40 protein-coding genes (1 of these 40 only partly in view) are annotated in these 57,671 nt (G+C 74.2%); 16 read left to right on the plus strand and 24 right to left on the minus strand.

Annotated elements, in window-relative coordinates:
• Positions 1–163: 163 nt before the first annotated feature.
• The 4 genes from ACWC9R_RS02780 to ACWC9R_RS02795 all read left to right on the plus strand — a co-directional run bounded on the left by ACWC9R_RS02780 (position 164) and on the right by ACWC9R_RS02795 (position 5,344).
• The gene (locus tag ACWC9R_RS02780) at positions 164–1,573 is read left to right on the plus strand and encodes a family 2B encapsulin nanocompartment shell protein (protein WP_450728370.1); all 1,410 of its coding nucleotides are present in this window, start codon (positions 164–166) and stop codon (positions 1,571–1,573) included.
• A gap of 130 nt (positions 1,574–1,703) precedes the next feature.
• Positions 1,704–3,119 (plus strand): family 2B encapsulin nanocompartment shell protein, encoded by a 1,416-nt coding sequence (locus tag ACWC9R_RS02785; protein ID WP_450728372.1) that lies wholly within the window; start codon positions 1,704–1,706, stop codon positions 3,117–3,119.
• A gap of 238 nt (positions 3,120–3,357) precedes the next feature.
• Positions 3,358–3,996, plus strand: a complete 639-nt coding sequence (locus tag ACWC9R_RS02790; protein WP_450728374.1) for an N-acetylmuramoyl-L-alanine amidase — start codon at positions 3,358–3,360, stop codon at positions 3,994–3,996.
• A 94-nt stretch (positions 3,997–4,090) separates the two neighbouring features.
• Entirely contained in the window at positions 4,091–5,344 is a 1,254-nt protein-coding gene (locus tag ACWC9R_RS02795) for a phosphodiester glycosidase family protein (RefSeq protein WP_450728376.1), read from the plus strand.
• 27 nt (positions 5,345–5,371) lie between these two features.
• Here the strand turns inward: ACWC9R_RS02795 and ACWC9R_RS02800 are convergent, their stop codons facing one another.
• The gene (locus ACWC9R_RS02800) at positions 5,372–5,566 is read right to left on the minus strand and encodes a hypothetical protein (protein WP_018088533.1); all 195 of its coding nucleotides are present in this window, start codon (positions 5,564–5,566) and stop codon (positions 5,372–5,374) included.
• Between the two features lie 279 nt (positions 5,567–5,845).
• Between ACWC9R_RS02800 and ACWC9R_RS02805 the strand changes: the two genes are divergently transcribed.
• Positions 5,846–6,706: an Ig-like domain-containing protein gene (locus ACWC9R_RS02805; protein ID WP_450728378.1), complete on the plus strand. Its 861-nt coding sequence runs from the start codon at positions 5,846–5,848 to the stop codon at positions 6,704–6,706.
• A gap of 68 nt (positions 6,707–6,774) precedes the next feature.
• Positions 6,775–10,092 carry a bifunctional lysylphosphatidylglycerol synthetase/lysine--tRNA ligase LysX gene (gene lysX, locus ACWC9R_RS02810; RefSeq protein WP_450728380.1) on the plus strand — a complete coding sequence of 1,106 codons (3,318 nt, stop codon included), beginning with the start codon at positions 6,775–6,777 and terminating at the stop codon, positions 10,090–10,092.
• Between the two features lie 91 nt (positions 10,093–10,183).
• Here lysX and ACWC9R_RS02815 read toward each other — a convergent pair whose 3' ends face one another.
• The 15 genes from ACWC9R_RS02815 to ACWC9R_RS02885 form a co-directional block, all read right to left on the minus strand.
• The gene (locus ACWC9R_RS02815; RefSeq protein ID WP_450728382.1) at positions 10,184–11,800 is read right to left on the minus strand and encodes a phospholipase D-like domain-containing protein; all 1,617 of its coding nucleotides are present in this window, start codon (positions 11,798–11,800) and stop codon (positions 10,184–10,186) included.
• Between the two features lie 191 nt (positions 11,801–11,991).
• On the minus strand, positions 11,992–13,143 hold the full coding sequence (locus ACWC9R_RS02820; protein WP_450728384.1) for an alkaline phosphatase family protein: 1,152 nt from the start codon (positions 13,141–13,143) through the stop codon (positions 11,992–11,994).
• 102 nt (positions 13,144–13,245) lie between these two features.
• Positions 13,246–14,178 (minus strand): galactokinase, encoded by a 933-nt coding sequence (locus ACWC9R_RS02825; protein ID WP_450728385.1) that lies wholly within the window; start codon positions 14,176–14,178, stop codon positions 13,246–13,248.
• Positions 14,175–16,052: a class I SAM-dependent methyltransferase gene (locus ACWC9R_RS02830; protein ID WP_450728387.1), complete on the minus strand. Its 1,878-nt coding sequence runs from the start codon at positions 16,050–16,052 to the stop codon at positions 14,175–14,177. The genes ACWC9R_RS02825 and ACWC9R_RS02830 overlap by 4 nt, the downstream gene beginning before the upstream one ends.
• Positions 16,053–16,057: 5 nt before the next feature.
• Positions 16,058–17,338 carry a glycosyltransferase gene (locus ACWC9R_RS02835; RefSeq protein WP_450728609.1) on the minus strand — a complete coding sequence of 427 codons (1,281 nt, stop codon included), beginning with the start codon at positions 17,336–17,338 and terminating at the stop codon, positions 16,058–16,060.
• A gap of 2 nt (positions 17,339–17,340) precedes the next feature.
• The gene (locus ACWC9R_RS02840) at positions 17,341–18,147 is read right to left on the minus strand and encodes an alpha/beta fold hydrolase (protein WP_450728389.1); all 807 of its coding nucleotides are present in this window, start codon (positions 18,145–18,147) and stop codon (positions 17,341–17,343) included.
• 7 nt (positions 18,148–18,154) lie between these two features.
• Positions 18,155–18,472: an acyl carrier protein gene (locus tag ACWC9R_RS02845; RefSeq protein WP_362606608.1), complete on the minus strand. Its 318-nt coding sequence runs from the start codon at positions 18,470–18,472 to the stop codon at positions 18,155–18,157.
• Entirely contained in the window at positions 18,462–23,618 is a 5,157-nt protein-coding gene (locus ACWC9R_RS02850; RefSeq protein WP_450728391.1) for a beta-ketoacyl synthase N-terminal-like domain-containing protein, read from the minus strand. Before ACWC9R_RS02850 ends, ACWC9R_RS02845 begins: the two co-directional genes overlap by 11 nt.
• Positions 23,611–30,897, minus strand: coding sequence for an SDR family NAD(P)-dependent oxidoreductase (locus ACWC9R_RS02855; protein ID WP_450728393.1), 7,287 nt, complete (start codon positions 30,895–30,897; stop codon positions 23,611–23,613). The genes ACWC9R_RS02850 and ACWC9R_RS02855 overlap by 8 nt, the downstream gene beginning before the upstream one ends.
• A 289-nt stretch (positions 30,898–31,186) precedes the next feature.
• Entirely contained in the window at positions 31,187–31,357 is a 171-nt protein-coding gene (locus ACWC9R_RS02860; RefSeq protein WP_450728395.1) for a hypothetical protein, read from the minus strand.
• Entirely contained in the window at positions 31,330–33,735 is a 2,406-nt protein-coding gene (locus tag ACWC9R_RS02865; protein WP_450728397.1) for a SpoIIE family protein phosphatase, read from the minus strand. Before ACWC9R_RS02865 ends, ACWC9R_RS02860 begins: the two co-directional genes overlap by 28 nt.
• Before the next feature lie 98 nt (positions 33,736–33,833).
• Positions 33,834–34,961, minus strand: coding sequence for an FAD-dependent oxidoreductase (locus ACWC9R_RS02870; protein WP_450728399.1), 1,128 nt, complete (start codon positions 34,959–34,961; stop codon positions 33,834–33,836).
• Positions 34,958–36,979: a LodA/GoxA family CTQ-dependent oxidase gene (locus ACWC9R_RS02875; RefSeq protein WP_450728401.1), complete on the minus strand. Its 2,022-nt coding sequence runs from the start codon at positions 36,977–36,979 to the stop codon at positions 34,958–34,960. Before ACWC9R_RS02875 ends, ACWC9R_RS02870 begins: the two co-directional genes overlap by 4 nt.
• A 179-nt stretch (positions 36,980–37,158) precedes the next feature.
• The gene (locus tag ACWC9R_RS02880) at positions 37,159–37,626 is read right to left on the minus strand and encodes an acyl-CoA thioesterase (RefSeq protein ID WP_450728403.1); all 468 of its coding nucleotides are present in this window, start codon (positions 37,624–37,626) and stop codon (positions 37,159–37,161) included.
• Between the two features lie 177 nt (positions 37,627–37,803).
• The gene (locus ACWC9R_RS02885) at positions 37,804–39,033 is read right to left on the minus strand and encodes a S1 family peptidase (RefSeq protein ID WP_450728405.1); all 1,230 of its coding nucleotides are present in this window, start codon (positions 39,031–39,033) and stop codon (positions 37,804–37,806) included.
• 101 nt (positions 39,034–39,134) lie between these two features.
• Here ACWC9R_RS02885 and ACWC9R_RS02890 point away from each other — a divergent pair, with 101 nt between their 5' ends.
• Entirely contained in the window at positions 39,135–39,701 is a 567-nt protein-coding gene (locus tag ACWC9R_RS02890) for a cell wall hydrolase (RefSeq protein WP_450728407.1), read from the plus strand.
• Between the two features lie 3 nt (positions 39,702–39,704).
• Here ACWC9R_RS02890 and ACWC9R_RS02895 read toward each other — a convergent pair whose 3' ends face one another.
• Positions 39,705–41,066: a hypothetical protein gene (locus tag ACWC9R_RS02895; RefSeq protein ID WP_450728409.1), complete on the minus strand. Its 1,362-nt coding sequence runs from the start codon at positions 41,064–41,066 to the stop codon at positions 39,705–39,707.
• 202 nt (positions 41,067–41,268) lie between these two features.
• Here ACWC9R_RS02895 and ACWC9R_RS02900 point away from each other — a divergent pair, with 202 nt between their 5' ends.
• Positions 41,269–41,814, plus strand: a complete 546-nt coding sequence (locus ACWC9R_RS02900) for a hypothetical protein (RefSeq protein ID WP_450728411.1) — start codon at positions 41,269–41,271, stop codon at positions 41,812–41,814.
• A gap of 45 nt (positions 41,815–41,859) precedes the next feature.
• Here ACWC9R_RS02900 and ACWC9R_RS02905 read toward each other — a convergent pair whose 3' ends face one another.
• The 6 genes from ACWC9R_RS02905 to ACWC9R_RS02930 all read right to left on the minus strand — a co-directional run bounded on the left by ACWC9R_RS02905 (position 41,860) and on the right by ACWC9R_RS02930 (position 47,712).
• Complete coding sequence (locus tag ACWC9R_RS02905) at positions 41,860–43,014, minus strand: acyl-CoA dehydrogenase family protein (protein WP_450728413.1); 1,155 nt, start codon at positions 43,012–43,014, stop codon at positions 41,860–41,862.
• On the minus strand, positions 43,011–44,213 hold the full coding sequence (locus tag ACWC9R_RS02910) for an acyl-CoA dehydrogenase family protein (RefSeq protein WP_450728415.1): 1,203 nt from the start codon (positions 44,211–44,213) through the stop codon (positions 43,011–43,013). The genes ACWC9R_RS02905 and ACWC9R_RS02910 overlap by 4 nt, the downstream gene beginning before the upstream one ends.
• Positions 44,210–45,208: an NADPH:quinone oxidoreductase family protein gene (locus tag ACWC9R_RS02915; RefSeq protein WP_450728417.1), complete on the minus strand. Its 999-nt coding sequence runs from the start codon at positions 45,206–45,208 to the stop codon at positions 44,210–44,212. Before ACWC9R_RS02915 ends, ACWC9R_RS02910 begins: the two co-directional genes overlap by 4 nt.
• A gap of 159 nt (positions 45,209–45,367) precedes the next feature.
• Positions 45,368–46,438 (minus strand): glycosyl hydrolase family 18 protein, encoded by a 1,071-nt coding sequence (locus ACWC9R_RS02920; RefSeq protein ID WP_450728419.1) that lies wholly within the window; start codon positions 46,436–46,438, stop codon positions 45,368–45,370.
• A 120-nt stretch (positions 46,439–46,558) separates the two neighbouring features.
• Positions 46,559–47,041: a phosphatase domain-containing protein gene (locus tag ACWC9R_RS02925; RefSeq protein ID WP_450728421.1), complete on the minus strand. Its 483-nt coding sequence runs from the start codon at positions 47,039–47,041 to the stop codon at positions 46,559–46,561.
• On the minus strand, positions 47,038–47,712 hold the full coding sequence (locus ACWC9R_RS02930; RefSeq protein ID WP_450728423.1) for a winged helix-turn-helix transcriptional regulator: 675 nt from the start codon (positions 47,710–47,712) through the stop codon (positions 47,038–47,040). Before ACWC9R_RS02930 ends, ACWC9R_RS02925 begins: the two co-directional genes overlap by 4 nt.
• 113 nt (positions 47,713–47,825) lie before the next feature.
• Here ACWC9R_RS02930 and ACWC9R_RS02935 point away from each other — a divergent pair, with 113 nt between their 5' ends.
• The 7 genes from ACWC9R_RS02935 (at position 47,826) to ACWC9R_RS02965 (ending at position 56,249) form a co-directional block, all read left to right on the plus strand.
• Positions 47,826–49,037, plus strand: a complete 1,212-nt coding sequence (locus ACWC9R_RS02935; RefSeq protein ID WP_450728425.1) for a pyridoxal phosphate-dependent aminotransferase — start codon at positions 47,826–47,828, stop codon at positions 49,035–49,037.
• A 367-nt stretch (positions 49,038–49,404) separates the two neighbouring features.
• A complete protein-coding gene (gene egtA, locus ACWC9R_RS02940; RefSeq protein ID WP_450728427.1) occupies positions 49,405–50,682 on the plus strand; it encodes an ergothioneine biosynthesis glutamate--cysteine ligase EgtA in 1,278 nt (425 codons plus the stop codon).
• Positions 50,679–51,998 carry an ergothioneine biosynthesis protein EgtB gene (gene egtB, locus ACWC9R_RS02945; protein ID WP_450728429.1) on the plus strand — a complete coding sequence of 440 codons (1,320 nt, stop codon included), beginning with the start codon at positions 50,679–50,681 and terminating at the stop codon, positions 51,996–51,998. Before egtA ends, egtB begins: the two co-directional genes overlap by 4 nt.
• A 37-nt stretch (positions 51,999–52,035) precedes the next feature.
• Positions 52,036–52,791 carry an ergothioneine biosynthesis protein EgtC gene (egtC, locus tag ACWC9R_RS02950; RefSeq protein WP_393356522.1) on the plus strand — a complete coding sequence of 252 codons (756 nt, stop codon included), beginning with the start codon at positions 52,036–52,038 and terminating at the stop codon, positions 52,789–52,791.
• Positions 52,788–53,750 (plus strand): L-histidine N(alpha)-methyltransferase, encoded by a 963-nt coding sequence (egtD, locus tag ACWC9R_RS02955; RefSeq protein ID WP_450728431.1) that lies wholly within the window; start codon positions 52,788–52,790, stop codon positions 53,748–53,750. Before egtC ends, egtD begins: the two co-directional genes overlap by 4 nt.
• A gap of 145 nt (positions 53,751–53,895) precedes the next feature.
• Positions 53,896–54,825, plus strand: a complete 930-nt coding sequence (locus ACWC9R_RS02960) for a phosphatidylinositol-specific phospholipase C (protein WP_450728433.1) — start codon at positions 53,896–53,898, stop codon at positions 54,823–54,825.
• Positions 54,826–55,121: 296 nt separating this feature from the next.
• Positions 55,122–56,249 (plus strand): trypsin-like serine peptidase, encoded by a 1,128-nt coding sequence (locus tag ACWC9R_RS02965; protein ID WP_450728435.1) that lies wholly within the window; start codon positions 55,122–55,124, stop codon positions 56,247–56,249.
• Here ACWC9R_RS02965 and ACWC9R_RS02970 read toward each other — a convergent pair.
• The gene (locus ACWC9R_RS02970; protein WP_450728437.1) at positions 56,221–57,255 is read right to left on the minus strand and encodes a phosphatidylinositol-specific phospholipase C domain-containing protein; all 1,035 of its coding nucleotides are present in this window, start codon (positions 57,253–57,255) and stop codon (positions 56,221–56,223) included. The two genes, ACWC9R_RS02965 and ACWC9R_RS02970, sit on opposite strands and share 29 nt — an antisense overlap.
• Before the next feature lie 173 nt (positions 57,256–57,428).
• Here ACWC9R_RS02970 and ACWC9R_RS02975 point away from each other — a divergent pair, with 173 nt between their 5' ends.
• Positions 57,429–57,671: the 5' end (the start) of a DUF2165 domain-containing protein gene (locus ACWC9R_RS02975; protein ID WP_450728439.1), read on the plus strand. The gene runs 303 nt beyond the window's last position; 243 of the gene's 546 nt are visible here — the first part of the coding sequence; the start codon lies at positions 57,429–57,431; the stop codon falls past the right edge of the window.

Below are 57,671 nucleotides of genomic sequence, written 5' to 3' on the forward strand. Positions count from 1 at the left end.
GCTAAACCTTTCCAGGGTGCGGGAATTCCATGCCACCCAATCGAGCGATTGTGCCGATAAAAACAGCACGACTACCTTCGGTTCGGCGGGTTGTCGCGGAACCGCCCTGAGACGGGGTTTCGGGGCGGGCCGCATCGCACTCTTCGAAGAGATAGGTGGCACGGTGACAATTGCCGACGAATCGCTGCACGGCAGTGCGGAAGAAGCTCAGAATTCCAGCCTGAGTACCACCGCGGCGCGGAATCTGGCGACCACCACCAAAACCGCACCGCAGATGCAGGGCATCACGTCCCGGTGGCTGCTGCGGCTGCTTCCCTGGGTGCAGGTGTCCGGTGGCACCTATCGCGTGAACCGCCGGCTGACCTACACCCTCGGCGACGGGCGCATCGATTTCGACACCAGTGGCAGCGATGTGGCGATCATCCCCGATGAGCTGCGCGAGCTGCCCGCCCTGCGGGAGTTCACCGACACCGAGGTGCTGGCGGCGCTCGGCGACCGTTTCACCCAGCAGGAGTACGCGCCCGGTGAACTGATCTGCGAGGCCGGCGGCCCCGGCGACCGGCTGGTGCTGATCGTGCACGGCCGGGTGGACCGCGTCGGCACCGGCAAATACGGCGAGGACACGGTGCTGGAGGCGCTGGCCGGCGGGGACCACCTCGGCGACGAGCCGCTCACCGACCCCGAGGCCACCTGGCGGTTCAGCTACCGCGCGGTGACCCGGGTGACCGTGATGACGCTGCCCCGGCAGGCCGCGCAGGAGGTCGCCGACCGCTCCCCCGGGCTCCGGGAGCATCTGACGACGGCCCGCCAGGGCACCGCGCAGCCGGTGAACGCGAGCGGCGAGTCGGCGGTCTCCCTCGCCTCCGGGCACCACGGCGAGCCGTCCCTCCCCGCCACCTTCGTCGACTACGACGTGACGCCCCGGGAGTACGAACTCAGCGTCGCGCAGACGGTGCTGCGCACCCACAGCCGGGTCGGCGACCTCTACAGCGACCCGATGAACCAGGTCGAGGAGCAGCTCAAGCTGACCGTCCAGGCGCTGCGGGAGCGCCAGGAGCACGAGATGATCAACAACCCCGCGTTCGGACTGCTGCACCACGCCGACCTCAAGCAGCGCATCCACACCCGCACCGGCCCGCCCACCCCCGACGACCTCGACGAACTGCTCGCGACGGTCTGGAAGGACCCGGGCTTCCTGCTCGCCCACCCCCTGACGATCGCCGCCATCGGCCGGGAGTGCAGCGCCCGCGGACTGTATCCGACCGCGGTGGATTTCATGGGGCATTCGCTGCCCTCCTGGCGCGGGGTGCCGATTTTCCCGTGCAACAAGATCCCGGTGACCAAGGAGCGGACGAGTTCCATTCTGCTGATGCGCACCGGAGAGGAGAAGCAGGGCGTCGTCGGCCTCCACCAGACCGGAATTCCCGATGAATACGAGCCGGGCCTTTCGGTGCGTTATATGGGCCTGGACGACCGGGCGGTCATCAAGTATCTGGTCAGCGCCTACTATTCCACGGCCATTTTGGTGCCCGATGCGCTGGGTGTTCTCGACGACGTACAGATCGGCCACTGAAAGACGACCCGCGGAATACCGGTGCGCCCCGGTTGCGGCCTCTCCCGCCGCCCCGACGCGCGGACTCCTTCTCCGCACCGCATCGCACCGGTCTCAGCACAGCACAGACAAGAACAGGTGAGCCTTCCTCATGACCACATCGGTGGACCCGACGTCCGGCCCGCAGGCGTCCGCGCTGGAGCAGACCCGTTCCAGCCTGGACACCGCGGCGGCGCGCAAGCTGGCGACCACGACCAAGACCGTGCCGCAGATGCAGGGGATCTCCTCCCGCTGGCTGCTGCGCGTCCTGCCCTGGACGCAGGTCTCCGGCGGCACGTACCGCGTCAACCGCCGGCTGACCCACACCCTCGGCGACGGCCGGGTGGAGTTCGTCTCGACGGGCTCCGAAGTCCGGGTGATTCCGGCGGAGTTGCGCGAGCTGGCGCCGCTGCGCGGCTTCGCCGACACCGCGGCCCTGGAGGCGCTGGCGGACCGCTTCGTCCAGCGGGAGTTCGCGCCCGGCGATGTGCTGGCCCGGGCGGGCGGGCCGACGGACCGGATCGTGCTGATCGCCCGCGGCAAGCTCGACCGTGTCGGCGCCGGCAAGTACGGCGACGAGACCGTGCTGGGGGTGCTGGCCGACGGTGACGCGATCGGCGCGGCGGCGCTGGTGACCGCGGACGCGGAGTGGGAGCACTCCGTACGGGCGGTGACCCGGGTGACCGCGCTGACGCTGTACCGCAGCGATCTGGAGGAGGTGCTGGGCCGTTCGGAGCCGCTGCGCGCCCATCTCGCGGAGGTCGGCGCGGCGCTGGTGCCGGCGCAGAACAAGCACGGCGAGGCGGCCATCGAGCTGGCCGCCGGCCATGTCGGTGAGCCGGCCCTGCCGGGCACCTTCGCGGACTACGACCTGGCGCCGCGGGAGTACGAACTCAGCGTGGCGCAGACGGTGCTGAAGGTGCATTCACGGGTCGCCGACCTCTACAACGACCCGATGAACCAGCTGGACCAGCAGCTGCGGCTGACCGTGGAGGCGCTGCGGGAGCGCCAGGAGCACGAGATGGTCAACAACCCCTCGTTCGGGCTGCTGCACAACGCCGATCTCAAGCAGCGCATCCACACCCGCAGCGGTCCGCCCACCCCCGACGACCTCGACGAGCTGATCTCCCGGCGCCGCAAGACCCAGTTCCTGCTGGCGCATCCGCGGACGATCGCGGCCATCGGGCGGGAGTGGAACGCCCGGGGCATCTACCCCACGACCGCGGAGTTCGAGGGCACCGCGGTCCGTGCCTGGCGGGGCATTCCGCTGCTGCCCTGCAACAAGATCCCGGTCACCCCGGAGCAGACCAGCTCGATCCTGGCGCTGCGGGTGGGCGAGGAGAACCAGGGCGTGGTCGGGCTGCACCAGACCGGCATCCCGGACGAGTACCGGCCGGGACTGTCGGTGCGTTTCATGGGCATCAACGACCAGGCGGTCATCAATTACCTGGTCAGCGCCTACTACTCGGCGGCGGTCCTGGTGCCGGACGCACTGGGCATCCTGGAGGACGTCGAGATCGGGCACTGACCGGCGGGTGACGCACCCGGGCGCCGGGCCCCGAGCGGCCGTCAGGGCCGTCGGCGTGGCACCCGGGTGACGTCCGATCAGGTATCCCGTCGCTCCTGACCTGCGCCGTTCTGCCTTTGGTCAAGCCATTGGCAGAACGGCCATTCCCTTGGCAGGGCGTGCCCTGTTGCGCATCATGAACGCACCACATGTGCGTGACATGTACGCGACCACCCCTCGGTCCCTGTCAGGAGTTCACATGGAGCCCGCCCCCCGCCGCCCGGCTCGCCGGCGGCTGCTGACCGGTGCGGCCGCGCTCGCCGCGTCCGCCGCCCTCACCCCCCTCACCACGGCCCCCACCGCCGCCGCCACCCGCCGGCGGACCCCGCTCGGCGGCACCTACCCCCCGGTCCAGTGGGTCCCCGCGAGCCCGGGCAACTTCACCGCCGCCGACCGGCCGGCGCAGTACCCGGTCGAGCGGGTCGTGGTGCATGTGACCCAGGAGACCTACCAGGACACCCTGAAGCTGTTCCAGGACCCGGCGCACAAGGCCGCCGCGCACTATGTCGTACGGTCCGTGGACGGCCACATCGCCCGGTGCGTCCGCGAGCGGGACGTCGCCTGGCACGCCGGGAACTGGACCTACAACACCCGCAGCATCGGCATCGAGCACGAGGGCTGGATCGACGACCCGACGTGGTTCACCGACGTGCTCTACACCCAGTCCGCGCTGCTCACCGCCGCGATCTGCGACCGGTACGGCATCCCCAAGGACCGGGAGCACATCATCGGCCATGTCGAGGTGCCCGGCACCGACCACACCGACCCCGGTGAGTTCTGGGACTGGGCGCGCTATCTCCAGCTGGTCAACGAGGTCTCGTGGCAGCACGCCGGATGACCCGGCGCGGCGACACGGCGGCCGTTCCGCGGGTATACCGAATCATGACATCTCCGGGCCATAGTGAACTTCATCCGCACCTGGGACAGTTGACATGACGTCAGGGGGGATCGTGAAGCGGCGATGCGGTCGGGTACGCGCGGTGCTGACGGTGCTGGTGGTCTGGGGTGTGCTGGCCGGCGGAGGGGTGGCGGGCGGAGCCGCGGCCACCGCCGCCGACAGCCTCCTCCGCCGCTTCGGTGCGGCGGACGTCGCACCCGGTGTGGCGTACGGCGAGTTCCGGCTGACGCTGCCGCGCGGCACCGCGCACGGGCATCTGCTGACCGTCGATCTCGCCGATCCGCGGGTCACGGTGGACCTGCTCCACCCGGGCGCGGTCGGCGCACGGTCGCCGGTCTCCCAACTCGCCGCGGAGCGCCGGGCGGTGGGGGCGGTCAACGGGGACTTCTTCAACATCACCGAGACCCAGCACCCGGGTGTGCAGCCCACCGGCGCCGCGGTCGGCCCAGCGGTGGCCGCGGGGCGGCAGCTCAAGGGCGCGGTGCCCGACGGCCAGCGGTTCGGACCGGTACTGCCGCCCGGCGCGACCACCGAGGACGTGCTCGGCGTCGGCTACGACCGCCGCGCCCGGCTGGACCGGCTCACCCTGCGCGGCGCGGTGCTGACCGGCGAGGGGACGCTGCCGCTGCGCGGCCTGAACCAGTACGCGCTGCCGGTCGGCGGGATCGGCGCGTACACCGCGCAGTGGGGCCCGGCGTCCCGGGTGCGCGCCACCTGCGGCACGGACACCGACCGGGCGGCGCCGTGCAGCGCGGAGACCGCGGAGGTGACGGTCCGGCACGGCCGGGTGGCGGCGGTCGGTGAGGTCCCGGGCGCCGGCGGGGTGCCGGCGGGCAGCGTGGTGCTGGTGGGCCGGGAGGAGGGGGCGCGGCAGCTGCGCGCGCTGCGGATCGGTGAGCGGGTGAGCGTCAGCGCGTACCTCACCGGCCGGGGGAACGGGCGGCTGCGCTGCGCGGTGGGCGGCTTCCCGATCGTGCGGGACGGTGCGCCGGTGGCCGGTCTGGACACCGGCGCCGTGGCGGTGCGGACGTCCGCCGGGATCGGGGCCGGCGGACGGGTGCTGTATCTGATGGCGCTGGACGGGGCGCCGGGCCGGACCGGCCTGACCGTACGGGAACTGGCGGAGGTCATGGCGCAGTTGGGCGCGCGGGAGGCGATGGATCTGGACGGCGGCGGGTCCTCGACGCTGGTGACCGGCGACGCGTACGGGGCCACGGTCCGCAACCATCCGTCGGGGGGCGCGGAGCGGCCGGTGCCCAACGCGCTCGGGGTGTTCTCCGCCGCCTGAGCGGCCCGGCCCGGTGAGCCGCCGCCGTCACGGCCGCAGGCTGCTCACCACGTCGGCGGCGCCGGACAGCCCTTGGTGGATGTCCGGCGCGAGGCTGCTGCTCGCCAGGTAGAAGCCGAGCAGCGCGCACACCAGGGCGTGCGAGAACTTGAGCTTGCCGCTGCGCAGGAAGATCACGGTCAGGACCACCAGCAGCAGCACGACCGAGATGGAAATCGCCATGGGACGCACACCTCCTCTACCGCCGCCCGAACGGGCGGCAAGGGGTGGCCAGTTTGGCGTATTTCAGGGTATGTACGGTTCTGGCCCGGGTGCTCCGATCGGGTGATCACTGCGGGTCACGGGCCGGCGGTGCGGCACCGGATACCGGTGGCGGCACGGGCCGGAGGGCACACCTCCGTCGCAGTGGCGTGGATCACATCACTCCCTGCAACGAACTGTGTCGCCCGGCCGTCTTAGCGGCCGACATCGCCGCCCCCCACCGCAGACGGAAAGCCCGAGATGCGCCAGTTCCCCTTCCCCCGCCGCGGGCCGTTCCGGCCACGGCGCGCCGCGCTCGCCCTGGCCGCGGCGGTCGGCGCGGGCACCCTCAGCGGGTGCGCGGGCTTCGCGGCGCCGGCCCCCGTGGCCGACCCGGTGAAGGTGGCCCTGGGCGCGGCCGACGGCACCAGGACCGTGCAGGCCGGCGACAAGCTCACGGTGACCGCGAAGGGCGGGGTGCTGACCGAGGTGACCGTCACCGACCCCAGGGGCCGGCGGCTGCCCGGCGGGCTCGGGGACGGCCGCACGGTCTGGACCTCCAGCACCGGGATCGCCCCGGCCACCAAGTACTCCGTCGTCGCCAGGACCAGGAGCGACCAGGGCGGCGTCGGCGCGACCAAGGAGTCGCTCACCACCGCGAGGCCGGCCCGGCTCAACACCGTGGTGCTCGACCCCGGCACCCGGGACGCCGTGGTCGCCGTCGACCGGCTGCTCACCCTCACCTTCGAGCACCCGGTGACCGACCGGGCCGCGGTGCAGCGCCGGCTGAACGTCACCGCCGGCGACCGGACGTCCGGTTCGTGGGACTGGGCGACAGACCGCAACGGCAAGGACCAGGTGACCTGGGCGCCCACACAGCGCTGGAAGCCGGGCACCGAGGTCACCTTGCGGGCGGAGCTCGACGGGGTGGACTCCGGCGGCGGCCGCTACTTCTCCGGCGACTATGACCTGAACTTCACCATCAGCCGGAGTTGCACCGACTCGGACCCGGGACGGGTTTGTGGCAAGGTCCACGTGGGTGACCCCGCCGGGGTCCTCACCTCCTCCGTACGAGGGAAAGACGAGCACACCACCGGGATCGGAGACCGGCATGACGGCTGACCCCCGGGACAGAGAAACAGCGCCCGCGCGTCGAGCAGCTGACCCCTTTCAGAGCCTAGTGTGACGGAATGAGCACCGTGCAGGACCAGGATCAACTCACGGGGTGGCGGCGCTTCCGGCGCCGTGTCCCCAATGGCTTCGCCATCATCTTCAGCGTATTGGGGCTGTTTTGCGCCCTGACGGCGCTGATCGGGCCGCTCCGGCGCGGACTCCACCCGGTGATCTACTGGCTGGACACCCTCACCATCCCGGTGGCGCCGAACTTCGCGTATGCGGCGTTCCTCTTCCTCCTGGGCGCGGCGATGACCGCCAGGAAACGGGTGGCGCTGTGGTTCGTGGTGGCCTACATGGTGCTGGTCACCCTCGCCGACGCGCTGTTCCTGGCCGCCGGGTACTGGGAGTTCGCCTTCTCCCTGGTGCTGTGTGCCGCGGCGCTGGTGCTGCTGCTCGTCTCGCACCGCGAGTTCTACGCGATCACCCGGCGCGGTGCGTTCCTGCGCGCCCTCCTGGTGCTGGGCGGCGGGCTCGTGGCGGCGGTGCTGGTCGGCTGGGGACTGGTGGCGCTGGCCCCCGGCACCCTGGAGCCCGGCGCCGCCAACCGGCTGCTGTGGACGGCCAACCGCGTCTGCGGCGGGCTGGTCGGCGGCCATCTCGTCGAGGGCCATCCGCCGCACTGGATCAGTGCCGTCCTCGGCCTGCTCGGTGCGCTGGCGCTGCTGAACGCCGCGGCCACCCTCTTCCGTTCGCAGCGCATGGAGGCCGCGCTGCACGGCGACGAGGAGGCCCGCATCCGGGCGCTGCTGGACCGCTACGGCAGCCAGGACTCGCTCGGCTACTTCGCCTCCCGCCGCGACAAGGCGGTGGTCTTCTCCCCCAGCGGCAAGGCCGCCGTCACCTACCGCGTCGAGGCCGGCGTCTGTCTGGCCAGCGGTGACCCGGTCGGTGACCGGGAGGCGTGGACGCAGGCCATCGAGGCGTGGCTGGAGGTCGCCGGACGGTACGGCTGGCAGCCGGCCGTGATGGGCGCGAGCGAGAGCGGCGCCAAGGCGTTCGCCCGCAGCGGCCTCGGGGCGCTGCAGCTCGGCGACGAGGCGATCCTGCACGTGAAGGACTTCGACCTGGACGGCCGGGAGATGCGGGTCACCCGCCAGGCCGTCAACCGCGTCGAGCGGACCGGCGCGACCTTCCGCGTACGGCGCCACTCCGCGCTGACCGACGAGGAGATGCAGGAGGTCATCCACCGGGCGGACGCCTGGCGGGACACCGAGACCGAGCGCGGCTTCTCGATGGCGCTGGACCGGCTGGGCGACCCGGAGGACGGGGACTGTCTGCTGGCCGAGGCGTTCGACGGCGACGGCAACATGATCGCGCTGCTGTCCTTCGTGCCCTGGGGCAAGGACGGCATCTCGCTGGACGTCATGCGACGGGACCGCTCCGCGCCCAACGGCGTCATGGAGTTCATGGTGGCCCGGCTCTGCGCGCAGGCCGGGGCGATGGGCGTGCGGCGGATCTCGCTGAACTTCGCGGTGTTCCGGTCCGCCTTCGAGGAGGGCGCCCGGATCGGTGCCGGTCCGGTGCTGAAGTTCTGGCGCCGGCTGCTGCTGTTCTTCTCCAAGTGGTGGCAGCTGGAGGCCCTCTACCGCTCCAACGCCAAGTACAACCCGGAGTGGTACCCGCGGTTCCTGTGCTACGCGGACGCCGGCGCGCTGGCCCGGATCGGTCTGGCCTCCGGTATCGCCGAGGGCTTCGTGGCCGTGCCGAGCCTGGGCAAGCTGTGGGGCAAGGGACACAAGAAGCGGGTGCTGGCCCCGGCCAGCACCGCGGGCCTGCCGTCGCTGGACGAACTCGGCCTGGTGCAGACCGCCCCGGCCACCGAGGAGGAGCGCCACGAGCAGGAGCTGGCCGCGCTGCCCGAGCAGGTGCGGGTGCGCCACCGCAAGCTGGAGCGGCTGCGGGAGGCCGGCACCGACCCGTATCCGGTGGGCGTGCAGCGGACGCACACCCTGGGCCAGGTCCGCGACGAGTACCCGGACCTCACGCCCGGGGCGCGCAGCGGCAAGACCGTCAGCATCACGGGGCGGGTGCTGCTCACCCGCGACCACGGCGGGGTGCTCTTCGCGGTGCTGCGCGACTGGTCGGGCGATCTGCAGATCGCGCTGACCCGGGACGGCAGCGGCAAGGAACTGCTGGACCGCTTCGGCTCGGACATCGACCTCGGTGACCATGTCGAGGCGGAGGGCGAGGTCGGCACCAGCGACCACGGTGAGCTGACCGTGTTCGTCAGCGGGTGGCGGCTGACGGCCAAGTGCCTGCGGCCGCTGCCCGACAAGCGGCGCGGGCTGTCCGACCCGGAGGCCAAGGTCCGCCAGCGGTATGTGGACCTGGTCGTCTCGACGGACGCCCGGGAGAACGTACGGGCGCGCAGCAGGGCGGTGCAGGCGCTGCGCCAGGGGCTGGTCGACCGGGGTTACCTGGAGGTCGAGACGCCGATGCTCCAGCAGATCCACGGTGGCGCCAACGCCCGGCCGTTCCACACCCACATCAACGCCTACGACCTCGACCTGTATCTGCGGATCGCGCCGGAGCTGTATCTCAAGCGGCTGTGTGTGGGCGGCATGGAGAAGGTCTTCGAGATGGGGCGGACGTTCCGCAACGAGGGCATCTCCTACAAGCACAACCCCGAGTTCACGATGCTGGAGGCGTACCAGGCGTACGCCGACTACGACGTGATGCTCGACCTGACCCGGGAGCTGATCCAGAGCGCGGCGGTCGCCGCGTTCGGCAGCGCCACCGCCCGAAAGGCGGACGAGAACGGCAGGCTCGTCGAGCACGACATCTCGGGGATCTGGCCGGTGAAGACCGTCTACGGCGCGATCTCCGAGGCGCTCGGCGAGGAGGTCGACGCGGACACCGCGCCGGACCGGCTGCGGCGGCTGTGCGCTGCCTCGGCGGTGCCGGTGAAGCCGGAGATGGGCCGCGGTGACCTGGTGCTGGAGATGTACGAGCGTCTGGTGGAGGAGAAGACCCAGCTCCCCACGTTCTACAAGGACTTCCCCACCGATGTGTCGCCGCTGACCCGGCAGCACCGCAAGGACCCGCGGCTCGCCGAGCGCTGGGACCTGGTGGCGTTCGGCACCGAGCTGGGCACCGCCTACTCGGAGCTGACCGACCCGGTCGAGCAGCGCCGGCGGCTGACCGCCCAGTCGCTGCTGGCGGCCGGCGGTGACCCGGAGGCGATGGAGCTGGACGAGGACTTCCTCCAGGCGCTGGAGTACGCGATGCCGCCGACCGGTGGTCTGGGCATCGGCGTGGACCGGCTGGTGATGTTCCTGACCGGTCTGTCGATCCGCGAGACGCTGCCGTTCCCGCTGGTACGGCGCCGCTGACGGCATCCGGGCCCGGTCACGGCGGGCGCGACGGCGGGAGGCCACCCCCATGGTGCGGGGGTGGCCTCCTGGCGTTCGCGGGCGCCGGTGGTCAGTGCGTCCCGTGGGCGGAGCACCCGGCCGGGGTGGCTGCCGCCGCCTTGGAGTACTTCCACTCCGGGTCGAGCAGTTCGGTCTTGAGCTGCCGCGCCGCTGCCGGGCTTTCGACGATGTAGCCGAAGTCCTGGAGCCAGGCCGGGTAGAGGTTCTTCGAACCGATGTAGAACGCCGCGTCGTCCACCGACACCAGCTTGTGGTGCAGCGCGTACGGCTTGCCGTCGGCCCAGGTGGCGCTGTCGGAGCTGCGGAACGAGGCGAGCTGGAGGTTGCCGCACATCGCCCGCGAGGCCTTCTCGTTGTCGCCGGTGAGGGCCACCAGACGCCTGCGGAGGGTGTCGCTGATCTCGTCCAGGGACTTGATCTGGGAGTAGCCCCCGCTGCCGACGGCTCCGCGGTTGGCGGGGTCGCTGACGACGATGCGGACCTTCACCCCGTCGGTGAGCTTCTTCGCGAGGGTGTCGTAGGTGCGGATGTCGTAGCGCGGCAAGGGCGGGCAGGTGGCGTTGAGGTCCTGCTGGGAGATCTCGACGTGGCTGCGCGCGCTCGCGATGAGGGAACGCAGCGCGTTCTCCTCGGGGTTGACCGTGTCGTAGTCGCGGTCGTGGTTGGTGTTGTCGTGCAGCCCGACCGTGCACTTGGTGTCGGGGGCGGTGGGCAGGTCCGGGTGGTAGCCCGAGGACGGGTCGGACTCCTTGATGCCCACGCCGAGACCGCCGACCGCGAGGACCGGGACGTCACCGGCCGGTTCGGCGGGGGCGGCGGCCCGGTCCTTCTCCAGGGACGCCATGCAGGAGGCCCCGTTCGAGGTGGCGAGCCACACCTTGGCCGGGTCGGACACGTTGCGGCAGGTCCAGTCCCACAGCGTGTCCAGGTACTTCCCGGCCGAGCGGGCGGCCGGTCCGCGGAGCGCCATGTCCACGTCCGACACAGGGTGGGTGGTGTCGAGGTAGTCGTCCTTCCAGCCGTTGATCCCGCCCGTGAGGGTCGTCTTCCCGTCGACCACCACGAGCTTGGAGTGATTCCAGGACAGCGACGTCTTGGACGTGGTCATCGAGGCCACGTTGAGCGTGACCTTCCCGGCCGCGGCGCCGAGCTTCTCGATCAGCTCGTTCCGGTAGCGGGAGGGCACCACGTTGAGGTGGTAGAGGGGGGCGGCGCCGACCAGGATGCGCACCTTGGGCGAGTGTCCCGCCCGGACGGACTCCTTGAGGCCCGCGACGATCGCGTCCTCGAACCCTCCGTTGGGGAACGGGGCCAGCGAGGAGATGTCCACGGTGTGCTGTGCGTCGGCGATGTTGCGGGTCATCCTGTCGAGCAGCCGCTTGCTGCCCGTACGGTCCTTGCACCGGTCGTCGCCCCAGCAGCCGGGGGTCTGCAGCAGCCAGCCGGCCGGGTCGCCGTCCGGGGCATCCAGCCGGTTGCCCTCGGTGCGCTCCCACACCGAGCCTTCGAGGCCGGGTGAGGTGTCGCGGAGGGAGCGCTCGATGGAGTCCAGGTGCGGGGTGGGCGGGGTGTCCGCCGCGTACGCCGTCCCGGTGGGCAGCACCGCGCACACGGTCGTCAGGGCGAGGGACGCCGGTATGAGGCGGTGGAGTGGGTGGTGAGCCAAGAACTTGCCTTCTGGTGGTGACGGGAGAGAGCCGGGGCGGTGATCACCTGCCGTGGATCGCCGGCCCGGCTCCGATTGCCACCTGAACGTATCGTTCCCTTCCGCTTCCCTCCGTGCAGAAGTCGATCTCCGCTACAACTCCTGGTGCCGCCGCGGCCCCGGCGGCGTCCGGCCGGGGAAGTCGCGGGGTTTCAGAACCAGTTGACGGTGAGCGGGAAGGTGGTGGTGGCGGTGGCGCCCCTGGCGTCGGTGGCGGTGACGGTGACCGGGAAGCCGCCGGTCTGCCAGGGCCTGCCGGTGATCCGGCCGCCGGCGGCGTCGAGGCCCAGGGAAAGGGGCAGGCCGGTGGCGCGGTAGGTGACCGGGGAGGTGCCGCCGGTGGCGGTCAGCTGGATGGTGCAGGACCGGCCGAAGCGGCAGGTCTGCGGGCCGGGGGTGGCGAGTTCGAGGCCGTCGCCGGGCGGTTCGGTGTCACCGGTGTCGAACACCGCGGTGACGGGGGTGGCGGTGGCGGCGTTGCCCGCGTGGCCGGTGCCGTACATGTCCTCGAAGGTCCGCAGCAGACTGAAGTGGTTGTAGTCGCCGCTGGCCGCGCCCGGTTTGACGTGGGCTCCGTGGAAGACGGTCGCGATCCGGTTGGAGCCGAGGTAGTTGTCCTCGTCCCAGGTCACCATCAGCAGGCTGTTGTGGTCCTTGGCCCACCGGGCGTAGGAGTCGAGGTTGTTCCGGAGCCAGGTGTCGCCGCTGCCGACCGCGCAGTCGTGCATGTCGTTGCACATGTCCGGGATGACGAAGGACAGCGTCGGCAGCTGGGTGAAGTCGTCCTTGGGGAACTGGGCGAAGGTCTTGCCGGTGTTGACGGGGACGTTCTTGAAGGCGAACCAGGGGTTGTGCTTCTGCGCGTACCGGCCGCTGGAGCAGGTCGTGGAGCCCTCGCTGGGCAGCCCCTCGTTGTAGCTGGCGAAGGTCTTGCCGACAGCGGTCAGCTCCTGGGCGAGGTTGGGCGCGGACAGCGACTGCGGGGTGTAGCAGCCGTCGCCGGTGATGCCCTGGGTGGCGCCGGAGAAGAGGTTGAAGTAGTTCGGCTGGCTGGGGTGGGTGAGGGCCTTCATCGAGGTCAGTTCGGCGCCGTCCCGGGCGAGTTGGTTGAGGTAGGGCGCCTGGGAGTTGCCCATGATCTCGCCGTACTGCTTGTTCTCGAAGACCACGATCACGACGTGGTCGTAGGCCGGCAGCGCGGTCCGGGCGGGCCGGGCGTCGGCGGCGGTAGCGACGGCGAGCAGGCCGAGTGTGCCGAGGAGCGCGACGAGCGCTCTGCGCAGGTGGATCGCTGGTCGTTTCATCAGGTGTCAGCTCCTTGTCCGAGGGGGGTGTGGGCCCGGTGGGGGCGGGCCCGGTCGGGGGGTGCGGAGCAGGGTGGGTGCGGAGCGGGTGGGTGCCGGGTGTCAGTCCTCGCGTCGGGCGGCGTCCGCGACGGTGATCCGCAGGAAGCGCGGTACGGGCAGGTCGCTTCGGCGGCAGGCGGCGACCACCGCGGCCCGGACCGCCGCGCGCCGGCCGGGCGGCATCAGCAGCAGGACGCTGCGGCCCGGCCGCCGTCCGGGCCACGAGGCGGACCAGGCACCGGCGCGCAGGGCGTCGTGGACCGCGGTGGCGAGCGCGGTGGCCGTGGTGTCACCGGCCGCGGGGCCGCCGGGGGCGAGCCGGGCGGTCACCAGCAGCAGGCTCGGCCGCGGGCCGCCGTCCGGGGCGCGCAGCGGCTGGGTCCGGCCGTCGGCGGCGAGCAGCTGCCCGGTCCGGGCGAAGAGCACGGCCCGGCGCAGCGCGTCGTCGCCGGGCACGGCGTCGGCCAGCAGCAGCGCCAGATGGGCCCGGGCCGGCGGGCGGCCGCCGCGGTCGGCGTGTACGGACGCCACCGCCAGCGCGGCCGCGCACTCCAGCGGTTCGGCGACGGACAGCCCCACGCTCTCCGGCAGGGTCGCGTCGAGGTGCAGATCGGCGCCGTCCCGGCCGACTCCGGTGGCGGCGAGCGCGCGCAGCGCGGCGTACGGGCGGGCCGCCCAGCCCGGGGCTTCGGCGGCCGGTCCGGTGAGGGGGAGTTCGGCGGTCTCGGCGGGGTGCTGGGGCGAGCCGCAGCGCAGGATGCCGTCCTCGCGCGGGGCGACGGCCGCGGCGACCTGCCAGTTGGCCGCCGCGACCCAGCCGGTCCGGGGTGCCGTACCGGTGCCGGGCGGGGCGGCGGGTGCGGTGAGCCGGAAGGCGTACGGCGCCCGCCACACGGCCGCGGGCCGGCGGTGGTACGCCGTCGCGAAGCCGTGGGCGAGCAGCCGCAGCAGGGGGTCCGCCGCGGTGCGGTGGGCCAGGTCCACCTCGGTCATCCCAGCTCTTTGCGGGCGAGCAGGCGGTAGGCGTTGCCGCCGTCGGTGGCCCGCGCGACCGCGGAGCGCACGGCGTCCAGGCCGAGGGCGGCGGCGTAGCAGGGAACCGCCATGGCCTGTACGGCGCTTCGGACCGCGGCGCGGCCGCGGGTGGCGGGGATGGTTGCCCACGGCGCGTACGGGTCGGGGGCGATCCGGTTCGCGGTGAGGGCGACGGCGCCGAGGAAGTCATTGCTCTGGTGGGAGGGGCCGTGCTGCTCGGCGAGGACGGTGAACCCCCGGGTCTCCAGGGCCTGTTTGAGGTTGCCGGCCGGCATCAGGTGCTGGTGCTGGGGCTGGAACCAGGGCAGCCAGTGGGGGCCGAGCAGCCGGGCGATCCGCGCCTCGGGGTCGGGGAGTTCGATCAGCAGATGGCCGCCGGGGGCGAGGACCTTGACGGCCGCGTCGAGTTCGGTGAGCGGGTCCCGGGTGTGTTCCAGGTAGTGGTGCATGCTCACGGTGTCGTACCGTCCGGCGAGCCGGTCGGCGAGCTCGGGGAACTGGCCCTGGTAGGCGGTGGAGATCCAGCCCCGCCGTTCGGCCTCGTGGACCCCGCCGCCCATGTCCAGTCCGTCGAAGCGGGTACCGGGCCAGACGCCGCGGGCGGCGTTGCAGAAGTGCCCCGCTGCGGTGCCGACGTCGAGCCAGGCCCTGGGGGTGGTGAAGGGCCGGAGCATTTCGGCGCGGTCGCGGTAGGTGGCGTTCATCCGGCCGAGGACCAGTGAGGCGCCCTCGCCGCCGAGGCCTTCGTAGAAGTCGCGGTAGTAGAAGTCGAGTCCCTCCAGGGTCAGGCGGGGGTTCTGGAAGACATGGCCGCAGTGCCGGCACTCCTCCAGGGTGAAGCGGCCGGGCTTGCCCTGGAGCAGGTCGGGCATCCGGACCCGTACGACGGGGTCGGGGGCCGCGCACCAGGGGCAGTCGGCGCGGCGGGGTTCGAAGAACCGGTCGGTGCCGGCCGCGAGTTCGGCGGTGTACGCGGCGTGCCGGGCCGGGGTGCCGGTGGGCCGGGCCGGCTCGGCGGGCGGGGTGGCCAGGGTGCGCAGGGCGGTGGACAGGGAGCGCAGCGGCCGGGACACGGTGGCGCGGGCCAGTCCGGCGGGGCGCAGACCGCGAGCCGGGCTCAGCACGGCGGCGGGCTGCAGCCAGTACAGGGCGGCCGCCGCCGCTCCCCAACGCGGCTCCGAGAGCGCGCACTTCGCCAGCAGGGCCAGCCCCGCCAGCTGCGCGGCGGACAGCAGGGCGGGCGGGAGGCCGCGGGCGCGGAGTTCCTCGGCGCGCCGGGCGGGGTCGGGGTGCGGCGCGCGCAGGCCGGGGGCGACGGCCCAGCCAGTGGCGTCCGGGGCGTACTCCTTGAGGGTGCGGAGCAGGCGGATCAGGCCGGCCACCGACTGCGGCGGCTCCTCGGCGTCGAGCCCGGCCCGCCGGTGGACGTCGTCGGCCACCAGCAGGGCGTGGCCCGCGCCGTGGCCGGGAGCGCACCGGTCCGTGCGGTGGGCCGCCGGGTCGAGCAGCCGCAGCAGGCCGAGCACGCTCTCGGCGTCCAGGTGGGCCGGGACGAGGTCCACGACGCGCAGTCCCTCGCGGGTGGCGTGGGCGACCGCGGCGCGCAGGGTCGCCTCGTCGGCCACGACACCGGGCGCGGTGAGCAGCTGCCAGCCGGGGAGCGCCGGCTCCGCCGGGTCCTGCGTCCCGGCCGCTTCGTGCGGCCCGGCGGGGTCGAGCACCGGCAGCGCGGCGAGCCTGCGGCGGGCGCGGACCGTGCCCGCGCCCAGGGCCGTCACGGCGGCGGCCGCCGCCCATCGCGTGCGGTGTCCCGAACGGTGCGCTCGCGTCATCTGGCTCACGGTCCCTTCTCGTTCTCGGACAGGGCGGTGCCGGGCGCGGACCGGGCGGGGCGCGGTCCGGGCGGCAGTTTCTCCAGGCGGTCGGCGGCGGTTGCGGCGCCGCCCGCCGCGGCGAACGACGCCTGTATCCGGCGGGCCGCACGGCGGTGGGCCGGGTCGTCCAGCACGGCGGTCAGGGCCCGGCGCACCTCGTCCGCGTGCGCCCGGCCGAAGCGCACCCGCACCCCCGCGCCGGCCTCGGCGACCTGGCGGGCGACGATCGGCTGGTCGTCGCGTACGGGCGCCACCACCAGCGGCAGCCCGTGGGCGAGCGCCTCGCACACGGTGTTGTGGCCGCCGTGGCACACCACCGCGTCCAGGTGCGGCAGCAGTTGGAGCTGGGGGACGTACTCCTGGTGCAGCATGTGCGGCGGGATGTCCCCGGCGAGGTCGCCCGGAGCGGCCAGGATCAGCTGCGCCCGGTCCGCGAGGGCGTCCGCGGCGCGCAGCACCGCGGGGTAGAAGCGGGCGCCCGCCGCGCGGTTGAGGGTGCCCAGCGAGACGAGGACCCGGGCGCGCCCGGGGTCGAGCCGGCGCCACGGGAAGTCGCCGGCGGGCGGCCGGGCGCCGAAGGCGGGGCCGACGAAGGCGTAGTGCGGCGGATACCGCCCCGGGACGCCGCCGGGTCCGCCGGCCGCGTCCCGCGCGCCCGCCGCGGCGGGCTCCGGGCCGCTGTCGCCGATGAGCGCGGGGGTGGAGAAGACCAGGACGAGGTGCGGGGAGAAGCGCGGGTCCCAGCCGCCGGGTGCTCCGCATTCGGCGAGCAGCGCCGCGATGCGCTGGGTCACCCACTCCCCCACCTTCGGGAAGTCGTCGAACGGCCGGACGATCTCCGCCGAGGTGGTCGCCGAGGTCGCCCAGGGCAGGCCGTGCCTGCGGGCCACCAGGGGTCCGGCGAGGGCTTGTTGGTCGGCGACCATGACGTCGGGCCGGAAGTCCTCGACGGCGGTGTGCACGCCGGAGAGCATCGCGCGGGCGAGCGGGATGAGGGCCTCGGCCCACAGGAAGCGCAGCGCGGCGATGCCCCGCAGGTCACGCCACCGGGCGCCGCCCAGGTCAGGGCCGCCGGCCGGGCCGTGGTCCCCCGCCGGGTACAGCCGGGAGCCGGGCGGAAGGAGCGGTGCCAGGGCGGCGGCGGGGCCGGTCCAGGCGACCTGGTGGCCGCGCGCGGTGAGTTCGGCGGCGACGGCGAGGGTGGGGTTGACGTGCCCGGTCAGCGGCGGGACGACGAACAGCACTCTCATCGGGCCACCACCGCCCCGGCCGGTGCGCCGAGCCGGTCCAGCAGCGCGTCGCACAGCGCCTCGGTGGCCTCGCTGAGCACGGTGTGCCCGACGCCGGGCAGCACGCACAGGGCACAGTCCGGCGCCGTCATCGCCAACTCCCGTGCCCCGGGCAGGAGTTCGGAGTGCTCCCCGTAGACGGCGAGGACCGGGCGGCGCAGCCGGGCGAAGTCGCGGGAGGTGAAGGGCGTGCCCGCCGCGATGTCCTCGATGAGGGTGGTGCCGTTGAGCAGGGCGTCGGCGGCGGCGGTCAGCTTGGCCTCCTTGCGCCGCCCGGCCGCGGCCAGCTGCTCCCCCAGCCGCCGGTGTTCGAGGCCGAGGGCCGCCACCGTGAGGGTGTCGGTCATGTCCTCGATCCAGTCACCGGTCAGATGGGAGTCGATCAGGACCACGGAGGCGACGAGGTCCGGCCGGACGAGGGCGGTGTGCAGCGCCAGGGCGCCGCCGTAGCTGTTGCCGACCAGATGGACCGGGTGGCGGTCGAGACCCAGGGAGCCGAGCAGGGCGACGAGATCGGCCACCGAGGTGTCCCGGTCGTAGCCGCTGGGCGGGCGGTCGCTGCGGCCGTGCCCGCGCTGGTCGTAGAGGAGCACCTCGTGCCCGGCGCGCGAGACGGGGCCGGCCAGGGTGCAGTAGAAACTCGACAGGTTGTCCATCACCAGGCCGTGCAGGAACACCACGGCGGGGGCGTCGGGCCGGGGGCCGCCGTGGCCCGGCAGCCGCTGGGTGTGCAGGCGCAGACCGCCCGCGGGGGTGAGGGCCATGGCGCGGTCAGCCCGCGCAGGCCCGGTCGGCGGCGGTGACCCGGTCGACATGGGCGACGAGTTCGCCGACCGTCATGGCCAGGATCTGGTCGATGTCCTTCTCCGCGAGCAGGCCGAGGAGGTCCACCCCGGTGCCGTAGCGCTGCTGCAGCAGTTCGGCCAGCGCCACGAACTCGATGCTCTCCAGCGCCAGATCGTCGTTGAAGGTGGTGGCGCAGGTGACGTCACCCACGACGAGGAGTTCGTCGCCGACGACGCTCACCAGCATGTCGGTGATCTCGGCCAGGATCGTCCCGGTGCGCTCGGGGAGCGGGTCAGCTGCCATGGGTGGCCTCCGTGGGAGTGGGGGTGTCGGTGTCCGTACGGTCCTCGGGCGGCCCGGTCCAGGCGACGACATGACGCCCGGACAGATCGTCGACGGAGTCGAGGCGGACGAGATGGCGCCCGCCGTCCGGGGAGACCACCCGCAGCGCTCCGCCCGGTGCGGACGAGACGGCCCACGCCTCCGGACGGTCGCCGAGGCCGCCGCCCGTCGCCTGCGCCGCGGCTTCCTTGGCGCACCACAGCGCGGTGAGCCAGTAGCCGCGGCCGGTGTCCCCGGCCGTGTGCCGGGCGTGGAGGTCGTCCGCCAGGCGGCGTTCGGCCGGGGTGAGGACGATCCGGCCGGGGCTCTCCGGATCGTCCATGACGCGCTCGACGCCGATCCCGACGGGGCCCGCACGATGGGCGAGGGCGACGGCGATCCGGTCCTGGTGCGCGAGCGAGAGGTGGATGCCCTGGGCGAGCGGGCCCTGGGGGCAGGGACGGCCGTCCCGGTCGGTACCCACGGGGATCTCGGCGGGGAAGAGCGGCCCGGCCCCCGACTCCCACAGCAGCTCCCGTACGGCGTCCTTGGCCGCGATCCGGCCCAGCAGCCAGGCCGTGCGGGCGCGCGGCGCGCACCGTTCGTAGTGGGCACGCTCCGCCGCGCCCAAATAGCGGCGCATCACCAGCTCCTGCGAGGCCGGGTCCGACCAGCGGCGCCGGGCCAGGCACCAGCCGCCCGGCCGGGGTTCGCCGATGCCGCACACCTCCGGGGTGAACTTCATCGGCCACACCCGCTCATCGGCACCGAAGCGCCGGTACGTCCAGCCCTCCAGCCGCGCCCACACACCGCCGTCCGCCCCGCACAGCTCCACCTCGCCGCGCACCGATCCGGCCGTGACCTCGCGAATCCGGGCGGTGGCGGTCAGCAGCGCGCCCGTTCGGGGCGGCGGTCCGAAGAGCCGTACGCGGTCCAGGGTCGCGGGGAAGACCAGTCGGTCGCCGCTCAGCGTCAGCTGCATCCAGTGGCCGAGGAGCTGCCCGGCGGCGTCCAGGAGGGCACCGGGCGCTGGCAGGGCGCGCAGGGTGCCGCGGATGCCGTCCGCGGCGAGCGTACGGACCTCGTGGACCCCGGCGAACGCGGGCCCGTGGAACATCCACCGGTCCCGGTACAGGGCCTCGGCACTGACCGGCGCCGCCCGGCCGGACGCCAGCCCCATCGGGTCGGGCGGCGGCGGGGCCGGGTGCTGTGCCGCCAGGTGGACGGTGACGGTGGCGTAGTCGCCGAGACGCACCCGCACCCGCCCCTCCCCGCCCGGGACGGCGTCGACGGCCAGCTCGACGGGCGGGGCGACGGCCAGCCAGCGCAGCGCCCGCACATCGGAGTAGCCGGTGACGACACCGCCGGGACATGTCTCCCGGGCCGCCTCGGCGGCGAGTTCCAGCAGCGTGGTCATGGGGACGACGGGAAACCGGTCGGCCGGCTCGGGCCAGTCCTCGGGCTGGAGGTACACGCAGTGGTCCCGCACGTACGGGAGCGTTTCGAGGGAGAGGGTGCGGGTGGTGTGGTGGGGAGTGGTGGGAGTGGTGGGAGTGGTGTGGGTTGCGGGGTGGGGGGTGGGAGCGGTGGTGGCGTTGTGGGGCGCGGCGGCGTGGGGTGCGGTGGCCGTGTGAGGTGCGGTTGTGGTGGTGCTGCGGAGGTCTGCGGCGGCGGCAGCGGCAGCGACCGTGCGGGTGGCGTCCCGGGTTTCGGCGAGGACCGTGTCCAGGGCCTGCCGCAGGGGCTCGGCGATGCTTGGCCAACGGTGCGGGAGCTCTCCCCCGCCCCCTCCCCCTCCTCCCCCTTCGGGGGAGGGGGAGGGGGGTGGGTTCGGGGGTGGGGGTGGAGCGGCATGCGCAGAAAACGGACTTCCCGGCGTCCTCTCGCCCAGGCTGATCAGCGGCGAGCCGAGGTCGAGCGAGATCACTGCAGCGGAACCTTGGCGGGACGAGGGTGGAGCCAGGGTTGGGGCTGGGGCCGGAGTTGGGGACGGGGACGGGGCTGGGGCCGGGGACAGGGCTGGGGCCCGGGACGGGACGCGAGCTACGGGGCGGTCCGTTGGGAGGCCCATGGGGCGGTCGGTGGCGCGATCCGTGGGGCCGCCCGTCACCTGCTCCGAAGGCCTGTCCGTGACCAGGTCCGCGGCATCGTTCGTGACTCGATCCACGGCACCGTTCATGACGAGCCCCGTGGCGCCGCCGACCACGCCCCCCACCACCGCACCAGACCCGCGTCGTTCCGGGGCCGTCAGGCGGTCCCAGCGTGGGGTGAGGCCCTCGGTCCATAACGCGGCGGCCAGTCTGCGGAGTTGTGCGGGGCCGTCGCGGCGGGAGTCGGCCGCCGCGACGGCGAGGTGGTCCCGCCCGTGGAGGGTGTCGGACACGAAGCCGGTGAGACTGCCGGCGCCCACCTGGACGAAGCCGCGGACGCCCGCCCCGTACAGCCGTCTGGTCAGCTCCTGGAAGCGGACCGGTTCCAGGAGGTGTCGCAGCACCAGCCGGCGGATCGCGGTGGGGCTCTCCGGGAAGGGGGCCGCGGTCGTCGCCGACCATACGGGGAGCCGCCGGTCCCGTAGGGGCAGAGCCTCGAAGGCGGTGCCGGTCTGGTGGAGGTAGGGGGCCCACATCGGGGTGTGGAAGCCGGAGCGGAAGGGCATCTCCTGGGCCCGTACGCCCTGTCCGGCGAGTCGGCGTACGGCCTCGGCCAGCGGCCGCGGCGCACCGCAGATCACCGACTGGTGCGGGCAGTTGTCATGGCTGACCGCGATCCGCTCCAGGCCCGCGAGCGCGTCGGCCGCCTGCGGGGCCCCGCAGCCCAGGGCCGCGTAGACCAGGTCGGGTACGGCGAGGGAGCCGGGCCGCAGCGAGTCGAGGAAGGCGTCCACGGCCTGCGGCGGATACATACCGGCGACCACCATGGCGGTCCACTCACCGAGGCTGTGCCCGGTCAACAGGTCGGCGGATATGCCCAGTTCGTCCAGTGCGCGGGCGAGCAGCCGGCCGACGGCGAGGGTGTCCACGGCGCGTTCGACCAGGCCGCTGCCGCCGGAGACCGGGGGGCGGGGCAGCGCCATCCGGTCGGCGATGTCGTCCACACGGGGCGGTGGCTCCGCCTCCAGCCCCGGGAAGAGGAAGGCGAGCCGTGCACCTCCTTCCCGGGCGTACGGGCCGAAGAGCGGGCTCGGGGTGAACCACACCTCGCCGCGGCCCCGCCAGGGCAGCGCACGGGCAAGGATCTTGGCGGCCAGGGCACGGCGCCGCGGGGTGGGATCGATCAGGGCGAGCCGACAGGGGCCGTCGGGCACGGGCGTAGGGGCGGCGGCTGGGGCGGGCGCCCCGACGGTGTCAGCCGTCGCGCCGGGCTCCGCCATGTCCCGTAAGGCGTCGGCCAGTTGGCTGGGCGAGTCCGCGGCGAGGAGAACGGTCCGGTCCGGCTCGCTGGTCCGCAGCGAGGCCGTCCGCGAGGGGGATACCTGCGAGGGAGCCCCCGGCACGAGCGTCACCGACGAAGAGGGATTCGGTGAAGCGTGTTCCGGCAAGGGGACCACCGGCGTGGGGGACGTCGGCGCGGGCACCACCGGCGCAGGGGACGTCGGCGCGGGAACCACCGCCGCGGAAGACGCCCCCCGCAAGGCCCTCCCCCACACCCGCCCCCCAGTCGGAGGTGGCGCTGTCGAGCCGCCGCGCCCCGGGGCCTCCTCCAGGACGGCGTGGGCGTTGATGCCGCCGAAGCCGAAGGCGTTGACGGCGGCCCGCAGCGGGGCCGGGCCGGCGTCCCAGGGCTCGGCCTCCGTGACCGGGCGCATCCGGGTCCGTGCCAGGGCCTCGTGCGGCTCGTCCAGGTGCAGTGTGGGCGGCAGGGTCCGGTGGTGGACGGCGAGGGCCGCCTTGATCAGTCCGGCGATACCGGCGGCCTGCATGGTGTGGCCGAGCATCGACTTCACCGAGCCCAGGCCGACCGGCGGCACGCCCGCGCCGGGTGGGCCGAACACCCGGGCCAGGGTGTCGAGTTCGACGCCGTCGCCGACCGGGGTACCGGTGCCGTGGGCCTCCAGCAGGCCGAGCGCCGTCGGGTGCGTCGGGTCCAGCCCGGCGGCCGCCCAGGCCTGCTCCAGCGCGTCGGCCTGGCCCTCCGCCCGCGGGCTCATCAGTCCGGCGGCGCGGCCGTCCCCCGCCACCCCCGTGCCGCGGATGACCGCGTAGACCCGGTCGCCGTCGCGCTCGGCGTCGGCCAGGCGTTTGAGGACGACGACCCCGGTGCCTTCGGACAGCAGGGTGCCGTCGGCCCGGCGGTCGAAGGGGCGGATGCACTCGGTGGGGCTGAGCGCCCGCAGCTGGGTGAAGACGCTCCACAGGGTGGCGATATGGCAGTGGTGCACGGCTCCGGCGACCACGAGGTCACAGCGGCCGGCGGCCAGCAGGTCGACCGCCTGCGCCACGGCCAGCAGGGAGGAGGCGCAGGCCGCGTCGAGGGTGTAGGCGGGGCCGCGGAAGTCCAGCCGGTTGGCGGTGCGGGCGGCGGTGAAGCTGGGGACCAGGCCGATGGAGGCCTCGGGCTGTTCGGGGCCGAGGCGTGACTGGAAGGCCTCCCGCACCGCCGCGATCCTCGACTCGTCCCATTCCGGAGCGAGTTCGCGCAAGGTGACGGCGAGCTGGTGGGCCGTACGGACCCGCTGGTCGAGGCGTGCGGTGGCGACGCCCATGAAGCCGCCGCGGCCGAGGATGACACCGATGCGGGAGCGGTCGGCGGGCAGCCGTTCCTGACCGCCCGCGTCGGCGATGGCGTCGGTGATGGTGCGCAGGGCGAGCAGCTGATCGGGCTCGGCGCCGTGGACGGCGGCGGGCATGATGCCGAAGCGGGTGGGGTCGAAGTCGGCCGGGCCGTCCAGGAAGCCGCCCCGCCGGCAGTAGAACCGGTCGCTGCGGGCGGGGCCTTGGGCGCCGTCCGGGTCGTAGTAGATCTCCGGGTCCCAGCGGCCGGGCGGCACCTCGGTGATGCAGTCCGTACCGGCCACCAGGTTGCGCCAGTAGGCGGCGAGGTCCCCGGCGCCGGGGAAGAGCGCCCCCATGCCGACGATCGCGGCGTCCGTGGGCCGGGGGCCGGTCCGCCGGGCCCGGGCCTCACTCATCGCCGGTCGCCTTCCCGCCGGCCTCCGCCGCCAGCACGACTTGGGCCGCCGTGCCGTGGGCCAGTTCGTCCAGGAGGGCGGCGGCCGCGGCATCGGGGTCCAGGAGCGGGATGCCCCGCCGCGCGTAGGCGCGCTCCAGCTCGGGGGTGACCATGCCGCCGCCCTCGGCCGCCCACGGGCCCCAGTCGACGGCCAGGACCCGCCGGGACGTACGGGCCGACCAGGCCGTCGCGAGGGTGTCCAGGGCGTCGTTGGCGGCGGCGTAGTCGGCCTGGCCGCGGTTGCCGAAGACCCCGGCGACGCTGCCGAAGAGGACGAGGAAGCCGGTGTCGTCGCCCACCGCGGACAGCAGATGGCGGGCGCCGTCCACCTTGGTGGCGAAGACCCGGGCGAACGAGGCCGGGTCCTTGTCCCGCAGCAGCTTGTCCGCCAGGGTGCCGGCGCCGTGCACGATCCCGTCGAGGCGGCCGTGCCGGGCCCGGATGTCCCGCACCACGGCGTGCACGGCGGCCTCGTCGGCGACATCGGCCGCGTGGTAGCGCACCGAGGCGGCCGGCGACTCCAGGGCGGCGAGGGTGGCGGCGATCTCGCGGCGGGCCAGGACGGCGCCGGCGGCCGCCTCGATCTCGGCGGGTCGGCGCAGTCCTTGGGCGAGGAGCGCGGCGCGCAGTGCGATGCGGTCGTGGGCGTCGGCGAGGGCCGGGTCCTCCGGACCCTCCGCCAGGGGTGTCCGGCCGAGGAGTTCGATGTGGCACCCGTGGGCGCGGGCCAGGGCGAGGGCCGTGCGGGCGGTGATCCCGCGGGCCCCGCCGGTCAGCAGCACCACGGACCCGGCGCCGAGCGGCGGCCGCCCGAGGACGGCCCGGCCGACGGTGAGCGGGGTGGGGACGGTGCGCAGGGTGGTGCGGGTGCCGTTGGTGCGGCCGACGACGACCGGTTCGCCGGGGGCGCACAGTTCGGCGAGGAGATGGGCGGCGATCCGTTCGGGGCGGTCCTTGGGGTCGAGGTCCACGGCGCGGATCAGGACGTCGGGGTATTCGAGGGCGGCCGTGCGGGCGAAGCCGCGCAGTCCGGCGCCGGGCAGCGGGTCGGGGGCGTCCGCGGTGGCGTCCTGGCCGAATCTGCCGCCGGCCGCGGTGGCCAGCAGCAGGCTGCGGACCCCGCCGGTCAGGGCGGTGCGCCACCCCTCGAACTGTCCGGGCAGTACGGCGCCGCCCGCCCGCAGGGCGCTGAGGTCCACGACCCCGCCGACCCCCTCGGCGACGCACCGGGCCAGCCGCTCGGCGGGAACGGTACGCACCCGCGCGCCATGGCTCTCCAGCAGCGCGGCGAGCGCCAGCGCCACGCCCTGCCCGTCCTCCACCACGACGAAGTCGCGGCCCGCCACCACCTCGGCGGGCGGCCGGGCGGCGGGCGGCCCGAGCGTGGTGACCCGGACCAGGGAGCGGGTGGGGCGCAGCGGGGCCGCGCCGGGGCCGGGGTCCTCCAGGGCGGCCGGTGGGCCGGTGGTGGGCGGGTGACTCGTAGCGGGTGCGGTCCTGGCGGGCTGCGCGGCCGCAACCGGCGCTACTGGTATGACGGGTGCGACCGGTGCGGTTGGTGTGACCGGCTCCCCCGGTGCGGGCACGGGACCCGCAGCCGCCGGCGAGGGCCCGGCCGATGTCAGCGGGGGCTCGGCGCGGGTGGCCGCGATCCAGTCGACGATGCCGCTGATGGTCTTGACGCGGGCGAGCTGTTCCACGGCCGACTCCGAGGCCCCGTCCGCGTCCTGCGGCAGCCCGATCCGGTCGGCCAGCGCACCGATGATCTCCACCCGCTTGATGGAGTCCACCGACAGGTCCGCCTCCAGGTCGAGCCCGGGGTCGAGCATCTCGTGGGGGTACCCGGTCCGCTGGTGGATGATCTCCCGTACGGCATCGAGGAGTTCGGCAGCACTCAGCGGCGGCTGCGGCACGGTGACGGGCGGCGCCTGCCCGGCCGTGGCGTCGGCAGCGACGGCAGACCCGCCACCGGCACCAACACCCACACCGAATCCGTCTCCGGCCGCCCCCGTCCCGGTCTCGCCAGGTGCGCTATGGGCAAGGGCCGCCCGTCCCGGAACGAGCGCGGCATCGACACTCCGTACCCCCTCACCGACCCCGACGCCCCCACCCCCCTCCCCCAAGTACCGCAACACCACGTCCCGTTGCGCCGCCACCAGCTCGCGCGTGGTGCGCAGATACTCCAGCACGGCGGCGTTGCGGGCAGCGGTCTCGCCCGCGGCCACACCGCCGTCCGGCAGCGCGCCCGCCCCGGACGGCTCACCCGCCGACCGCGCCGCGCCCATATCGCCCGTCCGGGTCTCCACCCGTCGTGCCGGGCGCAGTCCGCCGGGCAGGCAGGCGCCGTCGGCGGTGCGTACCGTGTGGCCGTTCACCAGCCAGCCGGGGCGGCGGGGCGGCGTGGCGGGCAGGGGTTCTGTACGGCCGTGGAAGAGCGCCTCCGGGTCGACCGGGACGCCGGCCGCGGCGAGTTGGGCCAGGACGTGGGGCAGCCGGGCCAGTCCGGACTCGCCCGGTACGTCCAGAGCCAGCGCGGTGTGCGGACGTCCGTCCAGGATGCGCCCGACCAGGCCGGTGAGCACCCGGCCGGGACCTGCCTCGACGAAGGTGCGTACCCCGGCGGCGTACATGTCCTCGATCTGCTCGACGAAGCGCACCGGTGCGGCGACCTGGTCGGCGAGGGTGTCCCGCACCGCGGTCGCCTCGCGGGCGTAGGGGCGCGCGGTGCTGCCGGACCAGACCGGGAGGGCGGGGGCGGTCACCTCGGTCGCGGAGAGCTCCGCGGCGAGTGTGTCGCGGGCGGCGCCGAGTTGCGGGCTGTGGAACGCGCAGGCGACCGGCAGGCGGCGCGCCTCGGTGCCGGCCGTGCGCAGCGCGGCCACGGCGGCTTCCACGGCGTCCGTGGGGCCCGAGATGACGCTCTGTTCGGGCGCGTTGTGGTTGGCGACGACCACGCCGGTGTCGCCGGTCAGCTCCCGTACCCGGTCCGGCGTGGCCACGACGGCGGCCATCGCGCCGGGGTCGTCGCCGGCGGCGGAGAGGATCGCCTCGCCGCGGCGGGCGCTGAGCCGGAGCAGTGCCCGGGTGTCGTAGGCGCCCGCCGCCCAGAGGGCGGTCAGCTCGCCGTAGGAGTGCCCGGCGGTGCAGTCGGGGCGCACGCCGAGCGTGGTGAGCAACCGGTGGGCGGCGGCGGAGGCGAGGCCGAGGGCGGGCTGGGCGACGCGGGTGTCGGTGAGGGCGGCCTGCTGGGCGGCCCGGTCCTCGGCGGTGAAGGCGGCGGGCGGGAACATGGCAGCGACACAGTCAGGATCGGCGGCGTCCAGGAGGCCGCGGAGCGCCGGGAAGGCAAGGAACAGCTCGCCGAGCATGCCGGTGCGCTGGCTGCCCTGTCCGGGGAAGAGGAAGGCGAGCAGGCCGGGGTCGGTGTCCCGTTCGCGCAGGTACACGCCCTCGGCGGCGGCGCGCTGGCGGGCCTGGGGCAGCTTGGCGGCGAGATCGTCGAGGTCGTCGGCCACCACGCAGACCTGGACCGGCCCGTCCGCCGCCGCGGTCTCGGCGGCCAGGTCGCGCAGCGGCCACGGGCGTCCGGCCCGGTCGTTCTCCGCCTGGCGGGCGGCGAGGCGCTCCATGGCCCGCACGGCGGCGGCGCGGTCGGTGCCGCGGAAGCAGAACAGTTCGGCGGGCCACTCCGTCAGGGCGTGGGCGGGTTCGGGGGCGCCGTCGTAACCGGCGAGCACGGCGTGGTAGTTGGTGCCGCCGAAGCCGAAGGCGCTGACTCCGGCGATGCGCCGCGCCGCCGGGACCGGCCAGGGCCGGGCGTGTCCGGTGTCGAAGCGGAACGGGCCGGTGTGCGGCTCGGCCGGCCGGGTCAGATGCAGGGTCGGCGGGCGCACCCCGGTGTGCACGGCGCGGGCGGCCTTGATCAGTCCGGCGAGTCCGGCCGCGCATTTGGTGTGCCCGATCTGCGATTTGACCGAGCCGAGGGTGCAGCTGCCGGGGGCGGCTCCGGCGGTCTCGAACAGCTCGGTGAGGACGGCGAGCTCGGTGGCGTCGCCGACGACGGTGCCGGTGCCGTGGGCTTCGAGGAGGCCGACCTGGGCGGGGCTGATCCCGGCGCGGCGGTAGGCGCGGTCCAGGGCCCGCCGCTGGCCCTCGGGCCGGGGCGCGGTCAGCCCGAGGGACCGTCCGTCGCTGGAGGTGCCGACCGCCTTGACGACGGCGTAGATCCGGTCGCCGTCCCGTTCGGCGTCGGCGAGCCGCTTGAGGACGAGGCAGCCGACGCCCTCGCCGAGCGCGATCCCGTCGGCGGCCGCGTCGAAGGGGCGGCAGCGGCCGGTGGGCGACAGGGCCTGTACGGAGGCGAACATCAGGTAGTCGTTGATGCCGTTGTGCAGGTCGGCGCCGCCGCACAGCGCCATGTCGCTGTCGTGGTCGCGCAGTTGGCGGCAGGCCAGGTCGAGGGCGGCGAGCGAGGAGGCGCAGGCGGCGTCCACCGTGCAGTTGGCGCCGCCCAGGTCGAGTCGGCTCGCGATGCGTCCGGCGATGACGTTGGCGAGCACGCCGGGGAAGGAGTCCTCGGTGAGCCGGGGCAGTTCGGCGTCGAGGGCGGGCGGCAGGTCGCCGAGGTAGGACGGGTGCAGTGCGCGCAGCCCGTAGGCGCCCGCGAGTTCGGTGCCCGCTTCGGCGCCGAAGACGACGCTGGTGCGGGCCCGGTCGAAGTCGCGGCCGGCGTATCCGGCGTCGGCCAGGGCCTTGGCGGCGGCGTCGAGGGCGAGCAGCTGTACGGGTTCGATGCCGGTGAGGGAGGCCGGCGGGATGCCGTGGGCGAGGGCGTCGAAGGGCACGTCGGGCAGGAAGCCGCCCCAGCGCGAGGGGGTGCGCTCGCCGGCCCGTGCGGGGTCGGGGTCGTGGTAGGTGGCGGCGTCCCAGCGCTCGGCGGGCACCTCGGTGACGGAGTCGGCGCCGGTGACGACATTGGACCAGTAGCGGGCCGTGTCGGGCGCGCCGGGATAGCAGCAGGCCATGCCGACGATGGCGATGTCCAGCGGCGTCTCCTCCGGGCCCCGGTCCGCGGCGGGCGACGGGAACTCCAGGGCCCGTGAGGCGAGTTGGGCGGTGGCGCCGTCGGTCACGGCGGTGTGCAGGGCGGCGAGGGTGGTGGTGGCGCGGCGGGCGGTGGCGGCCTGGCCGAGCATGTACAGGCCCTCGCGGAGCTGTTCGGGCTCGGCCACGGGCGCGGGCGGGCCGCCGTCCGTGTGCCGCAGGCCTTTGCTCGCGATCCGCAGCCGTCCGAGGTTGCGCCGCTCCAGCTCCTCCCACCGGGCCCGGGGGTCCGTGCCGTCGGCGGCCAGGCGCCGTTCGGCCGCCGCGAAGTCCTCGGTGTAGGCGGTGTCGGCGCAGCGGGTGGCGTGGCCCGGTGCGGTGCGCAGCAGGACGGTGCGGTCGCAGGCCAGAGCGGTGTCCTGGAAGCCGGGGAGGACGGCGCCGGTGGCCACGGCCTCCTCCGTGAAGAGGTAGGCGGTGCCCATCAGGACGCCGACGCGGGCGCCGAGTGCGCTGAGCGGGGCGGCGGCGGCCGCGGCCATGGCGGCCGAGCGGGCGTCGTGGATGCCGCCCGCGAAGAGCACGTCCAGCCCCTCGGCCGTCCCGCCGTGGGCGCGGGCATGGGTGATCAGCCGCTCGGTCTGCTCCTCCCACAGCGGGAAGCTGGCCCGGGGGCCGATGTGGCCGCCGCACTCCTGCCCCTCGAAGACGAACCGCCGGGCGCCCTCGGCGAGGTAGCGCTCCAGCAGTCCGGGCGCGGGGACATGGAGATAGGTGCGGGTCCCGGCGGCTTCGAGGGGCGCGGCCTGGGCGGGGCGGCCGCCGGCGATCAGGGCGTACTCGGGGGCGAACTCGGCGACCGCGGCGAGCTGTTCGCGCCGCAGCTCGGGCGGGGCGAAGCCGAGCAGGCCGACGCCCCAGGGCCGGTCGCCGAGCCGCTCGGCGGTCTCGGCCAGCAGCCGGCGCACCTGGGAGCCGTCCATGACGGCGAGGGCGAGAAAGGGCAGCCCGCCCTCGGCGGCGACGGCGGCGGCGAACCCGGCCTCGTCGCTGACCCGCGTCATCGGCCCCTGGGCGACGGGGAGATGGCGGGCGCCGGGCCGCGGGGCGAGCGGGCGGAGGCGGGCCGCGGTGTCGAGGTGGCCGGTGAGGGCGGCCCGTACGGCCTGCACGATGCCGCCGGTGGTGCGGTGGCGGGCGGCGAGCCGGGCGGCGAAGGCGCCGTCCTGGCCGATGGGGAGCAGCTGGTCTCGCAGGCTCCGGGCGCCCAGGCGGGCGGGGTCGAGGGCCTGGCGGGCGGCCCCGTCCTCCGCTCCCCCGGTCCCGTCGCAGGCCGTGGGCGGGGGGAGGTCCGGGCGGGTGAGGACCCGGTGGCCCGCGACGAGGGTGGTCTCGCTGCCGTCCATGGCGCGGATCGCGGCGGCGACCGCCCGGGGCAGCCGGTCCGCGCCCTCGGTGGTCAGCGCGAGCTGGGAGTCGAGCAGGACCCCGGCCGCTCCGCCGGCGACGGCCGCGGCGGCGGTGTGCGGGCCGATGCCCCCGGCGGCGAGGACCGGGACGGTCACGGCCGGGTCGGCCAGCAGGCGCTGGAGCAGGACACAGGTGGTGAGTTCGCCGACGCGGCCGCCCGACTCGTGGCCGCGGGCGACGAGCGCGGTGACCCCTGCGGCACATGCCGCCGCGGCCTCCCCGGGCGTGGTGACCTCGGCCCAGACGCGGCGCCGCCCGCCGCCGGACCAGTCCTGCGGGCGCCCGGGGGCCGGTCCGGCGCCGGGAGCGGGGGGCGGTTCGGGGGCGGCGCAGGCGCGCGGGTCGGCGAGCAGCACGGTGTCGACCGCCTCGGGCAGATCGGCGGGCGTCAGCGGGCACCCGACCGGTACCCGGACGCCGTACGCGACCCCGGTGAGCCGGGCGAGCGCGGCGCGCGCCGGGCCGGGGTCCCGGCCGAGGTCCAGCAGACCGAGCGCGCCCGCGCGGGCGGCCGCGAGGACGATCCGCTCGCCCGGTTCCTCGAACGGCGAGAGCGCCACGACCAGATCGCGCCCGGCGTCCTCCGGGCGGGCGCTGCCGGCGGTCCGGGCGGCAGCGGCGGGCCCGGTGCCGGAGGGCCCGCCGGACCCGGGGCCGGCGGGCGGGGCGTCCGGGCCGGACGTTCTGGAGAGGGGGGTGCCGGGGAACGGGGGCCGGGGGACCACGGGCGCTCCTTCTGCCGGGGGGCGAACACGCTGACCACTGCCACCTGTGGTACCAGCGGGTAGCCCGCTGATGCCGCGTTGCATCGTGAGGCCACCCCCGTGCACTGTCAACGCAGGTGCAACAGGCGGTAGTTGATTGCGCCAAGGTCACCACGGCGGCCCCCGGACCGCCCCGTGACCCGCACGCCCCCGCGCCGACCTGCGGTTCTCCGCTCCCCGCCGCCCGTGTGCCGGCCCCGCCGGGCCGCTCCGCAGCCGCGGCGGCGACCGAAACCCGACCCCCGGTGCCTCAGCCGGCCCGCAGCGCCCCGGGGTTGGCGCAGTGGACCAGCGGCTCATCGCGCAGGTAGCGGCCGACGTCGGCGGCGACGATCCGTGCGGCCTTGTGCAGGGTGCGGGCCTCCCCGGAACGCGCTCCCCCTGGAGGCGGGCTCAGTCCGCCGTGAGGAGTTGTTCGCACCAGATGGTCTTGCCCTCGCGGGTGTGCCGGGTGCCCCAGCGCTGGGTGAGCTGGGCGACCAGGAGGAGGCCGCGGCCGCCCTCGTCGGAGAGGCGGGCGCGGCGCATGTGCGGGGCGGTGCTGCTGCCGTCGGACACCTCGCAGATGAGGGTGCGGTCCCGGATCAGGCGCAGTTGGAGGGGCGCGGCGGCGTAGCGGATGGCGTTGGTGACCAGTTCACTCACCACCAGCTCGGTGACGAAGCCGGCGCTCTCCAGCCCCCACTCGGCGAGCCGGCCGGTGGCCCAGGAGCGGGCGGTGGCCACGGTCGAGGGATCGACGGGCACGTCCAGGACGGCGACCTGATCCGGGTTCAGGGCCTGGGTACGGGCGATGAGCAGGGCCGCGTCGTCGGCGGGGCGCTCCGGCAGCGAGGTTTCGAGCACCTGGTCACAGAGGGCGTCCAGTGAGGGCGCGGGCTCGGCGAGGGCGCGGCACAGCCGGTCGAGCGCGTCGTCGGGGTCGCCTTCGCGGACGCCGAGCAGTCCGTCGGTGTAGAGCGCGAGCAGGCTGCCGTCGGGGAGTTCGACCTCGGTGGACTCGAAGGGCAGGTCGCCCAGGCCGAGCGGCGGGCCCGCGGGCAGCGCGAGGAGTTGGACGTCGCCCTCCGGGGTGACCACGGCCGGCGGCGGGTGGCCGGCGCGGGCCAGGCAGCAGGCCCGGGTGATCGGGTCGTACACCGCGTAGAGACAGGTGGCCCCGAGGACGGCGTTGTCGCCGATGGACTCGTTGTCCTCGGTGGCGAGCCGGATGACCACGTCATCGAGGTGGGTGAGCAGTTCGTCCGGCGGCAGGTCGACATCGGCGAGGGTGCGCACCGCCGTGCGCAGCCGGCCCATGGTCGCGGCGGCCATGAGGCCGTGGCCGACGACGTCGCCGACGACCAGCGCCACCCGGCCGCCGGACAGCGGGATCACGTCGAACCAGTCGCCGCCCAGACCGGACTGGCCGCCCGCGGGGAGATAGCGGGAAGCGGTCTCGATGGCGGTCCGGGAGGGGAGGCCCTGCGGGAGCAGGCTCCGCTGGAGGGTGAGGGCGGCGGTGCGCTCGCGGCTGAAGCGGCGGGCGTTGTCCAGACAGACCGCGGCCCGGGCGACCAGTTCTTCGGCCAGGAGACGGTCGTCGTCCGCGAAGGGTTCGCTGGTCCGCCGGAAGAAGACGGTGACGCCCAGCGTCATGCCGCGGGCGCGCACCGGGACGCTCATGATCGACTGGAAGCCGTACTCCCGGAACTTGCGTTCCCTGACCGGGTCGTCGGACAGCCAGGACCGCGTCTCGGGGTCCGTGACGCGGTGGATGAGCGACCGGCCGGTCGCCATGCAGCGCACCGGCGGCGAGTGCGCGGGGTAGTGGTCCGCCTCTCCGGGCCGGCGGACCGCCTCGGGGGCGCCTTCGAGGATGGACTGGTTCGCCACCCGGCGCAGCACCACGACACCGGCGAACGCCCTCGGTTCGTCGCCGGTGAGCATCGTCTCCAGCAGGTCGACGGTGACCCAGTCGGCGAGCCGGGGAACGGCGACGGCGGCGAGTTCCTGGGCCGTGCGCGGGACGTCCAGCGTGCTGCCGATCCGGGTGCTGGCCTCGTTCAGCAGGGTCAGCCGCTCCCGGGCGCGGTGCTGCTCGGTGACGTCCGCGACCGTGGTGCACAGTCCGAGAACCGCGCCCAGCGGGTCGTGCAGGGCGGAGGCCGAGACGGAGAAGACCCGTTCGTGGTCGGGGGCGGTGCGTATCCGGCCGTGCAGGCCGTCGCTGAAGACGGGTTCGCCGGTCTCGATCACCTGGCGCATCCGCCGTTCCCATGCCTGGAGATCGGTCCCGGACACGACCTCCAGCAGGCGTGTGCCGCGGCGCTCCGCCTCGGACACCCCGATCAGCTCGCTCATGGCGGCGTTCTGCCGCACACACCGCAGCTCGGTGTCGAACACCGTCACCGCGACCGGGCAGCGGGTGAACAGCCAGTCCAGGACGGTCTGTTCGGCCTCGTACGGGAGGAAGCGGCCCGGCGCCTTCGCCACCAGCAGCCACTGCGCCCGGGCGCTGTGGTCCGTGAACCGGTAGCCCAGCCCTCGCAGCTGGAGCAGACCGCCGTCCTGCCGCCGCGCGGAGAGCCGCCCCGACCAGCCGTCCTGCCCGGCCGGCAGGGCCCAGAACGGCGGGGTGCCGTCGGGGATGAGCAGTTCGGCGGCCGGGCGCCCCACCGCTTCCGCGGCCGGGTATCCGAGCAGCCGCTCGGCGTCCCGGCTCCAGCCCGTGACGGCCCCCCGGTCGTCGATCATGATCACGGGCGCGGGCTCCGTGCCCGACCGCCGTTCGTCCGGAGGGGCGTCGTAGGTGTCCATGGCACCCACCTCACTCGGGCCACCTAGCCTCCAGCATGCCCGAGCCCCCCGCCGCCCTCAAACGCACTGTGTGCCGGGCCATGTGCGAACAGTGCCGGTCAGCGGGCCGGGGCGGCGGGGAGGTGCCGCTGCCGCCTGGACCAGAAGGGCCGGTCGGGCCAGCGGGTCTCCTGGGCGTGCACGGCGCGGTGGCCGTGCTGGTAGGCGGTACGGGCCGTGCCGACCTTGGCCGCGTAGTCGTCCAGGGCCGTCCGGTCGCCGTGCAGCCGGGCGTCGACGGCCCGGCCCGCGCTCAGCCCGGTGTAGAGGGCGGTGAGGATGCCCTGGGAGCTGAGGGGGTCGAAGGCGGCCGCGGCGTCCCCGGCGGCCGTCCAGCCGTCGCCGTGCACCCGGTCCAGATGGGCGCTGTACGCGGCGGCGCGGCGGGGCGGGCGCGGGGCGGTGAGGCCGTGCGGGCGGACCCGGCCGGAGAGGTGCCGGGTGGCCAGCAGCCGTTCGCGGAACCGCTCGCCGCCACGGGCGGCGGCGACGGGCAGGTCGGGGTCGGTGAAGTAGGCGACCAGCCGGTGCCGGGAGGGCAGCAGGGCGGTGTACCACCAGCCGTCCTGGTCGGACTCGACGAGCGAGCGGCCGTCGGCGGGGGTGTGCGGGGCCGGGGCGAGGGTGAGGTGGAGGGCGGTCAGCCGGTCTCCGGTGTGCCGCCGGGCGCCGGAGCGGACGGCGATCGCGGCGCCCCGCCCGGTGGCGTCCACCACCCAGCGGCAGCGCACCGTGCGCGCGCTCCCGCCGGTGCGCTCGCGCAGGGTGAGCCGCCAGGTGCCGTCCGGCCGCCGGGCGGGGCTCCGTACGGCGGTGTGCTCGGCGACCTCGGCGCCGGCCGTGCGGGCGGCGGCGCGCAGCCGCCGGTCGAAGAGCGGGCGGTCCAGGTGCCAGCCGTGGCCGTACGGGTCGTGGAGGGAGTCCACGGCGTGCAGTGCGGGCGAGCCCCAGGCGGACAGCGTGCCGTGGCAGGGCAGATGGCCGCTGCCCAGGACCGGCCCGGCGACGCCGAGGTCGGCGAGCAGCAGCCGGCCCACGGACACCAGTGCCTCGCCGGCCTTGGGCGGGCCGGTGCCGGCGTCGGCCAGCAGGACCGTCCGGCCGGCCCGCGCGAGGGTGAGCGCGGCGGCGCAGCCGGCCGGTCCGCCGCCCGCGACCACGACGTCGTAGGCGGGGCCGGGGCTCACGGGGCGCCGTGGAATGGATCGAGCTTCTCCAGGTATCCGGCGGCGAACTCCGACTCGTCCCGGCCGGTCGCCTCCTTGACCTCCTGGAGCGCCTGTTGGACCAGCATCGCCTCGACGGACTCGGCCGCGACCTCGCCGATCCAGACCTCGGCCACGCCCGCCCGTTGGGGCGCGCCCGCCTCGGGCACCTGGAGGGTGACGAGGTTGGCGCGGTCGAGGGCGGGCGGATAGCCGGGCTCGGACTCCACCTGGAGGTAGCGGGGGAACTTGGCGTCGCCCACGGTGTACTCGTGCGTCTCGACGATGCCGAACTTGTACCAGTCGTCGATCATCTGCCGGCGCTGCTTGTTGACGTCGGTGCCGCGCAGACCGCGCAGCCAGACCGCCCGGTTCTCGAAGGCCTTCTCCCTGGCGCTGTCGTCGGAGCCGCTGGGCGGGGTGTTGACGGTGCCGAAGTCGGCCTGTTTGAGCACGTGGTTGGGCACCTGGGCGGGCCAGAAGGTGGGCAGGTAGGGGCTGTAGCGGGGGCCGAGACCGGACCGCACCTGGTAGCCGGAGCGGCAGCTCGCGGCGTCGCACTGCCAGGGGGCGGCCATCCAGCGGGTGAGGCCGCCCGGCTCCTGTGCGTGCAGCGGCCCGTTGCTGCCCAGGGCGACCTGGACGGTGAGCACGTCCCCGTAGTCGGGTTCCGGGGTGTTCGGGGCGCGGTGCCGGATGCGGAAGGGCTCGGAGTACAGGGTCTTGTGCCGCATCGGCCAGGTGACCTCGCAGCCCGGGTGGAACGCGTCGGCGGCGCAGTTCTCCAGTGCGCCCCGGTCCAGCAGCCCCGGCTGCGCGGCGACCGGCGCCGCGTCCACGTCCGGGTGGCCCTTACGGGGCGGGCCGGGGGTGAACCGGCCGTCGGCCCAGCGGGCCAGCATCCGGTCCTGTTCTCCGGAGATCTTGATGTGCTGGCGGACGGAGGTGGGCCTGCCGCTGGACATGGCGTCGCCGTAGAGCCACGGCCAGGGCAGCGGGGAGGTGCCGTCCCGTTCGTAGTCACGCATCTGGACATAGACCTGGCGGCGGAGTTCCCGGCCGGCCTCGCCCGGGTCGTTGAGCCGCTTGCGCAGGGCCGGGTCGCGGAAGTCGTGCGGGCCCGCCCAGCCGTACTGGGCGGCGAAACCGTGGTTGACCCACTGCAGATCGCAGAACCGGCCGAGCAGCGGCTCGATGTGCTCCGGGTACGAGACCTGCTGCACGGCGGGCAGGGTCCGGTCGGTGACGAAGACGTCGTAGAGCAGGTCGTAGAGGGTGCGGACGGTCTTCACGCCGGGTGCGAAGTGCGGCGGGGCGACCACGGCCCAGGCCGGGCCGGCGGTCTTCGTGACGCCCGCGATGGTGACCTCCGCCGTGACCGGGCCGTCGGACACGTCGTCGTACCAGGTGTCGTTGTTGACGACACCGGAGATCGGCTTCTCGGGGTTGGCGTAGGAGGCCGACTTGCCGGCGCCGCCGACGACCAGCAGACGGCCGTCGGTCTGGGTGGCGATCGACCCCAGCGGGACCGCGCGGTTCATGATCTTCCCGGCGAGGGCGACGCTCTCGTGCAGGGAGGCGCGGATCTGCTTGCGCCCGGCGTCGATGACGAGCTTCTTGCGCTCCGCTCCCTTGACGTCGAAGTTCCGCCGGCGCAGCTGGGTGGTGGTCAGGTTGAGGGCCTCACGGATGTCGAGCGCGAGGTGGAACTGGTACCAGGCGGCCTTCTTGTTGGCCAGGTGCACCGACCACTTGATCTCGGTCACGCCCGCTTCGCCCAGCTTGAGTTCCCGGACGGCCTCCCCCGCCTGGTTGTAGCCGTAGACCCGGAACCGGGCGGCCTGCCGGATGACCCTGCCCGAGCCGTCCTTGTACGAGCCGGGCGGCAGCGGCGGCTGGTCCGGGGACTCCGGGCCGATGAACGGAGGCTGGTCGCTGTTGCCGACCCGGGCTATGCCGATCGCGGGATGGATCTTGATCCGGACGATCTGCGTGTCCATCGAGGAGCCTTTCGCTGGGCGCGGGTGATCCCCCCGACGGCTCCAACCTGGATCAGCCCGCTGCCCGCGGTGACGTCCTGGCATCGCAATGGATGAACGGATTCACCCCTTCGGGTCGGCGGCGCCCGGTGCCCCGTGTCCCCGCGCCGCGGCCGGCACGGCACCGTGGACCGCTCCGGTCAGCCGTCGGCGAGCCCGAGCAGCGCGGGCTCCCCGGCCAGCTCACGGAAGGCCGCCCGCGGGTCCTTCAGCAGCTTGCGCTCGGTGAGGTCGAGCAGCCCGCAGACGGCGCTCACCTCGGCGGCCACCGTCCCGTCGGCCTTGCGGACGGTCTGCTCGATCCGGAAGGTCTTGCCCGCACCCCAGACGAACGCGCAGCTCACCTCGACCTCGTCACCAGCCCGCAGCTCCCGCAGGTAGCGGATGGTGGTCTCGACGGTCACCGGGCCGACCCGGCGCTCCACCATGGTGCTCTGGCGGATGCCGCTCGCCTGGAGCAGCGACCAGCGGGCGTGCTCGGCGTACTGCAGATAGACGCTCTGGTTGAGGTGGCCCTGGGTGTCCGTCTCGTAGCCGCGCACCGTGATCTCCACGGTGAACGGCTCCGCCGCGTCGGTACCGACCGCCGGCTCCGCCGCTTCTGTCACGTGCTGCCTCCCGCTCCCCGTAGGCACCGGTTCGCCCCCTCGGGCCCCCGGGCCTCATTGGCCACTGGCTTCACATCGTAGGTGGGGTGGTCAAGGGGCCGGCGGCCTGCTCGCTGCTACCGGGCCCCGGCCTGTAGGCGATGACCGGGGCCCGGTGGCAGCGAGGGGACGGACACGTCAGGGGCTGCCGGTCTTGAGCCGCAGGTTCCACTTCTCCAGGGCCTCACCGACCGGCTGGAAGATGGTGAGGGTGGCACCGCCGAAGGCACCGCAGCCGGCGGCACCACCCCCCGAGTGCACCCCCAGCGCCTTCGGGGCGTTGGGCTGGGTGACATACGAACCGCCCGAATCCCCGGGCGCGGAGCAGGCGTTGGTGAACGACAGGCCCTCGATGACCGTGTTGCCGTAGTCCACGGTCTGCTCGACCCGGGTGATCTCCCCGCAGTGCCAGCCGCTGCTCTGCCCGGAGTGGCACAGCGACATACCGACCAGGCCCTCCTGCGCACCGGTGACGGTGACCGGCGCACCGCCCTGCCCGGCCACGTTCGCGCTGACCGTCCAGTCCGGCTGGTCGACTTCGACCAGTCCGAAGTCCCCCTCGCGCCCGTTGATGCTGTGCCCGCCGCCCTCGTTGGAGGTCCCCATCCGGCTGCCGTCCTTGCCGTACGCGGGCTGGTCGGCGGTGAGGGTGCAGTGGCCGGCGGTCAGGAAGCCCTGGAAGTCTCCCGGGCCGGTCACCGAGAAGCCGATGGAACAGATGCCGTCGTTGCCGGGCATCCAGCGCTCCCCGCCGACCACCGTGCCGCCCTGCTGACGCGGTGTCTGGTCGGTGCGCTCGACGGTGACCGGAATCTTCGTGCGCGCCCCCATCGCACGGACGCCGTGCTCGAAGACGGCGGTCCGGGCGGTGTGCCGGGTGCGGTCGACGCGGACCACGACACCGTTGGCACGCTCGTCCACGCCCCAGCCGGTGACGCCGGGGACCCCGTCGCCGGCCCGGCCGGTGATCTGCCGCACCAGGGCGGTGAGCGCGGCGCGGCTGTGCGGCACCGTTTTGGGGACCGCCCCGGCGGCGCGCACCACCTGGGCGTCGGCGGCGCCGGTGACCGCGACGACGAGCTTGCCGGTGGTCCGGTCGAACCACATCCCGGCGGGCGGGGTGCTCAGCGCCCGCCGCACGGCCGCAGCGGCGCGGTGCGCGTCGGTCTCCTGCGCGAGCCGGGTCCGTACCTGCACCGCGGTCAGCCCGAGGTCGCGGCGCATCGCGTCGAGCATGCCGCGGGGCGAGGGACGGGACGCCGGGCCGGGCCGGGACTCACCGTGCGCCGGGCTGAACGGCCCGAGGGCCGCCGCGACGGCGGCGACGGTCGCGCCCCAGAGAGCTGCCTTGTGAAAGCGGCGTTGCATCGGGGATCTCCTCGCGGTGTCGAGTGCACGTCGGACCGATGTGGTGAGGGTGCTCGACACCGGGGCGTGCGGCACGAGGGTGCCCTGGGCATCATGTCCGGGTGTTCGACGAACCCGGCCGCCAAGTCCCCACCGCCCACGGCACGGTGGCGTTCCGGCAGCTCCCGGAGGCCCTGCGCAACGTGACCTACTCGGGTGCCCGCCATCCGGGAGCGACGACACCTGAATGCCCGTCACACACGGCTGAAGGGGCGGCCGGTGCCCCCGGCCGCCCCGCCCCGGGCCCCTTCGACGACCTGGCCGGCGGCGCGAACTGCCAGCGCTACGCCTACGCCGTGCTGCGCCACTTCGGCCTGCTGATCCCCCCGTTGCGCTCGGCGGAACTCTGGGCCGACACCGTCGCGACGCACCGGGTGGACCGTCCGCGACCGCTGGACCTGGTGCTGTTCGACGGCGGCCCGGCCGACGACCGGCCACCGGGCTACGGTGCGCACGTGGGGGTCCACCTGGGCCCCGACCAGGTCCTGCACCTGTGCCGGGAGGCCGGCCGGCCCGTCGTGTGGCGCTACCCGGACTTCGCGGCACGGGCGCGCTACCGGCGCCTCCTGGGCGTCAAGCGGGCGGGGCGGGCCGGGCGGGGCGTCGCGGACACGCCCCGGGAGCCCTGAGCGTCAGAAGCCTCCGCCGTCGAAGCCGCCGCCCCCGCCGAAGCCACCGCCGTCGCCGAAACCGCCGCCGTCGCCGAAGCCGCCGCCGAAGTCACCGGCGTTGAAGTCGGAGCCGGAGTAGTCACCGCCCTCGGCACCCGCACCGCCGTAGTCGGCGCCATAGGCGGCGGACGACATCATCATGTTGCCGAGCAGGGTGCCCACCAGGAGGCCGGGCAGCAGGCCGCCGCCGAAGTAGCCGCCGGCCCAGGGGCCGTAGGCCGGGCCCGCGTCCCAGTAGGGGCGGTCGCCGCTCGCGGTCCTGACCGTACGGGCCAGCGGCTCCCGCCCGTCGTCCATCCGGCTCTTGTCCGCGGCACAGACCGGCACGGTGCGCTCGGCGCCGCCCTCCGGCGCCCACCGGACGTCCACGACGGACGGGCCGTGGCGCGGGTCGAAGAAGCAGGGCAGCCGACGCTCGGGCAGCGGCCTGCCCTCCCGGCGTGCGGCGAGGGTGGCCAGTGAGAAGCGGCCGTCCTCCAGGGCCTGGGTCACCGCCTGCACCTCGCCGGGGTGCTGGGCCCCCGCCATCGCCGACTTGGCGCTCTCGTAGGAGTCCAGCGCACGGCTGTAGTCCGCGCGCATCGCGTCGTCGGCGCCGGTCTCACCAGGGTGGAAGTCGAGCCGGTCCAGCTCCTCACCGAAGGCGGTGATGTCCTCGTCGACGACGATCCGCAGGTCCTCCAGCGCGGCCCGCTCCTCCTCGATCCGCCGCCTGCGGTTGCGGCGCGCGATCGCGTAGGCGCCACCGCCGCCGACGGCCACCAGCACCCCGAGTCCGATCGCCGTGCCGGTGCCGAAGCCGCTGTCGCCGGTGCCGCCCCAGGAGGCGGGGGCCCGGCCGTGCGCCGACCGTGCCGCCGTGTCGACGAAGCTGTTCAGGCGCTCGTTGACGGTCGGGTAGGCGGAGCCCTTGACCGATCCGACGAGGTTCTGCACCGCGTTGCGCGACATCACCCGGGGGTCGGCGCCGGCGTTGAAGCCGTTGCCGAGTTCGACGGCGTAGACGCCGCTGACGCCGACCTTGGTGCGCAGGTTCTGCAGCAGAGTGCCGGGCGGGTACTCGGCGGCCCGCGGCAGCACCGCGACGAAGATCGGCTTGTCCGCGTCCTTGATCTTCTTGGCCAGGGCGTCGGCCTGGGCGTCGGAGAGCTGGTCGGCGGCGCGCGGATCGACGTACACCGGGCCCTTCTCCAGGGCCGCCGCGGCCTCGTCGAGTCCGCCGGCGGCTTGGGCACGGGGTGCCATCGCGGCGGCCACCGCCAGCAGCGCGGCCAGCAGCAGCAGGACTGGTCCGATCAGCGCACGACGAGTTGCGGTCTTCATGTGTTCGACGCTACCCGAACCGCACTTTCAGGACATCACCGGAGTCCCACCCGATGTGGTCCGGAGCGGTGGATTCTCCCCCGCGCCGGGGGTGCTGTCGCGCCGGCGATGGCCATCCAGGTGATCGCTCAGCGCGTCGTTTTTGGCGCCCGGAGTGCCGGGGATGTTGGGCTCGCCACGCCCCCCGAGGAAACGAGGAACGATGTGCAGGGCCACCTCGATGGCCACCAATCTGGCCGTCGCCGTCGCCACCACCGCCGTCGGCTGCATGCTGGTGATCTCCCTGGCACCGTCACACCCGGACACCGGGGAGCGCGGTCCCGCGGCCGGCACGGCGATGGCAGCGACATCCGGCCATGCCGGCTCGGCCGCGCGGGCCGCCACCTCCGCCCTCGGCGCGACCGCCACCGCCAGTTCCGGCCCCGAGGAGTTCGCCTCGCCGACGACGGGGCGGATCGAGGTGACCGCTCCGGAGCCCGGCGTCGACTACAAGGCGCACGGCAGTTTCGCGGTGGCCTGGATCAACACCACGGGCGAGCAGGTGGACATCTGGCTGCACACGGCGACCGGCCAGGGCGAATCGGAGCGGGTGGCGCTGGTCGCGACCCGGGCCGGTGCCGGGCGGACCGGCGAGGCGCTCGTGACGCTGCCCAGGGTGCCGCCGGGCCCGCGCTACTTCCTGGAGGTGGCCACCGCCGGCGACGGCGCGGTCCGCGACTTCACCCGGACCTTCGCCATCACCGAGTGACCGGTGGCCGCCGGACGCAGCCGGCCGGCGGCCACCCTGCCCGGCCTACGGCGCGGGGATGCCGACCAGCCCCGCCAGGGCGTCCCGGTGCCGCCCCGGCGACCCGAGGGCGAGTTCGTCGCTCTTGGCCCGCTTGAGGAAGAGATGGGCCGGGTGCTCCCAGGTCATGCCGATGCCGCCGTGCAGCTGGACGCACTCCTGCGCGGCCCGGACGGCCACCGGCGCGCAGTACGCCTGGGCGACGGCCACCGCCACCGGGGCGTCGGGGCTGCCGGTGGCGAGGGCGTCGGCGGCGTTGCGGGCGGCGGCGCGGGCCGAGGCCACCTCCAGCCAGAGGGCGGCCATCCGGTGCTTGAGCGCCTGGAACGAGCCGACGGGGCGGCCGAACTGGGTGCGCTCGGCGGTGTGGCGCACGGTCTCCGTCAGACACCATTCGGCGAGGCCCAGTTGCTCGGAGGCGAGCAGACCGGCACCGGTGAGCAGGGCACGGTCGACGGCGGCGCGGGCGCGGTCCCCGTGGGCCAGGAGGCGGCCGGGGGCACCGTCGAAGGTGAGGTGGCCCAGGGGGCGGGTGAGGTCGAGCGGGGTGACGGTGTCGGTGCGCACCCCGTCCGCCGCGGCCGCCACCGCGTAGAGGGCCGGACCGTCGGGGCCCTGGGCCGGGACGAGCAGGAGTCCGGCGGCCGCGGCGTCGGCGACCGAGGTCACCCGGCCGGTCAGCCGACCGTCCGCATCAGCCCGTACGGACGCCCGGCCGGGCAGCCCGCCGGGCGCGGTGGGCAGCGGCACCGCGAGCACGCCGACGGTGCGGCCCTCGGCGAGCGCGGTGAGGGCCGCGGCGACGTCCTGCCGGTCGTGGTCGCAACCGAGCAGGGCGGTCACCGCGAGGACCGCGCTGGTCAGATAGGGGACGGGCGCGACGGAGCGGCCGGTCTCCTCCAGGACGACGGCGGCCTCGCGGGCGCTCGCACCCGCCCCGCCGAGCTTCTCGGGCACCAGCAGGCCCGCGGTGCCGATCTCCGTGGCGAGGGCGTGCCACAGGCCGGTGTCGTAGGCGGCATCCGACTCCAGGCCGGCGAGCACGGTGGCCGGATCGCTGCGGTCGGCGAGCAGCCGCCGTACGGAGGCGCGCAGCGCGTCCTCGTCCTCGGAGTACAGGAGGTCGGGGTCGGCGCCGGGCAGGGTGGTCCCGTCGTTCATCGGGGGAGGTCCTTCCACGCGACGTCCTTGTCGGTGCGCGGCTCGGGCGGCAGGCCCAGCACGCGTTCGGCGACGATGTTGAGCAGCACTTCCGAGGTGCCCCCTTCGATGGAGTTCCCCTTGGCGCGCAGATAGCGGTAGCCGGCCTCGCGGCCGGTGAAGTCGACGCCGTCGGGGCGGCGCATCGTCCAGTCGTCGTAGGTCAGTCCGTCCTCGGCGAGGAACTCCACCTCCCAGCCGCTGATCTCCTGGGCGAGCCGGGCGAAGGCCAGCTTCATCCCGCTGCCCTCGGGGCCGGGCTGGCCCTTGGTGAGTTGCTGGCGCAGCCGCTCGCCGGTGAGCCGGGCGACCTCGGCCTCCACCCACAGCGTCAGCAGCCGCTGGTGCAGGTCGTGGGTGCGCAGTTCGGGCCGCGCGCGCCAGTCGGCGGCGGCCACGCCGATCATGCCGCCCTCGCGGGGGATGCGGCTGCCGCCGATGGCGACCCGCTCGTTCATCAGCGTGGTCTGGGCGACCTTCCAGCCCTCGCCGACCGCACCGAGGCGGTGGGCGTCGGGGATGCGGACGCCGGTGAGGAAGACCTCGTTGAACTCGGCCTCGCCGGTGATCTGCCGCAGCGGCCGCACCTCGACGCCGGGGTCGGTCATGTCGCACACGAAGTACGTGATGCCGCGGTGCTTGGGGACGTCGGGGTCGGTGCGGGCGATCAGGATCGCCCAGCGGGCCTGATGCGCGCTGGACGTCCAGACCTTCTGGCCGTCGACGGTCCAGTCTCCCCCGGTCCCGTCCGCTCCCGCGCCCTCGCGCACCGCCCGGGTCGCCAGCGCCGCCAGGTCGGAGCCGGCGCCGGGCTCGCTGAACAGCTGGCACCAGACCTCCTCGCCGGTCCACAGGGGGCGCAGGAACCGCTGCTTCTGCTCGTCGGTGCCGAAGCGCAGGAGGGTGGGCGCGGCCATGCCGAGGCCGATGCCGATCCGGCCGGGGTCGTTGTCGGGGGCGCCGGCCGCCGCCAACTCGGCGTCCACGACGGCCTGGAGGGAGCGCGGCGCGTCCAGCCCGCCGAGCCCCTCGGGGAAGTGGACCCAGGCGAGCCCGGCGTCGAAGCGGGCGCGCAGGAAGTCCAGCCGCCCGGTGGCGGCCGGAGGATGGGCGGCGAGCAGCGCGGCGGTGCGGCGGCGCAGGTCGTCGGCGTCGGTCATCGGGTCTCCTCCGCTCCGGGGACCACCACGAGCCGGCCGACGGAGGTGCCGTCGGCGACCCGCTGGACGGCGTCGGCGGCCTCTTCCAGCGGGACGCGCCCGCCGATCAGCGGCTTGACGACGCCCTGGGCGGCGAGCTTGGTCAGCTCCTCGTGGCAGGCGTCGACGGCGGCCGGGTCCTTGGTGTTGTACAGGCCCCAGTGGAGGCCCAGGATCGCGTAGTTCTTCACCAGCGCGTGGTTGAGGGCCGGGGTGGGGATGGCGCCGCCGGCGAAGCCGACGACGACGATCCGGCCCTCGAAGGCGATGCACTTGACGGACTTGGCGTACGCCTCGCCGCCCACGGGGTCGTAGACGACATCCGCGCCGCGGCCGCCGGTGGCTTCCTTCACGGCGGCGACGAGGTCGTCGGAGCGCCGGTCGAGGACGAGATCACAGCCCAGCTCGCGGGCGGTCCGGGCCTTGTCGGCGCCGCCCACCACGCCGATCACCGTCGCGCCCGCCGCCTTGCCGAGCTGTACGGCGGCGCTGCCGACCCCACCCGCCGCGGCGTGCACCAGCAGTGTCTCGCCGGCCTGGAGCCGGGCGCGGCGGTGCAGTCCGAACCAGCCGGTCTGGTAGCCGATGTGCAGCGCGGCGGCCTCGGCGTCGTCCAGGGCCTCGGGGGCCGGACGGACGGTCGCCGCGTCGACGACCACGCGTTCGGCGAAGCCGCCGTCCGGCAGCGGCGGCTGGGCCAGCACCCGCGTCCCGGCAGCGGCGTCCACGCCCTCCCCCGCGGCGAGCACCTCGCCGCAGATCTCCACGCCCGGGGTGAACGGCAGCGGCGGCCGCACCTGGTACTGGCCGCGGCACAGCAGCGCGTCCGGGAAGTTGACGTCGGCGGCCCGCACCCGCAGCAGCAGCTGCCCCGGTCCCGGCTGCGGGTCCGGCACCTCCTCCAGCCGCATCACCGCTCGCGGCTCACCGTTCGCGTGTACGCGCCATGCCTTCACCTGGTGCCTCCACAGACTTGGATACGCGGGTGGGGCGGAGGGCACGGGCCCCCTCGCCAGCGACATACTAAGCGGTCGGTATCCCCCAGGGAACAGTCTCCGCCACACCACTACGGGGCCCCGGCACGATCCCGCCGGGGCCCCGCGGTGGTGCGGCGGCTATGCGTCCCGGAGCGCGGACCAGAATTCCGGGTCCTCGAACCCGAGCGCCCACAGGCCGGTGCCCCGCACCCCGTACTTCCGCAGCAGGGGCAGCTGCGCGCGGACCCCGCGCCCGTCCTGGTACCAGACCTCGTGCACCTCACCGTCCTTGCGGTAGGTGAAGTGCGGGGTGCCGGAGACCTTGTCGAAGCGGTACTCCGCGTCCTCCCGCTCGCGCAGCGCCTCGGCCTCCTTCCAGGTCAGATGGGCGGCATGGCCGGTGACGCCGCTGACCCAGTCCCAGCCGTAGCCGGGGAAGGCCACCTCGATCTTGTGCCGGGGGACGGTGTCGGTGGCGTAGCGCAGGAACTCGTCGTACCAGTCCCGGGCGGAGAGCGGGCCCGCCTCGCCGCCCGACCAGTGCAGGTCGTAGCCCATGATGCGGAACCGGTCGACGTACCCGCCGAGCCGCTCGTAGTCGAAGGCCTGGCCGCTGCCGCGGACCCGGGCCAGCACCGTGACCACGCACTGCTTGTCCAGGTCGTGCAGCCGCGCGCAGAGCTCCTTGACGAGCTTGTTGTATCCGGTCCGCACCCGGTCGCGGTCCTCCCGGTCGCCGGTGAGGGCCATCGCCTCGTAGTCCAGGTCGAGCCCGTCGTAGGAACGGCTGTCGACCAGGTCCAGCAGGGTGTCGACATGGTCCTGGCGGCGCTGCGGGTCGTGCATCAGCGCGGCCATCTTCCGGGCACCGAGGGTCTCGGTCACGGTGGGCACGACCTCGATCCCGGCGTCGTGCAGTCCGTCGATGATGTCGTGCCGTCCGGCGCCCTGGTGGCCCTTGACGGTGGTGTCGCCGGAGGTCTCGTACCAGAAGGGGCTGACGGTGTGCAGCTGGGAGGCGTGGCGCACGGCGTCGCGGTAGGCGGCGTCGACATCGCCCCAGTAGGGAAGCCAGGCCGAGCCGGTGCGCCCGGAGCTCCGGGGGTCCTTGGGCGCCGCGTGCGCCGGGACCCAGAGCCCGGTGAGCAGCGCCACGGTCAGCAGGAGTGCGAGCCCGGTACGCGCCCGGGTCCCTGATGCGTGATCCATTTCCCGAGCGCTACCCGGTCCAGTTCCTGACGTACCGTCAGTTCGGCCGAACGGACGCGACCGGAGGCGGGGCGTCCGGGACCCCGGCGCGCGGCCGGGCCGGGGGCGGCACCCCGGGCGTCAGGTGCGTCCGGCCCGCTGCTGGGCGTCGCGCAGGGTGTCGGACGGGGCGGCCCAGCGGGCGCGGACGACCCGGAAGCCGGCCTTCTCGCAGGCGTCGCAGACGAGTTCGTCGTCGTCGACGACATGCCGGATCTCCCGGTCGCGGGCGATGCGGCGGAGGAGCTCCAGCTTGGTGTGCCGCGCCGGGCGCCGGTCACTGTTGGGCCGCATCCACAACCTGCCCTCGGGCAGGCCGTGTCGGGCGAGCCAGGCCACGGTGTCCCGGCGGCAGCGCTCCGGGCGGCCGGTCAGGTAGACGACCTCGCAGTCCTCGGTGCTGCGCAGCGCCAGAGCCACCCCCTCGGCGAGCGGTGGGTCCTCGGTGGCCGCCGCGAAGAAGGCCCGCCAGTCCCGCGGGGTGCGCTGCAGCAGATGCTGGCGGTGGGTGGAGTCGGCGAGTGTGCCGTCCAGGTCGAAGACCGCCAGGGGGCGCGTCGTCATGCCGTTGTCGTCCTCTTCCGTCGCTGCCGTTCACCGGACCCCTCGGGCAAGGTGACCGCGATCCGGCCGGATTCGATCCCCCGTGCGAGGGAGAGCCGATCGTACGCGAGGGCGGCGCAGGTGCCGGTGTCCATCCGCAGCCGGATGTCGGGGCGCTCGGCGGGGCCGTCCGCGTATCCGGCCCCGCCGTCCGGAGCGCCGGAGTCCGGTCCGTCGCCCCGGAGGACGACATGGAACTCCCCCTCGTCGAGCGCGATGTCGACCACGTCGACGCCGTCGGTGAAGTGCCGGGCCAGCCGCTCCATGAGGGGGACCGCGAACCAGTGGGCCCGCACCGCGTCCGTCGGGCGCCGCTCGTCGAGGGCGGGGGCGCCCCAGTCGGCGAGGGCGGTGAGCGCGGGCAGCAGCGCGCGCCCGTGGCCGGTGAGTTCGTAGACGAAGGCGGCTCCGGGCGGCGCGAGCCGGCGGCGGGTGACCAGGCCGTCCCGTTCCATGTCCTTGAGCCGGGAGGCCAGCATGTCGGTGCTGACGCCCGGCAGGTCGGCGTGCAGATCGGTGTAACGCCGGGCGCCGCCCAGCAGTTCCCGGACGATCAGGAGCGTCCAGCGGTCACCGACGGCGTCCAGGGCACGGGCGACGGCGCAGTACTGGTCATAGCTTCGGCGCGGCATGACACCAGCATAGACAGAAGTTGGACTTTCCAAGTACCGGCTTGGTAAAACCAAGCAGCGAGTCAATGAGCGCTGCCGCGCCGCGCGGTGAGCGAGGACCGGGAGGCCACCGCATGCAGTTCAAGCAGTCCAGCAAGATGGCCGGCGTCTGCTACGAGATCCGCGGGCCGGTGATCGAGCACGCGGACGCCCTGGAGGAGGCGGGCCACAGCGTGCTGCGGCTGAACACCGGTAATCCGGCACTTTTCGGCTTCGAGTGCCCGGACGAGATCCTGCAGGACGTGATGCGCAACCTGTCCCGCGCACACGGCTACACCGAGTCCCGGGGCATCCTCTCCGCCCGCCGCGCGGTGGCCCAGCACTACCAGCAGCGCGGCATGCCCGACGTCGGCGTCGATGACGTCTACCTCGGCAACGGCGTCTCCGAACTCGTCTCGATGGCGGTGCAGGCCCTCCTCGACGACGGCGACGAGGTCCTCATCCCGGCCCCCGACTTCCCGCTCTGGACGGCGGTCACCTCACTGGCGGGCGGCACGCCCGTGCACTACCTCTGTGACGAGTCCGCGGACTGGCTGCCGGACCTCGACGACCTCGCCTCGAAGATCACCGACCGCACCCGGGCGATGGTCATCATCAACCCCAACAACCCGACCGGCGCGGTCTATCCGCGCGAGCTGCTGGACGGCATGCTCGACCTCGCCCGGCGCCACGGACTGATGGTCTTCGCCGACGAGATCTACGACCGCATCCTGTACGACGACGCGGTCCACCACCACGCCGCGGTGCTCGCCCCCGACCTGGTCTGCCTGACGTTCAGCGGCCTGTCCAAGTCGTCCCGGGTGGCCGGATTCCGCTCCGGCTGGCTGGTGGTCTCCGGCCCCAGGCAGCACGCCGCCGACTACCTGGAGGGCCTGGGCACCCTCGCCTCCATGCGGCTGTGCCCGAACGCACCCGCGCAGTACGCCATCCAGGCCGCGCTCGGCGGGCGGCAGAGCATCAAGGACCTGGTGCTGCCGGGCGGCCGGCTGCACGAGCAGCGCGACCGGGCCTGGGAGCGGCTGAACGAGATCCCGGGCGTCTCCTGCGTCAAGCCCAAGGGCGCGCTCTACGCCTTCCCCCGCCTCGACCCCGCCGTCCACAAGATCCACGACGACGAGAAGTTCGTCCTCGACCTGCTGCTGCGGGAGAAGATCCAGGTGGTGCAGGGCACCGGCTTCAACTGGCCGCGCCCGGACCACTTCCGCATCCTCACCCTGCCGCGCGCCGATGACCTGGACGCGGCGATCAGCCGGATCGGACGCTTCCTGGCGGGCTACCGCCAGTGACACCGGCGGCCGGGTAAGCCGGGCACCCCGTACGCCGGACGCCTCGCGCGCCGGACACCTCGTACGCGGGCCGCCGGGGCGGCAAACGGCGCCCCGCGCCGCACTCACTCGAACGGGCGTACCCCTGCTCAGGCCCCGTCCGCCGCCCGCCGCCGCGGTCCCTGGGCGGGGCGGCGGGCCGGAAGGCCGTCCTGGCGCCGAGGAGGCGGCGCGGCACCGTCCCGGGGCCCCCGAGCCCGGCCGCCCCTCCCGCCCGGTGGGGACCCCTCCCGCCGTCCGCAGGGCGCAGGCGCTCTTGAGCACACCGCGCGCAGCAGATTAGGTGGAGGCCGGCACACTCGCCGGCACCCCACCAGGGAGGGATTCCATGCCCGTACGACCTGCGGTATCGGAAGCGGAGCTGGAAGCTCACCTGCGCGGAATATGCTTCAAGACGGGCCCGCCGCGCCGTATCGGTGTGGAGATCGAATGGCTGGTCCACGATGCGCGCAACCCCCGATGTCCGGTCGAACCGGACCGGCTGCGGAGCGCGGCCACCGCCCTGCGCGGCCTCCCGCTCAGCTCCCTGCTGACCTTCGAACCCGGCGGCCAGCTGGAGCTCAGCTCGCTGCCCGCCGGCTCCCTCACCGAGTGCATCGAGGCGGTCACCGCCGATCTCGCGCTGGTCCGGCCCGCCATGCTGGCCATGGGCCTGGGCCTGGCCGGTCACGGCCACAATCCCTGGCACCCGCCGCGCCGGGTCCTGACCGATCCGCGCTACAACGCCATGGAGGCGTACTTCGACCGCTGGGGCTCCGCCGGGCGGTCCATGATGTGCGCCACCGCGTCCGTGCAGGTGTGCGTGGACGCCGGTCACGAGGAGCCCGGGCCGCTCGGGTACGGACGGCGCTGGCTGCTGGCCCATCTGCTGGGGGCGGTGCTGGCCGCCGCGTTCGCCAACTCACCGGTCAGTGAGGGCTGCCCCACCGGCTACCGCACCACCCGCCAGGTCATCTGGTCCCAGCTCGACCCGGACCGTACCCTCGCCCCGCCCCCCGGACCCGATCCGCGCACCGCCTGGGTGCGCTACGTCCTGGACGCCCCGGTCATGTGCATCCGCTCCGAGGACGGACACTGGGACGCCCCGGAGGGGCTCACCTTCCGCGAGTGGGTCCGTACCGGCGCCCCCCGGCCGCCCACCCAGGAGGACCTGGACTACCACGTCACCACCCTCTTCCCGCCCGTACGGCCGCGCGGCCATCTGGAGCTGCGCATGATCGACGCGCAGCCGGGCGACGCCGGCTGGATCGTGCCGCTGGCGGTCACGGCCGCTCTCTTCGACGACGTGGAGGCGACGGAGCGGGCGTACCGCATCGTCAAGTCCCTGACGGAGACGGCCGGTTCCCGCCCCGCGCCGCGCAACCCGCTGTGGCGGCACGCCGCCCGCGGGGCGCTGACCGACCCGGAGCTGCACGGCGCGGCGGTGGCCTGTTTCGCCGCCGCGCAGGAAGCCCTGCCGCGCCTCGGGGCCTCCCCCGAGGTGTGCGCGGCGGTCGCGGCGTTCACCGAGCGCTATGTGGCGCGCGGCCGCTGCCCCGCGGACGACCATCTCGACGCCCTGTACGCCGCGGAGGGCGACCTCATCGTTGGGAAGGACAGCCAGTGACCCCCGATCCCGAGCTCCTTCGTGCGCGCGCGGTCGCGGCGCTGCTCACCGCCCGCGACCGCACCCGCCTGCTGACCACCTGCGTCGAGCACCCCGACCTCGTCGCACAGCACTCCCCACTGATGTCCCCGCTGGTCTGGGACCTGGCGCACATAGGCAACCAGGAGGAGCAGTGGCTGCTGCGCACCGTCGGCGGCCGTGACCCGCTGCGCCCGGACATCGACTCCGTCTACGACGCCTTCGAGCACCCGCGCGCCAAGCGCCCCTCGCTGCCGCTGCTCGCCCCCGACGAGGCACACGGCTATGTCGACGAGGTCCGCGGCCGGGTGCTGGACATCCTGGAGAGCGCCCCGCTGCACGGCGGACCGCTGCTCGACTCCGGATTCGCCTTCGGCATGATCGCGCAGCATGAGCAGCAGCACGACGAGACCATGCTCATCACACACCAGCTGCGTGACGGGCCGGCCGTGCTCACCGCGCCCGAGCCGCCGCCCGCCGACGACGACATCCTGCCGGCCGAAGTCCTGGTCGCCGGCGGCCCGTTCACCATGGGCACCACCGCCGAGCCCTGGGCCCTGGACAACGAACGGCCCGCCCACCGCCGGCTGGTGCCCGCCTTCCTGATCGACACCACACCGGTCAGCAACGGCGCCTACCAGCGGTTCATCGAGGACGGCGGCTACGACGAGCCCCGCTGGTGGGCCCCGGCCGGCTGGGCGCAGGTACAGGAGCACAAACTGCGCGCACCGCTCTTCTGGAAGCGCGACGGCGGGCAGTGGCTGCGCCGGAGGTTCGGGGTGACCGAACCGGTGCCGCCGGACGAGCCGGTGCTGCATGTGAGCTGGTACGAGGCCGACGCCTACGCACGCTGGGCCGGCCGGCGGCTGCCGACCGAGGCCGAGTGGGAGAAGGCCGCCCGCCACGACCCGGCGACCGGGCGGTCCCGGCGCTACCCCTGGGGCGACGAGGACCCCACGCCGGCGCACGCCAACCTCGGCCAGCGGCACCTGCGGCCCGCCCCCATCGGCGGCTACCCGGACGGGCAGTCACCGCTCGGGGTGCGGCAGCTGATCGGCGACGTGTGGGAGTGGACGGCGAGCGACTTCATGCCGTACCCGGGCTTCGCCGCCTTCCCCTACCGGGAGTACTCCGAGGTGTTCTTCGGCGACGCGTACAAGGTGCTGCGCGGCGGTTCGTTCGCGGTCGACCCGGTCGCCTGCCGGGGCACCTTCCGCAACTGGGACCTGCCGGTGCGCCGGCAGATCTTCTCCGGGTTCCGCACCGCACGGGACGCCGACCCGACGGCGGGCGCATGAGGTCCGCGACACCGCCACACCGGGAGGCCCGCGTCTGATGTGCCGTCATCTCGCCTACCTGGGACCGGAGATACCCTTCGGCCAGGTGCTGCTCACCCCGCCACACAGCCTCTACCGGCAGTCCTGGGCACCCCGCCGCCAGCGCCACGGCACGGTCAACGCCGACGGGTTCGGCGTCGGCTGGTACGCGCCGGACGACCCGGTGCCCGCGCGCTACCGGCGGGCCGGGCCGATCTGGGGCGACGATCTGCTGCCCGACCTGGCCCGGGTGGTACGCACCGGCGCACTGCTCGCCGCCGTACGGGACGCCACCGTGGCCGGGGCGGACGCCGAGGCCGCTGCCGCGCCGTACGCCACCGGCCGGTACCTCTTCAGCCACAACGGCGCGGTGGCCGGCTGGCCGGACGCGCTCGCCCCGCTGGCCGCCGAGCTGCCGCCCGCGGAGCTGCTGCGGCTGCCGGCCCGCTGCGACGCGGCGTTCCTGTGGGCCCTGGTCCTGCACCGGCTGGCGCGCGGCGACGAACTCGGCGACGCACTGGCCGGCACGGTCGCCGCGGTCGCCGGTGCCGCGCCCGGCTCCCGGCTCAACCTGCTGCTCACCGACGGCACCACCATCGCCGCCACCACCTGGGGCGACACGCTGTGCCACCGGACCCTTCCCGAAGGCGGCACGGTGGTCGCCTCCGAACCGTACGACGATTCCCCCCACTGGACCGAGGTCCCCGACCGCACCCTGCTGCGCGCCACCCGGACCGAGGTCCACCTCACCCCGCTCAAGGAGCCCGCCACGTGAGCCCCCTCAACATCACCCGCACCCTCCCCGCCGACGCCACCGCGGCCGCGCTGCGCACCGACGTCACCCAGGGCCTGTCCCGTACCCCCAAACAACTGCCGCCCAAATGGTTCTACGACGCCCGCGGCAGCGAGCTGTTCGAGGACATCACCAAACTCCCCGACTACTACCCGACGCGGGCCGAACGGGAGATCCTGCTCACCCGCGCCGACCACATCGCCGCGGCCACCCAGGCCCGCACCCTGATCGAGCTGGGGTCCGGCTCGTCCGACAAGACCCGCCACCTCATCGGCGCGCTCACCGGACTGCACAGCTATCTCCCGGTCGACGTCAGCGAATCCGCGCTGACCGCGGCGGGCGAGGCACTGCTCGCCGAGCACCCCGGCCTGACCGTGCACGCGCTGGTCGCCGACTTCCAGCAGGGCATCGAACTCCCCGCGACACCCGGCCCGCGGCTGCTCGCCTTCCTCGGCGGCACCATCGGCAACCTGCTCCCCGAGGAGCGCTCCGCGTTCCTGCGCTCCGTGCACGCCATGCTGTCCCCGGGCGACGCCCTGCTGCTCGGCACCGACCTGGTCAAGGACGAGGCCACGCTCGTCGCCGCCTATGACGATCCGCAGGGCGTCACCGCCGCGTTCAACAAGAACGTCCTGGAGGTCATCAACCGCGAGCTGGGCGGCGACTTCGACCCGGCGGACTTCGACCACGTCGCCGTGTGGAACGCCGGACAGGAGTGGATCGAGATGCGGCTCCGGGCCCGCAAGGACCTGACCGTCAAGATTCCCGGAGTGGACCTGGCGGTTCCCTTCGCGGCGGGCGAGGAGCTGCGCACCGAGGTCTCGGCGAAGTTCCGCCAGGAGCGCGTGCGGGACGAACTCGCGGCGGCAGGACTGGAGTTGAAGAACTGGTGGACGGACAGCACGGACCGCTTCGCGCTGTCGCTGTCCTTCCGGGCCTGATCCCCCCGCCTCCCGGCCGGTGTGACCCCCGGGTCCGCCGGCCGGGTGCCGTGTCCGCGCCCGATGTGGTTCCATGCCTCGACCGCGCGTGCGCACCGGACGGCCGGTGCGCACGCACGCAGACTCGACGGGCAGGGGAAGCGGCATGGGAGCGGTGCTGGACCGGCGGGGATTCCTCAGAGGCGCGGCCGGACTGTCGGCCGCCGGGCTGCTGGCGGGTGTCAGCAGCGGGCAGTTCACGGCCGGCGCCGCGGAACGCCGGGCGTCCGCGGTGTCCGTGACGGACTGGATGTCGGCGCTCGGCGACGGCACCCCGGTACAGCGGCTGACGATCCCCGGCACCCATGACTCCGGTGCCCGGCGGGGCGGCCCCTGGGTGGCCTGCCAGAACACCTCCGTGGAGGAGCAACTCGCCTCCGGCATACGGTTCCTGGACGTCCGCTGCCGGGCCATCGACAACGTCTTCGCCATCCATCACGGCGCCTTCTACCAGGAGCTGATGTTCGGCGACGTGCTCAACGCCTGCCGGGCGTTCCTCCGGGCGCACCCCTCCGAGACGGTGCTCATGCGGGTCAAGCAGGAGTACTCGGAGGTCTCCGCCGAGGAGTTCCGCCGGATCTTCGGCATCTACCTGGACGACAAGGGCTACCGGTCACTGTTCCGGCTCGACGCCGGTCTGCCGACGCTGGGTGAGGCCCGCGGCAGGGTCGTGCTGCTGGCGGACTCCGACGGCCTGGGCGGCGTCCGTTACGGCGATCCGCAGCTGTTCGACATCCAGGACGACTACATGGCGGAGCCGTTCGGGAAGTACCCGAAGATCGAGGCCCAGTTCCGCAAGGCCGTCACACAGCCCGGCAAGCTGTTCGTCAACTACGTCAGCACCGCCGCCCTGCTCCCGCCCCGCTCCAACGCGGACCGCCTCAACCCGCAGGTCAAGAAGCTGTTGACGGGCTCGGAAGGGAGCGGCTGGCGGGGCCTGGGCATCGTGCCGATGGACTTCCCGAACGAGGCCGGCCTGACCGGGACGCTGATCGGGCACAACCTCGCGGGAAGGCGGCTGCGGCCGGCGGCGTGAGCGCGGCCGGCGGTCCCGGCGGCACTCCCCGGTTCACCTGACCGGCCCAGCGGGAGACGGCCGGGCGGCGCGGTCGCCCCGCCGTACGCCCCCGGCCCGCCGGGCCCCGGAGAGCGGGCGCGACGGGCCGCCCGGTACGGGTTCTCGCGGTGTGACGCGCCGCCGATCCGGAATGAGGCGCCCGGGTGACCGAACCACAGCGGCCACCCCTGCATCAGACTGGGTGAAATGTCTGGATCGGTGTCACTCCTGCATCCGACGGGGTGGCGCCGGCTGATGCGGCGAGGCGGCGGCTGGTGGAGACGAGCGAACGCGGGGCCATACCGGCGGACGACGCCGGCGGCACGGCCGAGGACACCGGAACACCGGTGCCCGAGGTCTGCCCGGGTCCCGGCGGGACGCCCTGCACCGGCCGTGGCCGGCCCGGCGTTCCGCTGCGGGTGACGCTGGCGCTCGGCGTCCTGACCGTGGTGATGGGCAGCACGGTGCTGGCGCTCGGCTCCCCGGCCCGCGATCCGTTCCTGGCCGCCGGGGACTCCGCCACCGGCGCGTATCTGGCGACCCGGGCCGACGGTGACCAGGCCGCCGCCGCGGTGCTCGCCGGGCCCTACAAGGAGCAGCCGGGCCCGCCGGTGACCGCACGGCACGGCAGCGTCATGGCGGCCCCGCTGTCCGCGTCCCGGCCGCTGCTGGCGGCCCCGGCGGCCCCCTCGCCGGCGATCGGAGCGCTCTTCTCCCCCGACGGCGACGGCACCCCCGTCCACCACTGCACGGCCAGCGTGGTGCAGTCCCCGGGGGGCGATCTCCTCGCCACCGCGGCGCACTGTGTGCACGACGACGGCTTCCGGACCCGGCTGGTGTTCGCCCCCGGTCTGCACGACGGCATCGCACCGTACGGCCTGTGGGTGCCCACCCGGATACAGGTCGATCCGCGCTGGATCAGCGACCGGGACCCCGACCACGATGTGGCGTTCCTGCGGGTGCGCCGGGCGGGCGGGGCCGGCGGCCGGATAGCGGACCTCACCGGCGCCGAACGCATCCGCTTCGACGCCCCGGCCGGGCGCGCGGCGCAGCTGACCGGCTATCCCGAGGACCGGGACGTACCGGTCAGCTGCCGGCACACGGTGGACGCCCAGGGCCCGGCCCAACTCCGTTTCCTCTGCCCGGGATTCCCCAACGGAACCAGCGGCGGACCGCTGCTCACCGACCTCGACCCGACCACCGGAACCGGTGCGCTGATCGGAGTGATCGGCGGCCTCGACGAGGGCGGCGACGACCTCGTCTCGTACAGCAGCCGGTTCGGCACGGATGTGGCCGCGCTCTACCGGCGGGCCATCGCGGAGCCGGGACCGCGGGCCGTGCGGCCCGGCTCCGGGACCGCCGCCGCGTCCGGTGTCAGGCGCCGCGTGGCACCACGGTCTTGAGGACGGACGGCAGCGGATACCAGTCGGCGGTCGCGAAGCTCGCGTGCGCGGCGGCGAGCTGGTTCACCCGGGCCAGCGCCTCCGCCTCGGTCGGGCGGGTGCCGTCGATGGCCGGCGGCACGTTGTGGGCGTCGGTCATGATGAGCAGGTAGTGCCGGGTGTCGTACCAGGCGGTGTCGATGGTGCCGTTCAGATAGGTCGCGGCGTCACCGTCGAAGACCACGAACCAGGGGCGCAGCGCGGGGTCCTGGTAGCGCTCGCGGGGGTCGCCGGGAGCGGCGCCGTGCACCGCGGGGAAGGCCGTCGCCCGGTCCAGCTTCCCTTGTGCCGCGAGGTCCTTGAGGTGGCCGGCGTACTCCACGTCCGTCCACAGCTTGTCGAACGGGTTCTTCTCCTCGACCGTGCCGGGTATCAGCTCGATCAGGAACTTGCCGGCCAGGTCGGCGCGCGAGGGCCAGCCGCCGGCCCGCACCGCCTCGTCGGGGGTGGCGTGCCCGCCGGTGAGAGCGCCCGGACCGTAGACGGCGTCGCCCAGCTTCTCGCGCACCAGCGCGTCGAACTCGGCGGGCCCGCGGCCGCCCTTGGCGTTGAAGCCGTCCTTCATCTCGATCTTGAACAGGATCGGCCGGTGGCCGGGGTGCGCGTCGTGCCAGGCCCGCACATCGGCGAGGCAGCCGGCGAAGTCCTGGTTACGGTCCTTGGTGCGCAGCTCCGACGGGTTCGCGGCGCCCTCGCAGTTGCTGCTGTTCCCCAGCGGGTTGCTGTGCGAGACCCGGAAGGACCTGCCCAGTCCGTTGGTCCAGAGGTCGAGTTCGAGCAGTGCGGCGCCGGAGTCCAGGGCATCCGCGAAGTAGGGGTACTTCTCCTTCTCATAGGCGTTGTGGACGCCCACGGACGTGCTGGTGCCGTATGTCGTGCCGGCCGGCTCGGCGCCCGCCGGTCCGGTCGCCGCGAGCACCGCGGCCGCCGCGACGGCGACCGTCCCCACACACCGCTTTCCGTTCATGTGCCCCGCTTCCCCTAGGTCCACGGCCGCCCGGCCAGGCGCCCGACAGCCGGTCGGCCGGTCGGTCACCCGGTCGACCGGGCAGCAGCGTACGGGAGTTCGGCACCGCGCGAACCACGGGGTGAGGGCGGATAAGCAAAGATCAGACAACACAACCGACCCGGGGAGGACCCATGTCCGACAAAAACTCCAACCGCTGGATACCGCGCACCGGACTGTCGCTCGCGGCGGCCACACTCACGGGCATCGTCGCGCTCTACATCGCGCTCGTCGCCTTCGGCAACATCACCGACTTCGGCACCAACCAGCAGTTCGTCCGCCACGTCCTGGCCATGGACACCACGTTCAAGGACCCGGACCTGATGGGGCGGGCCATCACCTCACGGAGGTGGCAGGACGCCGCGTACATGGGCATC

The sequence above is a fragment of the Streptomyces sp. NPDC001219 genome (assembly GCF_053597915.1).

Excerpts from the sequence above, each read along its gene's own strand:
- ACWC9R_RS02785 (WP_450728372.1), top strand. The coding sequence starts at position 1,704 with ATGACCACATCGGTGGACCCGACGTCCGGCCCGCAGGCGTCCGCGCTG.
- ACWC9R_RS02790 (WP_450728374.1), top strand. The coding sequence starts at position 3,358 with ATGGAGCCCGCCCCCCGCCGCCCGGCTCGCCGGCGGCTGCTGACCGGT.
- ACWC9R_RS02795 (WP_450728376.1), top strand. The coding sequence starts at position 4,091 with ATGACGTCAGGGGGGATCGTGAAGCGGCGATGCGGTCGGGTACGCGCG.
- ACWC9R_RS02800 (WP_018088533.1), bottom strand. The coding sequence starts at position 5,566 with ATGGCGATTTCCATCTCGGTCGTGCTGCTGCTGGTGGTCCTGACCGTG.
- ACWC9R_RS02805 (WP_450728378.1), top strand. The coding sequence starts at position 5,846 with ATGCGCCAGTTCCCCTTCCCCCGCCGCGGGCCGTTCCGGCCACGGCGC.
- lysX (WP_450728380.1), top strand. The coding sequence starts at position 6,775 with ATGAGCACCGTGCAGGACCAGGATCAACTCACGGGGTGGCGGCGCTTC.
- ACWC9R_RS02820 (WP_450728384.1), bottom strand. The coding sequence starts at position 13,143 with ATGAAACGACCAGCGATCCACCTGCGCAGAGCGCTCGTCGCGCTCCTC.
- ACWC9R_RS02825 (WP_450728385.1), bottom strand. The coding sequence starts at position 14,178 with ATGACCGAGGTGGACCTGGCCCACCGCACCGCGGCGGACCCCCTGCTG.
- ACWC9R_RS02830 (WP_450728387.1), bottom strand. The coding sequence starts at position 16,052 with ATGACGCGAGCGCACCGTTCGGGACACCGCACGCGATGGGCGGCGGCC.
- ACWC9R_RS02840 (WP_450728389.1), bottom strand. The coding sequence starts at position 18,147 with ATGGCCCTCACCCCCGCGGGCGGTCTGCGCCTGCACACCCAGCGGCTG.
- ACWC9R_RS02845 (WP_362606608.1), bottom strand. The coding sequence starts at position 18,472 with ATGGCAGCTGACCCGCTCCCCGAGCGCACCGGGACGATCCTGGCCGAG.
- ACWC9R_RS02850 (WP_450728391.1), bottom strand. The coding sequence starts at position 23,618 with ATGAGTGAGGCCCGGGCCCGGCGGACCGGCCCCCGGCCCACGGACGCC.
- ACWC9R_RS02865 (WP_450728397.1), bottom strand. The coding sequence starts at position 33,735 with ATGGACACCTACGACGCCCCTCCGGACGAACGGCGGTCGGGCACGGAG.
- ACWC9R_RS02875 (WP_450728401.1), bottom strand. The coding sequence starts at position 36,979 with ATGGACACGCAGATCGTCCGGATCAAGATCCATCCCGCGATCGGCATA.
- ACWC9R_RS02885 (WP_450728405.1), bottom strand. The coding sequence starts at position 39,033 with ATGCAACGCCGCTTTCACAAGGCAGCTCTCTGGGGCGCGACCGTCGCC.
- ACWC9R_RS02895 (WP_450728409.1), bottom strand. The coding sequence starts at position 41,066 with ATGAAGACCGCAACTCGTCGTGCGCTGATCGGACCAGTCCTGCTGCTG.
- ACWC9R_RS02900 (WP_450728411.1), top strand. The coding sequence starts at position 41,269 with ATGTGCAGGGCCACCTCGATGGCCACCAATCTGGCCGTCGCCGTCGCC.
- ACWC9R_RS02905 (WP_450728413.1), bottom strand. The coding sequence starts at position 43,014 with ATGAACGACGGGACCACCCTGCCCGGCGCCGACCCCGACCTCCTGTAC.
- ACWC9R_RS02910 (WP_450728415.1), bottom strand. The coding sequence starts at position 44,213 with ATGACCGACGCCGACGACCTGCGCCGCCGCACCGCCGCGCTGCTCGCC.
- ACWC9R_RS02920 (WP_450728419.1), bottom strand. The coding sequence starts at position 46,438 with ATGGATCACGCATCAGGGACCCGGGCGCGTACCGGGCTCGCACTCCTG.
- ACWC9R_RS02925 (WP_450728421.1), bottom strand. The coding sequence starts at position 47,041 with ATGACGACGCGCCCCCTGGCGGTCTTCGACCTGGACGGCACACTCGCC.
- ACWC9R_RS02930 (WP_450728423.1), bottom strand. The coding sequence starts at position 47,712 with ATGCCGCGCCGAAGCTATGACCAGTACTGCGCCGTCGCCCGTGCCCTG.
- ACWC9R_RS02935 (WP_450728425.1), top strand. The coding sequence starts at position 47,826 with ATGCAGTTCAAGCAGTCCAGCAAGATGGCCGGCGTCTGCTACGAGATC.
- egtA (WP_450728427.1), top strand. The coding sequence starts at position 49,405 with ATGCCCGTACGACCTGCGGTATCGGAAGCGGAGCTGGAAGCTCACCTG.
- egtC (WP_393356522.1), top strand. The coding sequence starts at position 52,036 with ATGTGCCGTCATCTCGCCTACCTGGGACCGGAGATACCCTTCGGCCAG.
- ACWC9R_RS02960 (WP_450728433.1), top strand. The coding sequence starts at position 53,896 with ATGGGAGCGGTGCTGGACCGGCGGGGATTCCTCAGAGGCGCGGCCGGA.
- ACWC9R_RS02970 (WP_450728437.1), bottom strand. The coding sequence starts at position 57,255 with ATGAACGGAAAGCGGTGTGTGGGGACGGTCGCCGTCGCGGCGGCCGCG.